40 protein-coding genes and 6 pseudogenes (1 of these 46 running past the window's edge) are annotated in these 57,671 nt (G+C 36.0%); 11 read left to right on the top strand and 35 right to left on the bottom strand.

Features of this window, described 5'->3' with window-relative positions:
* Positions 1–265, top strand: the 3' portion of a protein-coding gene (locus C564_RS0124550) for an HU family DNA-binding protein (RefSeq protein WP_018767205.1). 8 nt of this gene lie to the left of the window's left edge; only the last 265 of its 273 coding nucleotides appear in the window; the start codon falls outside the window, past its left edge; the stop codon is at positions 263–265.
* A gap of 33 nt (positions 266–298) precedes the next feature.
* Here C564_RS0124550 and C564_RS0124545 read toward each other — a convergent pair whose 3' ends face one another.
* The 13 genes from C564_RS0124545 to C564_RS0124485 all read right to left on the bottom strand — a co-directional run bounded on the left by C564_RS0124545 (position 299) and on the right by C564_RS0124485 (position 21,387).
* On the bottom strand, positions 299–847 hold the full coding sequence (locus C564_RS0124545) for a hypothetical protein (protein WP_018767204.1): 549 nt from the start codon (positions 845–847) through the stop codon (positions 299–301).
* A gap of 148 nt (positions 848–995) precedes the next feature.
* Positions 996–1,760 (bottom strand): 4'-phosphopantetheinyl transferase family protein, encoded by a 765-nt coding sequence (locus C564_RS0124540; protein ID WP_026008698.1) that lies wholly within the window; start codon positions 1,758–1,760, stop codon positions 996–998.
* 172 nt (positions 1,761–1,932) lie between these two features.
* Positions 1,933–3,387 carry an MDR family MFS transporter gene (locus C564_RS0124535; protein ID WP_003197626.1) on the bottom strand — a complete coding sequence of 485 codons (1,455 nt, stop codon included), beginning with the start codon at positions 3,385–3,387 and terminating at the stop codon, positions 1,933–1,935.
* Between the two features lie 2 nt (positions 3,388–3,389).
* Positions 3,390–3,611, bottom strand: a complete 222-nt coding sequence (locus tag C564_RS0124530) for an MbtH family protein (protein ID WP_016114820.1) — start codon at positions 3,609–3,611, stop codon at positions 3,390–3,392.
* On the bottom strand, positions 3,608–10,762 hold the full coding sequence (locus C564_RS0124525) for an amino acid adenylation domain-containing protein (protein WP_018767202.1): 7,155 nt from the start codon (positions 10,760–10,762) through the stop codon (positions 3,608–3,610). Before C564_RS0124525 ends, C564_RS0124530 begins: the two co-directional genes overlap by 4 nt.
* Before the next feature lie 14 nt (positions 10,763–10,776).
* A complete protein-coding gene (locus tag C564_RS0124520) occupies positions 10,777–11,697 on the bottom strand; it encodes an isochorismatase (RefSeq protein WP_018767201.1) in 921 nt (306 codons plus the stop codon).
* A gap of 46 nt (positions 11,698–11,743) precedes the next feature.
* A complete protein-coding gene (locus tag C564_RS0124515; protein WP_018767200.1) occupies positions 11,744–13,360 on the bottom strand; it encodes a (2,3-dihydroxybenzoyl)adenylate synthase in 1,617 nt (538 codons plus the stop codon).
* 18 nt (positions 13,361–13,378) lie between these two features.
* Positions 13,379–14,596: an isochorismate synthase DhbC gene (gene dhbC, locus C564_RS0124510; protein ID WP_018767199.1), complete on the bottom strand. Its 1,218-nt coding sequence runs from the start codon at positions 14,594–14,596 to the stop codon at positions 13,379–13,381.
* Positions 14,597–14,621: 25 nt separating this feature from the next.
* Positions 14,622–15,407 (bottom strand): 2,3-dihydro-2,3-dihydroxybenzoate dehydrogenase, encoded by a 786-nt coding sequence (locus C564_RS0124505; protein WP_006094826.1) that lies wholly within the window; start codon positions 15,405–15,407, stop codon positions 14,622–14,624.
* Between the two features lie 742 nt (positions 15,408–16,149).
* The gene (locus C564_RS0124500; protein ID WP_018767198.1) at positions 16,150–19,239 is read right to left on the bottom strand and encodes an AAA family ATPase; all 3,090 of its coding nucleotides are present in this window, start codon (positions 19,237–19,239) and stop codon (positions 16,150–16,152) included.
* Complete coding sequence (locus C564_RS0124495) at positions 19,236–20,393, bottom strand: exonuclease SbcCD subunit D (protein WP_006094828.1); 1,158 nt, start codon at positions 20,391–20,393, stop codon at positions 19,236–19,238. Before C564_RS0124495 ends, C564_RS0124500 begins: the two co-directional genes overlap by 4 nt.
* A 21-nt stretch (positions 20,394–20,414) precedes the next feature.
* Positions 20,415–20,654, bottom strand: coding sequence for a DUF2584 family protein (locus C564_RS0124490; protein ID WP_016114814.1), 240 nt, complete (start codon positions 20,652–20,654; stop codon positions 20,415–20,417).
* A gap of 475 nt (positions 20,655–21,129) precedes the next feature.
* Positions 21,130–21,387: a hypothetical protein gene (locus C564_RS0124485; RefSeq protein WP_003197605.1), complete on the bottom strand. Its 258-nt coding sequence runs from the start codon at positions 21,385–21,387 to the stop codon at positions 21,130–21,132.
* 458 nt (positions 21,388–21,845) lie between these two features.
* Here C564_RS0124485 and C564_RS0124480 point away from each other — a divergent pair, with 458 nt between their 5' ends.
* Positions 21,846–22,898 (top strand): enoyl-CoA hydratase/isomerase family protein, encoded by a 1,053-nt coding sequence (locus tag C564_RS0124480; RefSeq protein ID WP_006094830.1) that lies wholly within the window; start codon positions 21,846–21,848, stop codon positions 22,896–22,898.
* 83 nt (positions 22,899–22,981) lie between these two features.
* Here the strand turns inward: C564_RS0124480 and C564_RS0124475 are convergent, their stop codons facing one another.
* Entirely contained in the window at positions 22,982–23,527 is a 546-nt protein-coding gene (locus tag C564_RS0124475; RefSeq protein WP_003197601.1) for a helix-turn-helix domain-containing protein, read from the bottom strand.
* Positions 23,528–23,658: 131 nt separating this feature from the next.
* On the opposite strand from C564_RS0124475, the gene C564_RS0124470 reads away from it, so the two are divergent.
* A complete protein-coding gene (locus C564_RS0124470) occupies positions 23,659–24,291 on the top strand; it encodes a LysE family translocator (protein ID WP_026008697.1) in 633 nt (210 codons plus the stop codon).
* Between the two features lie 80 nt (positions 24,292–24,371).
* Here the strand turns inward: C564_RS0124470 and C564_RS0124465 are convergent, their stop codons facing one another.
* From C564_RS0124465 to C564_RS38275, 8 genes and pseudogenes are all read right to left on the bottom strand, one after another.
* On the bottom strand, positions 24,372–25,832 hold the full coding sequence (locus tag C564_RS0124465; protein WP_006094820.1) for a CoA-acylating methylmalonate-semialdehyde dehydrogenase: 1,461 nt from the start codon (positions 25,830–25,832) through the stop codon (positions 24,372–24,374).
* Between the two features lie 75 nt (positions 25,833–25,907).
* Positions 25,908–26,798, bottom strand: coding sequence for an NAD(P)-dependent oxidoreductase (locus C564_RS0124460; RefSeq protein ID WP_006094819.1), 891 nt, complete (start codon positions 26,796–26,798; stop codon positions 25,908–25,910).
* Positions 26,799–26,814: 16 nt separating this feature from the next.
* Entirely contained in the window at positions 26,815–28,530 is a 1,716-nt protein-coding gene (locus C564_RS0124455) for an acyl-CoA dehydrogenase family protein (protein ID WP_018767196.1), read from the bottom strand.
* Between the two features lie 140 nt (positions 28,531–28,670).
* Positions 28,671–30,431 (bottom strand): sigma-54-dependent Fis family transcriptional regulator, encoded by a 1,761-nt coding sequence (locus C564_RS0124450; protein ID WP_018767195.1) that lies wholly within the window; start codon positions 30,429–30,431, stop codon positions 28,671–28,673.
* A gap of 112 nt (positions 30,432–30,543) precedes the next feature.
* Positions 30,544–31,452, bottom strand: coding sequence for a methylisocitrate lyase (gene prpB / locus C564_RS0124445; RefSeq protein ID WP_006094816.1), 909 nt, complete (start codon positions 31,450–31,452; stop codon positions 30,544–30,546).
* 17 nt (positions 31,453–31,469) lie between these two features.
* Positions 31,470–32,906: a 2-methylcitrate dehydratase gene (gene prpD, locus C564_RS0124440; protein ID WP_016114807.1), complete on the bottom strand. Its 1,437-nt coding sequence runs from the start codon at positions 32,904–32,906 to the stop codon at positions 31,470–31,472.
* 98 nt (positions 32,907–33,004) lie between these two features.
* Positions 33,005–34,123, bottom strand: a complete 1,119-nt coding sequence (gene mmgD / locus C564_RS0124435) for a citrate synthase (protein ID WP_018767194.1) — start codon at positions 34,121–34,123, stop codon at positions 33,005–33,007.
* 421 nt (positions 34,124–34,544) lie between these two features.
* Positions 34,545–34,747, bottom strand: a pseudogene (locus tag C564_RS38275) (HesB/YadR/YfhF family protein); the annotation flags it as partial.
* A gap of 324 nt (positions 34,748–35,071) precedes the next feature.
* Between C564_RS38275 and C564_RS0124425 the strand changes: the two are divergent.
* Both C564_RS0124425 and C564_RS0124420 read left to right on the top strand, forming a co-directional pair.
* On the top strand, positions 35,072–35,509 hold the full coding sequence (locus tag C564_RS0124425) for a hypothetical protein (protein WP_026008695.1): 438 nt from the start codon (positions 35,072–35,074) through the stop codon (positions 35,507–35,509).
* 166 nt (positions 35,510–35,675) lie between these two features.
* On the top strand, positions 35,676–35,966 hold the full coding sequence (locus tag C564_RS0124420) for a hypothetical protein (protein WP_006094811.1): 291 nt from the start codon (positions 35,676–35,678) through the stop codon (positions 35,964–35,966).
* Between the two features lie 145 nt (positions 35,967–36,111).
* Here the strand turns inward: C564_RS0124420 and C564_RS0124415 are convergent, their stop codons facing one another.
* On the bottom strand, positions 36,112–38,637 hold the full coding sequence (locus C564_RS0124415; RefSeq protein ID WP_018767193.1) for a PBP1A family penicillin-binding protein: 2,526 nt from the start codon (positions 38,635–38,637) through the stop codon (positions 36,112–36,114).
* Positions 38,638–39,292: 655 nt separating this feature from the next.
* On the opposite strand from C564_RS0124415, the gene C564_RS35365 reads away from it, so the two are divergent.
* Positions 39,293–39,499, top strand: coding sequence for a KTSC domain-containing protein (locus C564_RS35365; protein WP_018767192.1), 207 nt, complete (start codon positions 39,293–39,295; stop codon positions 39,497–39,499).
* A 196-nt stretch (positions 39,500–39,695) separates the two neighbouring features.
* Here the strand turns inward: C564_RS35365 and C564_RS0124405 are convergent, their stop codons facing one another.
* Positions 39,696–40,700 (bottom strand): GH25 family lysozyme, encoded by a 1,005-nt coding sequence (locus C564_RS0124405; RefSeq protein WP_006094807.1) that lies wholly within the window; start codon positions 40,698–40,700, stop codon positions 39,696–39,698.
* A gap of 688 nt (positions 40,701–41,388) precedes the next feature.
* Between C564_RS0124405 and C564_RS36965 the strand changes: the two genes are divergently transcribed.
* Entirely contained in the window at positions 41,389–41,532 is a 144-nt protein-coding gene (locus C564_RS36965) for a hypothetical protein (RefSeq protein WP_006094806.1), read from the top strand.
* 213 nt (positions 41,533–41,745) lie between these two features.
* Here C564_RS36965 and C564_RS0124395 read toward each other — a convergent pair whose 3' ends face one another.
* Positions 41,746–41,958 carry a YqaE/Pmp3 family membrane protein gene (locus C564_RS0124395; protein WP_018767191.1) on the bottom strand — a complete coding sequence of 71 codons (213 nt, stop codon included), beginning with the start codon at positions 41,956–41,958 and terminating at the stop codon, positions 41,746–41,748.
* A gap of 335 nt (positions 41,959–42,293) precedes the next feature.
* On the opposite strand from C564_RS0124395, the pseudogene C564_RS35360 reads away from it, so the two are divergent.
* Positions 42,294–42,503: pseudogene (locus tag C564_RS35360) on the top strand (IS3-like element ISBt2 family transposase); the annotation flags it as partial.
* Positions 42,504–42,531: 28 nt separating this feature from the next.
* On the opposite strand, the gene C564_RS0124390 reads toward C564_RS35360, so the two are convergent.
* Positions 42,532–43,962, bottom strand: a complete 1,431-nt coding sequence (locus tag C564_RS0124390; RefSeq protein ID WP_018767190.1) for a sensor histidine kinase — start codon at positions 43,960–43,962, stop codon at positions 42,532–42,534.
* On the bottom strand, positions 43,952–44,668 hold the full coding sequence (locus tag C564_RS0124385; protein ID WP_006094802.1) for a response regulator transcription factor: 717 nt from the start codon (positions 44,666–44,668) through the stop codon (positions 43,952–43,954). Before C564_RS0124385 ends, C564_RS0124390 begins: the two co-directional genes overlap by 11 nt.
* Positions 44,669–45,084: 416 nt before the next feature.
* Here C564_RS0124385 and C564_RS0124380 point away from each other — a divergent pair, with 416 nt between their 5' ends.
* Together C564_RS0124380 and C564_RS0124375 are read left to right on the top strand one after the other, a co-directional pair.
* Entirely contained in the window at positions 45,085–47,406 is a 2,322-nt protein-coding gene (locus C564_RS0124380; RefSeq protein WP_018767189.1) for a S9 family peptidase, read from the top strand.
* Complete coding sequence (locus tag C564_RS0124375; protein WP_231382358.1) at positions 47,406–47,633, top strand: hypothetical protein; 228 nt, start codon at positions 47,406–47,408, stop codon at positions 47,631–47,633. Before C564_RS0124380 ends, C564_RS0124375 begins: the two co-directional genes overlap by 1 nt.
* Before the next feature lie 249 nt (positions 47,634–47,882).
* Here C564_RS0124375 and C564_RS33770 read toward each other — a convergent pair.
* The 5 genes and pseudogenes from C564_RS33770 to C564_RS32595 form a co-directional block, all read right to left on the bottom strand.
* Positions 47,883–48,428: pseudogene (locus tag C564_RS33770) on the bottom strand (Rpn family recombination-promoting nuclease/putative transposase); the annotation flags it as partial.
* Between the two features lie 467 nt (positions 48,429–48,895).
* Positions 48,896–49,395: pseudogene (locus C564_RS0124365) on the bottom strand (hypothetical protein).
* Positions 49,396–49,594: 199 nt separating this feature from the next.
* Positions 49,595–52,429 (bottom strand): DEAD/DEAH box helicase, encoded by a 2,835-nt coding sequence (locus tag C564_RS0124360; protein WP_018767184.1) that lies wholly within the window; start codon positions 52,427–52,429, stop codon positions 49,595–49,597.
* Between the two features lie 245 nt (positions 52,430–52,674).
* The gene (locus C564_RS0124355) at positions 52,675–53,292 is read right to left on the bottom strand and encodes a DedA family protein (protein ID WP_018767183.1); all 618 of its coding nucleotides are present in this window, start codon (positions 53,290–53,292) and stop codon (positions 52,675–52,677) included.
* A gap of 246 nt (positions 53,293–53,538) precedes the next feature.
* Positions 53,539–53,625: pseudogene (locus tag C564_RS32595) on the bottom strand (GNAT family acetyltransferase); the annotation flags it as partial.
* Positions 53,626–53,723: 98 nt separating this feature from the next.
* Between C564_RS32595 and C564_RS36385 the strand changes: the two are divergent.
* Positions 53,724–53,837: pseudogene (locus C564_RS36385) on the top strand (MerR family DNA-binding transcriptional regulator); the annotation flags it as partial.
* Between the two features lie 376 nt (positions 53,838–54,213).
* Here the strand turns inward: C564_RS36385 and C564_RS0124345 are convergent.
* The 3 genes from C564_RS0124345 to C564_RS32590 form a co-directional block, all read right to left on the bottom strand.
* Positions 54,214–54,936 carry a thioesterase II family protein gene (locus tag C564_RS0124345; RefSeq protein ID WP_018767182.1) on the bottom strand — a complete coding sequence of 241 codons (723 nt, stop codon included), beginning with the start codon at positions 54,934–54,936 and terminating at the stop codon, positions 54,214–54,216.
* 15 nt (positions 54,937–54,951) lie between these two features.
* Entirely contained in the window at positions 54,952–55,635 is a 684-nt protein-coding gene (locus tag C564_RS0124340; RefSeq protein WP_422109954.1) for a 4'-phosphopantetheinyl transferase family protein, read from the bottom strand.
* A gap of 385 nt (positions 55,636–56,020) precedes the next feature.
* Positions 56,021–57,671, bottom strand: a 1,651-nt coding sequence (locus C564_RS32590; RefSeq protein ID WP_018767180.1) for a thioesterase domain-containing protein, incomplete at its 5' end; no start/stop codon positions are given.

Genomic DNA, 57,671 nt, shown 5'->3' with positions numbered 1-57,671 from the left:
AACTGAATTAATTAAAAATGTAGCCCAAACTGCCGATATCTCCCAAAAGGAAGCTTCAGCAGCTGTCCAATCTGTATTTGATACAATTGCGAATGCTTTACAAACTGGTGACAAAGTGCAACTTATTGGTTTTGGCACATTCGAAGTACGGGAAAGAGCTGCACGTACTGGCCGAAACCCACAAACAGGTGAGGAAATTCAAATTGCAGCTGGTAAAGTTCCTGCCTTTAAAGCCGGAAAAGAATTAAAAGAAGCTGTAAAATAACAATAAACCAGCCAATTAGGCTGGTTTATTGTTTTATTTCATGACCGCATATATATTATCCTCATGATATACTTCACAAATATAAAATAAGCATCTACAGTTGCTTACGATTTGATATTTTCTCGTAGGGTATATACTAGATTGTAATAAGCAGCCATCAAACAGTTCAATAATATTTCCAGAAGGCTGATATCCTTGATATAGCATGTTTTTTCTTACTTCCATTTGCTCAACTAGGTTTTCAATAGGAACGTTTCCGTCTTCTAACTCTTTCACAATTTCACTTGGTAATAGTGAGGTATCAGTAAAAATTAGATTTTCAGATAACACCTTTCCTTTGTAACTAATGGATGAAACTCGGTAAAGAAATGTTCCATTTTTATCAAAAAAGCTTCTCGCTTCTTTTGGAATATATTCCCTATCTAACATTTCTTGTTCCACAACATTGAACTGAACTATATCTTTCACAATATTTTCTAAAGACGTAATAGATGACGTCTCTTTAGAAAACAATAAATCTTTAACCATTTTAACTACTGTAGCATCAGCCAATTCTCTTCTTCTATTTTCCATTACTAACATGACTAACACCTCTTCTATATTTATATAATCTAGCAGCCACTCAAGTGAACATATTCCTAAACTTACTTCATACGAAAAATATCAGTAGGTAACTGTTCTATTATCGATTATTGATACACACCTTCGTCAATTGAAGAATTACTATCCATTAACGAAGGAGAAGTCTAGTACTCTCTAAAAGTGTTCCTGCATCAAACTGCCTCATTTCTGTTACATCTTTGTTTAATAAAGCTATTGAAGCAACATAGCCTGAGCCAGGTTGCAAATTCATCAAAGTTGTAGTCTCAACAAGCTGTGACTTATCCTGAAAAACAAGGAGTTCCGGTAAATGATCTGGAGTTGATACAGTAAGATTAGAAGGTGACATCATTAACCCTTCTCCAGTAGCCTTAAGTATCGCTTCCTTCCGCGTCCAATATGTTAAAAACCCTTCAATTCGCCTTTCAACTGGCAGTTGCATTAACTGAGCAATTTCTATATCTGTTAATACTCCTACTGCCATCTTAAGTACATCAATATTAGAATTTATTTGTTCTACATCTATACCAATAGGTGTAGATGTTGTAAACGCAACAGCAACTCGTTCTCCTGAATGTGACACAGATAGCTGCGGCATGCCTACAGGTAATTGCGGACGTCCATGCGCTAGCTTACAAACTGAACAGGTTCGATCGATTGGTACTTGAAGCGGAGACATTGCGAGTTGTTTTCCTAGTACCAATCGACTAATTGCACATCCAATCATAAATCTTGCTCGGTCCTCAGAATGACGGAACAAATTTGCTTTTTCACGCTCCGTTTCATTTAATAAACTATAGTGCCAAGATTGCAAGTCTGAAATTCGCGCCCACCATACTTGACAGTGATGACTTCTTAACTCTGGTACGGAATCTACAATCTCCCAATCTTTCATAAAAATTCTCCCCTTTTTATATCCAATATTCATACTAAGAAAAGTATAGAACCTATTCCATCCTTCAGCAAATATCCCTACTAACATTTCCCCTTCTCACTTTTCATCATTGCTATTGTAATAGAGAAACCTACCCAGATTTATTATTACACCTGGGCAGATTCTTCCTCCTTTATTCACCTGCAACTGCTTTTGAATGAGCTTCATTTGATTGGACTGACGTTTTTTTCTTTGATGTATCTATTACTTCCGCATCACGAATACGTAATGCAAATAATAATGCTATGAATAGGAATACAGCTGCACCAAGCAGGGCCATTTGATACGCTACAATACTAGCACTCTCATTTCCTGCTCCACTTACATCATGATTTCCAAAAGCTGCTAAAAGACTTGCAAGAATTGCAACACCGATGGCGGAACCTAATCGATTTTGCACATTAAAAATAGTTGTCGCCCTCCCCATTGAAGACGGATGAATATTATTAAAAGCTGAAAATTGTACAGCTCCTACAGAATGACCTAGGAAAAATCCTATGCCAAACAATAGAATACGGACCAGCCAAGGGTTTGTTTCCTGATTCACGAAGCTTAAAACAACAAATATAATCGCTGCACATAGCAAACCGGTAGAAATCAACTTACGTGGCCCAAGTCTTTTGTAAGACAAAGGCACAATTTGCGAAGCAATCATTAACCCGATTGCTTCTGGAAATGTTGTAAGACCTGTTTCTAGTGCCGACGCATGTAATACATTTTGATACATAAGTGGGAATATAAATAACATACCTAGTAATCCAGCAGCCGAAAATAACGAAATGAGACTCATATTCCGAAATAAACGATCTTGCAGCAAACATAAGTCTAGCATCGGCTGCTTCACACGAAGTTCAACAAATACAAAGAGAATAATAAGCAAAAGTCCACCTAATCCTGTCCCTATTATTTCTGAGGAACCCCATCCTTTGGATGGCCCTTGACTCATTGCATATATCAACATTGCAAATCCTGGTGCGGAAAGCATAAAACCAGGTAAATCTAACCGCCCAGCAGTTTTTTCAATATGCTCTACTAAAAATAACGCACCAATTAGTAAAGCTACTATTCCAAACGGTAGATTAATATAAAATGCCCAGCGCCAAGACATATGATCCACAAAGAACCCGCTAACAATTGGTCCTATTGCAGGCGCAACAGCAATAGGCAAGACGATGAACCTAGAAATCTTCGGTCTTTCTTGTGGTGAAAATGTTCGAAATAACATTGCCATTCCTACTGGCGTCAATAATCCTCCGCCAGCACCTTGTATGATACGGAATATATTTAAGGCAGTAATATTATCAGCAATTCCGCATAGCGCGGAAGCAGCTGTAAATACAGAAAGAGCAATTAGGAATACTCGCTTTGTACCAAACCGATCTCCAAGCCACCCAGAAATAGGTAAAAACACAGCCAAACTTACTAAATATCCAACATTAACTGTCCCCATTGCTGAAGGTGGAACTTGTAGTTCATGACTAATCGTTTGCAGAGCTACATTTACAATCGTTGCATCCATAGCAGCCATAAACATAGCCGTTACATATACAACACTAACAACAATTTTCGGATTCAGCTTCAAATTCATTACTACTCCCCTACTGAAACGCACTCAAGTGAGTGAAGACTCTTTGGCTGCATATCACTCCAGTGTAATTCGATATACGCAAGACAAGCTTGTCTACTATCTTGTTCATGAACAACATCCCACCCGGCTGGTACATCGAGAAAGGCTGGCCAGACAGAATGCTGGCCTTCCTTATTTACTAACACTTTATACATAAAGTTATCGTTTTCAAATGGATTCGTCATACTTTATTTACCCCTTTCATCGCTTGCTGTCTACTAGCTAATACTTGTCCGATTTCTGTAAGTGGTCCTGGCTGACATAAATCTTTATGTCGGCAATCAATATCATATTGTTCAATTTCCCCATCTATATAACTAAGCCATGTATCTGGAGAAATCGGATCAAACCATTCTGGTATGATTGTTGATCTAAAGAATACAAGGTTTCCATGAAATTGTTTTGGAACATACTTTCCTAAAAGACCAACAGAATTTACGTATGTTTCTTTCAAGTTCAAAATTGTTTCCTCTTCCAGACTCGCTAATGCACTGCCATCCCTGCGAAGTATATCAATAGCGTTTGCCATATCAAGTGGTTTTCCATCCATGTTATCTGGATCGTATCCTCCTAATGCAAGTAGGGCAATAAGCGCTTCTTCCTCACTAGGCGCTTCTGTATTTGGTAAAAAGTGACCGGGATAAGAATCCAACATAACAAGCAGTTCAACTTCTTCTCCTTGATTTTGCAAATGAGTTGCCATTGCATGAACAACGTTTCCTCCGAGAGACCAACCTAACAACCTGTACGGCCCATGTGGCTGTATCTCACGAATGTGCTCAAGATAGTCAGCAGCCATTTCGTCTAATGATTTTGGAAGTTCTTCACTTTTCGCAATGCCGCGTGCCTGTACACCATAAATTGGATGATTGCTTCCTAAAGACTTCATTAATCCTGCATAACACCAGCTAAGTCCACCTGCTGGATGTACACAGAACATAGGTAACTCTTCACCGCTTGTTCTTAATGGCAAGATTACATCTAGCGCACTTTGGCTCGTCCCCATCTCAAGTATTTCAGCAAGCCCTGCAACTGTCGGTACCGCAAATAAGCTACCAATACTTAACTCTACTCCTAGCGCTTCCCTGATCCGGCTCATTAACTGCACAGCAAGTAAGGAATGACCGCCAAGATCAAAGAAACCATCATCAATGCCAATTCGAGGTAAATTCAAAACCTCTGTAAATAAATCACATAAAATTTCCTCTTTTGGTGTTCTTGGTCCTCGGCTTATCGTAGATACCATGAATTCAGGTGCTGGTAATGCTTTACGATCTAACTTACCATTTGGAGTTAAAGGTAATTCACTTATCATAACGAAAGCATATGGTACCATATAATCAGGTAGACTAAGTCCTACATAATGGCGCATTTCAGCTGTATCAATGTTTACATGTTCTGTCGAAACAATATAGGAAACTAATCGCTTATCACCAGGCTGATCTTCACGTACAATGACAGCTACTTGTTCAACATGAGAGTGCTGCATAATAACGGCTTCAATTTCGCCAAGTTCAATTCGGAAACCTCGAATCTTAATTTGATGGTCTGCACGACCGATATAGTCTAATGTGCCATCTTGACACCAACGCGCCAAATCTCCTGTACGATACATTCGAGTACCAGGTTTCCCGTATGGATCTGCTATAAATCGTTCCGCAGTTAACCCTGCACGACCTAAATACCCACGAGCAAGCCCTGCTCCTGCAACATACATTTCTCCTACCACTCCTGGTGGTACAGGTTGTAAGTAATTATCTAATACGTATACTTTAAGATCTGGTATACTACATCCTATTAAGCTGTTTGCTCGTAAAGATACAATATTTTGATCCAGCTCGATATAGCTTACATGTACAGTTGTTTCTGTAATACCATACATATTAATAAGCTTAGGCGAATTTTCTGGATGACGACTATACCAATCTTCTAGACGACTTAATTCCAGTGCTTCTCCGCCAAAAACGACATATCGTAAGGAAAGTTTCTGCCCTAATTCAACATTTTCGCGATCTGCTTGCATAAGTTGATAAAATGCTGATGGTGTCTGATTTAAAACTGTTACCTTTTCCTGGACAAGCAGATTTAAAAATTCTCTAGGTGAACGACTCACAGTGTGTGGTACGACAACAAGACGTCCCCCATACAATAGCGGCCCCCAAATTTCCCAAACTGAAAAATCAAAAGCATAAGAATGGAACATTGTCCAAACATCTTCCGAATCAAATTGGAACCAATGGTCAGTTGCCCCAAGCAGCCTTATAACATTCTGATGAGGAATCATTACACCTTTTGGTCTTCCTGTTGAACCTGATGTATAAATTACATAAGCGATGTGTACAGGTGATAGTGGCTGTATTCGTTCCACATTTTCTATATTCTCTTCACCATATTTGTTTAATGTCTCCATTATTTTTAAATCGTCTACTACAATCGTTACGGTCTCTGCACTCTCTATTGTCACTTGTGTGTTCGTAATCATACAGACAGGCTTAGCATCACTTAGCATGAATGAAATTCGATCCGATGGATAATCAGGATCTAGCGGTAAATATCCTGCCCCCGCTTTCAAAACTGCTAACAAACTCACAACCATATCAACAGATCTTGGTATCGCTAAAGCAACTATTTGCTCTGGACCTACTCCTTTTTCAATTAACAGACGTGCAAGTTTATTCGATCTCTTATTTAACTCTTCATAAGTTAGCGTAGTGTCCTCAACTACGACAGCGGTTGCATCTGGCGTTAAGCGAACTTGTTTCTCAAATAATTCCGGTAAGGTCATTTCAGGCGCAATTTGAAAGCCGGCATTCCATTTTTTAAGTACTGTTTGACGCTCTTCTTCGTCCAAAATTTCCAAACGCCCAATAGGTTGTTCTGGATTTTCTACTGCGTCTTCTAATAAATGAATGAAACGACTCACAAGTTTCTGAGCTGTCTCACGCTTAAATAAATCTGTACTAAATTCAAGTAAACCATGTAATCCATTTGGCTGACCTTCAGACGTACTACGTTCACTTATTTCTATCGTCATATCAAACTTCGAAGAACCAACACTCTTAATCTCAAGATGCGTTTCTAGATTCGGTATATCAAGTGTAGCCTCTGGTGTATTTTGAAAAGCTAACATAATTTGGAATAGTGGATGACTATTTCTCGAACGCACAGGGTTCAACACTTCAACAAGTCTTTCAAATGGAACATCTTGATGTTCATATGCTGAAAGGTTAACTTTACGCACCCTGCTTAACAGTTCACTAAAGCTAGGATCTCCAGACGTATCTGTACGTAAAACGAGTGTATTTACGAACAATCCGACAATATCTCCAAGCGCATCATCACTACGCCCAGCAATTGGACTACCTATTGGAATATCCGTTCCAGCCCCTAATCGTGTAAGTAATGCAGCAAGTCCGGATTGTAGGATCATAAACAAACTAACACCATTTTTACGAGCAAGCTCTAATAATCGTTCATGTAACTCTGGATTCACATGAAAATCTATCGTTTCTCCGCAATAGCTCGTTTCCACAGGACGTTGATAATCTGTAGGTAACTCAAGTTGGGCTGGTAACCCCTTCAATTCTTCTTTCCAAAACTCAATTTGTTGTGAAATGAGACTATCTTGTGCACTCTCATTTCCTAATAGTTCTTGTTGCCAAAGGGCATAATCGGCATACTGTACTGGCAGTGACTTCCACTGAACTGATTCACCTTTACAATGTGCTTGATACGCAGTTGCTATGTCTCTTGACAATGGGTTTAATGACCATCCATCCCCTACAATATGATGCAATAATACAAGTAACACATGTTCATCCGGATTTATTTCAAAAAGCTCCATACGGATAGCTGGCTCTTCTGCAAGATTAAAGCTATATCTTACAGCTTCAGCAAGTACTTTAGGTAATTCTGAATCAGTAGTCTGCGTAACAATTAAAGTAGGATTTGCCTCATTTGTCTCCAAAATTTGCTGATGTGACGTACCAAGCATGTTAGGAAAAATAGTTCGAAGTGTCTCATGTCGATCGACGATATCATAAAATGCAGCTTGTAAAGCTTCTCGATTTAATTCACCAGACATTCGAATGACTACTGGAATATTGTAAGTTGGGCTTGGACCTTCTAAACAATTCAAGAACCATAAACGACGCTGTGCAAAAGAAAGAGGAACTTCTCTTGGACGCTCTACTTTCTGAATAGCTGACCTTGCACTCTGTGTGCTATCTAATTGTTTAGCAAGTTCAGCGACTGTAGGTGATTCAAATAGTTTTCCAATGCCTAATTCCACACCTAATATTTCACGAATACGTCCCATTAACCGGGAAGCTAACAGAGAATGTCCGCCTATTTCAAAGAAGTTATCATCGATTCCAATCCGCGCTATGCTAAGCACTTCCGCAAATAAATCACATAAAATTTCTTCTTGTGGATTTCTAGCTACGCGTTCACTAACAAGTAAATTGAAGTCAGGTGCTGGTAACACTTTCCGATTAATCTTTCCGTTCGGTGTCAATGGCAATTCAGACATCATCATAATTGCTGACGGTATCATATAACCTGGTAGGCTCCCTCCTGCATATGTTCGAATTTCTGCAAGGTCAAGATTTCCATCAGCATCAGGTACAATGTAAGCAACCAAACGTTTATCGCCAGGTCGATCTTCTCGAACGATTACAACGACTTGCTCAACATGAGGGTGCTGAGATAATACAGTTTCCACTTCAGATAACTCGATACGGAATCCATGAATCTTAATTTGATGATCTGCACGACTCACATAATCTAACGAACCATCCTTACGCCATTTAACAAGATCGCCCGTACGGTACATTCGTGTACCAAGTTTCCCAAATGGATTAGCAACAAATCGTTCAGCTGTTAATTCTGGTCTTCCTAAATATCCATTGGCAAGCCCCGTACCAGCAATATATAATTCTCCCACCACTCCAGGTGGTACAGGTTGTAAACCTGCATCTAGTACATATACTTCAGTATTCCAAATTGGTCTTCCAATAGAAGGTGTACCACTCTCTTCTTCATTCATATCCATGTAAGTTGACCAAATTGTTGTTTCAGTTGGTCCATAAAGATTTGTAACATGACAATTTAATTCTTTTAACCGAGACGCTAGATTCGATGGAAGCGCCTCACCACCAACAAGAACTTTAAGTCCTATTAATCTTTCTGGATAATCTGTTACAAGCGCATGCCAAAGTGTTGGTGTAGCTTGCATAATTGTGATGTTTTCCTTTTGAATGATTTCTGTTAATGCTGAAGAATCTTGAACTGCTTCTTTTTGGGCAATTTGAACGCTTGCTCCACTAATAAGTGGTAAATAAATTTCTAAAGCTGAAATATCAAACGCAAAGGTTGTAACAGCCAACAAACGATCATTTACATGTAATGAGAATTGATCTTGCATCGCCAATAAAAAGTTGCTTAAGCTTTGCATCGGCACAACGACACCTTTTGGCTTACCTGTTGACCCCGAAGTATAAATTGTATACGCAGGATTTAAGGGTGCTTCTCCATCAAATGAATCTAGGTTATTTTTCTGGTATCCACTTAACTCTTCTTTTGTATCCTGATTATCAAGCACAACTCTTGTTATATGATCCCCATTCGGTAAATCACCTAAAACAGAAGAATGTGTTAGGATACAAGCAGGCTTAGCATCGCTTAATATATACGTAATTCGATCCTCTGGATATTCTGGGTCGATTGGTAAATATGCTGCTCCTGTCTTAAGAACCGCTAACATTCCGATAACCATCTCTACAGATCTTGGAAATGCTAACGCTACAAATTCCTTAGATTGAACTCCTCGTTCTAACAAGAAATGAGCAAGTTGATTTACTTGTTCATTTAATTCTTTATAAGTAAGTTCTATTCCATCACATATGACAGCAATAGAATCAGGAGATTTACTTACTTGTTTTTCAATGAGAGCAGGTACACTTACGAATGAACTTTCTTTCATTGTTTGATTCCACTCTACTAAATGCTTTCGTTCCTCATGAAGTAAGAGTTCCAGTTTTCCAATCGGTGAATCTACCTGAAGATCTGATATATCTTCCAGAAGATTCACAAATCTTTTTTTATGATTTATTAACTCTTCTAATCTATATACTTCAGGGTTTGCATCAAAATGAATCCTTAAGCCATTTCCTTCAAACTCGTTTGACACATTTATTGAAAGATCATCAACCGGTCCTGCCGAAAGATTATGTTTAACCCCATGATTTCCTGCAAAACTCAAGGCATAGTCAAATGGCATCACATTAATCATTGGACCAAATAACCTTTGATTTTCTCCCAATAATTTAAGATCTCGGCGTAATTCTTCATGACGATACTTATGATGAAAACGAATATCAAGAACCTCATTAGAAACCTGCCCGACAACTTCAGCAAGACTCATATTAGAGCTTATAGACAAGCGGAGCGGGACTACATTCATGACCATACCAGGGATATTGATCGATGCTGATCCTAAACGTCCCATCATCGGTAAACCTAGAACTATATCCTGTGCACTTGTTAATTTATGTATATAAATCGCAGTTGCAGCTATGATAAGATCCGGCCAATTCGCATTACAATCATGTGCAACCTTCCGCAAAGATTCTGTACTTAAACGAGACAAATGTGCTGGCTGGCGAAGAAATGTCTTCGATGTTCTAGGAGCACGTTCCGCTAAACTTACTACTTCTGGTTGATCTTGGAACCGTTCTAACCAAAAGCTATGATCTTTCTCAAATTGCTCCGATGCACGATACGCAGCATCCTCCTCTAAAATGGTATATAAAGAACCAAATGATCTCTCATCATACGATTGATTATTCATGAATGCCGTATATACTCTTGCTACTCTTTGCGCAAGTAAAGAAAATCCGTATCCATCCATCACAATGTGATGGATGCGCTGATACCAGAAGAAACGATTGGAAGCGACTTTAAAAAGCGCCTCCGTATACAGCTTGTCCTTTTTCAGATTCACTGGCGTAGATAAATCCACTTGCATCCACGCTTCAGCGGCTTTTTGGGGATTTTCTTCAGTACTAACATCAATAATATGCATATGAAATTCAGGTGAATCATCGATAACTTGCCATGGCCCTTTCGCATCTTCTTCAAAGTGAACATGTAAAGATTCAGCTTCCATTACAACTTTACGCACAGCTAATTCAAATGTTTTCACATCAACTGAACCATGTATTTCTATGTATTCACCCGTATTATAAATTGGATTTTTTGGATCAAGTTGCTGCGCAAACCACATACCCGTTTGCGCACCTGACAATGAATGACGAACCTTTTGACAATGAGACATTCGTATTTACCCCTTTATCTATCTGTATTTGATAGCACCTTTTCCTCTTGAGAGGACACCAAATTAAACCAGTCATAAATTGTTGGACGCTCAGCCAAATCTGCAAATGTAACTTCTACACCTATTTGGCGCCATTTCTCTACTAAACTCATAATTCTAACTGAGTCAAGCCCTCTATTTAATAAATCTTCGTTATCTCCAATATCTGCTGGTAATTCACGAAGCAATTCAGCAACTTGTTCACGTACCGATTGTAATGTGAATCCTGTATTTTCTTCTGCTGCAGACGTTTCTTTTAAACTTTGTAAATCTTTTAATAATAAATTCGTTATTATAGTTACTGCACATCGATCAGATGCGTACTGCAAAGCTTGTTTATGATGTTCTTGTGAAAAATCAGCAACCGCATCAGCGACAAAGAATGGTTGTATCCCATCCATAAATGCTTCGCATGCCGTTAAAAGACATCCAATATGTGCATAAACCCCACAAATAATAAGCTGATCACGCCCTTGTTCACGTAAAATCTCTAGAAGATTTGTTTTCTTAAAAGCACTATATCTCCATTTTGTAAGGAAAATATCATCCTCATCAGGAGTGAGCTCATCTACAATTTTCTTCTTGTGAGGCCCATCAGGAATACCTGCCCCCCAAAAATCTTGCAATAATCCTCTTTGCTCTGGCGTTTGTCCACCTGGTTGTGCAGTATAAACGACAGGAACACCAATTTCCTTACATGTTTTTCTGATAGATTGAATATTTGAAATCAGTTCTACTCTTGGTGATTCCTCTGCATGATATGCATCAAGAAAATACTCTTGCATGTCATGAATAAGAAGAACAGCACGTTTCGGATCTGGCTTCCACGTTACTTTATTATTTGGTAAATCTGACTCTAATGGCATTGGGTATACTGAGATAGCTGGAATAGCCATCTAATCACTTCCTTTCGAATTGTTAAGAATATTTATTTGTCATTTATTACTTCATGGTAGATTTAAGTTTTTCAGCAATTGCCTTCCGTAATTCTTTCTTACTCACTTTTCCGACACCAGTCTGTGGAAACGAGTCTATAAATTCAATTCGATCTGGAATTTTATATGCCGCAATTCCTCGATCTCTTAAAAACATTTTCAAATGCCCTACAGTCGGTGTTTCCCCGCGAGCTATAACGAAAGCACAAGTACGTTCACCTAAATAATCGTCTGGCATAGATACCATTGCAACATCGTGTACCGCTGCATGAGCTAACAGATGATTTTCAACTTCTTCAGCCGCAACTTTCTCTCCACCACGATTAATCTGATCCTTATCGCGTCCTTCAACCACTAAATAACCTTGCTCATTTATTTTGACAAGATCGCCTGTGCGGTAAAAACCATCCGAAGTAAAGGATTTAGCGTTATGTTCTTCAGCTTTATAGTATCCACGGATTGTATATGGTCCACGAGTTAATAAACTCCCCACTTGACCTGTCTCTACGTCATTATCATATTCATCAACTACACGAACTTCATCAAACTCTGACATTGGTCTTCCTTGCGTATGAATAATGATATCTTCTGCATCATCAAGTCTCGTATAATTCACTAACCCTTCGGCCATACCAAAAACTTGTTGCAATGTACAACCGAATGCCGGGCGTATACGCTTGGCCACTTCCGCGCTAAACTTTGCACCGCCTACCTGTAAAACTTGCAGGCTAGATAGATCATTATTGCGTGAAGCTATTGCGTCAAGCCATACCATTGCAAGGGGGGGCACAAGTGCTGTAATTGTGACACGTTCCTTCTCAATAAGAGAGAACGCTTCATCTGGACTTCCCCCAGAAGCTAGAACAATCTGCCCACCTGCATATAACGTCCCAAGAGTCCCCGGCGAACTAAGCGGATAGTTATGTGCAACTGGAAGCGCAGCAAGATACACACTATCTTGATCCAATTTACAAATTTGAGCACTCACTCTTAAACTATAAATATAGTCATCATGTGTTCTGGGAATTAATTTAGATAATCCTGTTGTTCCGCCTGATAATTGCAAGAAAGCTACATCACTAGATTTTACTTCTGGCAGATTGACCGGATTCATATAAAGATCACGAATTCCTACAAATTCCTCTGCCTCTCCTACAACAATTACATGTTGCAACGTTGGAACTTTTTCTTTTATTTCTCTTGCAAGTTTTCGATAGTCGAATCCAAGCTGTTTATCAGAAATAATATAAGCAGTCGCTTCAGCAAATTCACAAAAATAGCTTATTTCACTACTTCGGTGTGACGGCAAAGCAAAAACTGGAACTGCACCAATTCGAAAAAGCGCAAAGCAGACTTCGAAAAACTCCATAATATTTGGTAAATGAAGAACTACTCGATCCGTTTGTTTAATTCCTAAATTTAGAAATCCTGCAGCTAATTGATCTACTCTTTTATCTAGTTCACTATAGCTTAAGTGTTTTTCGCCACTTGTCACTGCAATCTGGTCACCATGTTTCATCGCACGTTCTCGCAGCATCTCTCCAAAGGTCTCTCCGCGCCAGCACCCCTCTTCTTTATATCGATCTGCAAATTCCTTTGGCCACTCCTGGCATCCTGTTAACATCATTTATCCCCCTAACTTCTATTTCAAAGATTCATCATTTAATCCCATAGCCCGAAGCATTGTACGAAACTTAGCCGATGTTTCAGCTAGCTCATCTTCAGGTTTTGACTCCGCAACAATACCAGCTCCTGCGAATAAACGAAGGGAATTCCCTTCAACTTCCGCACAACGAATCGTAACAATCCATTCACCGTCACCATTCAGATCACTCCAACCAAGCATTCCCGTGAAAAATTCTCGATCAAACGGTTCAATTTCGTTAATAGCCTCTCGAGCTTTTTCTGTCGGAGTTCCACAAACTGCTGGTGTAGGATGAAGCGCAAGTGCTAATTCTAATGCAGACACTGATGCGTCTAGTAATTCTCCTTTTACTTCAGTAGATAAATGCCACATTGCTTCACTATTTATTAATGATGGTTTTTCCGGAACATGCAATGTACGACAGTACGGACGAAGCGCCGCAGCTACTGCTTCAACAACAACAGCATGTTCATGTAAATCTTTAGCTGAAGAAAGCAACTCATCTGCTCGTCTCTTATCTTCTTCAGGGTCTTTACTTCGAGGTCTAGAGCCTGCAAGCGGATTAGAAATGATCTGCATTCCACTCCGTGAGACAAGTAACTCTGGACTCGCTCCTATGAGTGTATAACTACGCTTTGGTGAGGCATCACAATTCTCTATTTCTTCACTCTTCGGTAAATCTACCGCAAACGTATACCCCTGTTTATTGTGCTGCGCTAAATCACAAAGTAGTTTTTGAATGTCAACCTTTTCTGAAGATTTCAAATCCAATGATCTAGATAGAACGATTTTCTTTAGGTCACCGCTCTTTATTTTAGCTACTCCTTGCTCTACACCACGCATATATTCTGAAGATGACGGAATAGGATTCATTTCATATGTAAGTGCAGGTGATTGCTGGGTTCGATCTGTAAAATCAAATTGCAGACGATCTGCTAGCCTGCTCTCCCGAGGTACAACGAGCTGTACCGATTTTGTACGATCAAAAGGCAGCGCTCCTACAACAATTGGATTAGGATGGCCAGCTTGTTTCGCATTGCTTAATACAGCACGAACTAGCTCAGGAACATTTTCTGCCTGACTATGTTTCACCGTTGCAAATGTTCCTTCGGCAAGTATTGTACGATACGGTGAAGCAAAAAAGAATGAAGATCCAGCTCTATAGTCATCTAGTAATTTTGTCGCTAACTCCTTTAAAGCAGTTGTATGATTCATTATTTTAAAGCCCCCTATATGTAATTTAGATTCCTAAAGTAGCGCCGCCATCAATGCATAGATTATGCATCGTAATATGGCTTGCTTTATCTGACGCTAAAAATAGAACTGCTTCAGCAATCTCTGAAGGCGTTGCTATTTTTTTTAATGGAATCCCTAATCTATATGTATCTTGTGAGCCTGCAATAATTTTTTCAGCCCCATTTTCATCTATCCAAAGTAACCTCTGCATCTCTGTCTCAGTTGAACCAGGAGAAACTAAATTACAGCGAATATTATATTCTGCAAGCTCAAGACCAAGACATTTTGTAAACATCGTTGCAGCAGCTTTGGATGCTACATATGCAGCCATTTCCATTCTAGGTACACTCGCAGCATTTGACCCTACAGTCACAATTGCACCAGACTGCCGTGACATCATACGTCTACTCACAGATCGTGATACATAAAACACACCTGTAGCATTTACTGAAAAAGTCTTGTCCCAATCTTCATCACTTAAATAGTGAATGGCACCCATCTTTAAAATACCGGCAACATTAACTAAAATATCAATTTGCCCCATTGTATCCTCAATCTGATTTACTGTATTTTCCACTGCGGAACTATCACTCACATCTAAAGCGAATACTTTCAAAGAGCTGCCTCTTGTTGCATGATAATCTGAAAGCTTATTGAGTTCTAAAATATTCTTATCAACCGCTGCAACCTTTGCTCCTCTTTCCGCAAGCATGTTCGCTACAGTCTCTCCAATTCCTTGTGCTGCACCAGTAACTAATGCAATCTTCCCATCAAATTCCCCAAAATCCATATTCTCAATTCCTTTCCTTACAACGAATCGATCTAGTTTATCTTGTATATTCTCAATTGCAGATTAATAAAGTTAACCTAATTAATCTGTGCAAAGAAAATATTTTAACAAACATCACCAACTAATAATGATATTGATAATCATTATCATTATATTTACGAAAATCATACACATATTAAACTTATCAGTCAAGTGCAATTTAATCTTAATTTCAGTCACAATAAACTAGGTAATACTCACTTGGCATTAATTGATAATGATTTTCATTTTCTTTTGTACACCGAAATGATAATGTTTCTCAACAGTCTTGTCAATCTTTTTTTATTTTTCAGATAAAATATTTTATTATGTCCCCATACTTATCTGCATAAAAATCTCTGCTTTTATTGTAAATATAGACTTTTTTCATCCTATTTTCTGTGAAAATAATAGATTTAAAAAATTAAATTGAAACTTTCAAATTTCCTAATTAATAATTATACATTTTATCATTAATTACATAAAAATCTTTATTTTATAATAAAAACCATCATATTGAACATTTAATTTCTCAATAAATTTCTGAAAAAATTTTATTAAGAAATTTATTTAAAAATAACTATTTACATCTTTTTCTCTAAACAACGCTTCCTTCAAACATAAATCATACCGATATAACTATATGAAAAAAGGACATATGCCCACTATTAAGCATATGTCCTCTCATAATTAAAATTTACTATTAACCTTTTTATTAGTTTTATTATTTCACCACAAACCGAGTCTCGCTACAACCATTCTTCTGCTTCGTTACCTCTAAAACTGCTGGCATTGCGTTTTTCAACTCTTGAACGTGTGAAATAACGCCAATAAATCGTCCTGATTTTTGTAAATCAATCAATGCATCGATCGCTTTTGTTAATGACTCTTCATCTAGCGAGCCAAATCCTTCATCGATAAACATGGTTTCGATAGAAATACCGCCTTCATATGCCTGGATCACATCTGCCATACCAAGTGCTAGACAAAGCGATGCATTAAATTTTTCCCCGCCAGACAATGTTTTTACGTCACGTGTTTGACCTGTATATGCGTCATATACATCTAATCCTAATCCACTTTGACGATTTCGTTTTTCAACTCTTTCACTTCGTTTTAAATAGAACTGGCCGTTTGATAGTTTACGAAGTCTTTCGTTAGCAATTTGAACAATTTGTTCTAAATACTCAATTAAAATGTAACGTTCAAACGAAATACGACTTTCGTTATCCCCTTTCATGACTTCATATAAATCAACAAGTTCTTGGAAAGCTTTTTCTTCTTCATGAATTTGTTCATCAATTCGTCTAATGTTTTCATGCAAATCGGTAATGTATGCAACTGCACTTTGGGCACGCTGGCGCTTTTCTTTTGTAATATCAAGCTGAATTCCTAACTCTTTCATTTGTTCTTCTAGAGCTGTAATGTCCGTCCATTCTTTCCCGCTTAATTCATTTACTAGTTCCTCAATTTGTTTAGCCAATACTTCTAAGGATGAATAGTACTCTTGAATTTGCTCATGCAAATGCTTCATTTCTACATCTGTTAATTTTGCTTCTTTATAAGCTTGTTGGTCGATAAATCCACCTTGTTCAAGCTCTGTCGTAAAGCGAAGTAAAGTCTCTTCTTGCTTTTCTTTTGCATGACTTACTTGCTTTAGAGCACCATCATACTCAGCTTGTATGCGTATATTTTCATTTTGCCAATATTGATAAGCTTCTTGTACTTTCTTCCACTCCTCTTCCATAAAGCGAAGTGTGCTAACAGCTTGATCAAATTGTTTTTTCCAGGCTTCTAACGTTTGTAAGTCCTCATGGGTTTTTTGCTGATCATGTTCATAGGACGTACGAAGTTGCATGCACTCCATTTCAGTACGGTGCTGCATCACTTCAGCTTCGCGTTTTTGCTTCTGTAATTCTTCTACTTTTTCTTCTAATCCTTTTACACTTAACGCTAGCTGTTTACGTTTTTCTTCACTTTCCTTTAATGTGTTTACCTCAGCTGCTAGTTGTTTTCCGTTTTGCACTAGCGTACGGTATGTTTCAACTAACTCTTCTGAACGGTATCCTCGTTTTACGACTTCATCTATTACTTGCTCATATTGTAATCTGTAGAAATTCCATTTCTCTTCTACTTGAACATGTAATTTTTCAGCAACTGTTTTCTTTTCGCGCAGTTCATTTAGCTGTTTTTCATCAATGGAATCTCCACGTTCTGTAGCTTTCTTTGGATGATCTATACTACCACATACAGGACAAGATTCGCCTTCATGAAGATGAAGAGCTAACATTCCTGCTTGTTCATTTAACCAACGATGCTCCATCTCTTCATATGCTTTAACTGCAACTTCCATCTTTTGATTTGCAACTTCTTTTTCTTGTTCATATTTTTGCTTTTCTTTCCAAACGTCATATGCTTGCTTTAGTACTTTTGCATCTTCCCGCATATTTGTTAGCTCTTCTACTTTTGCTACATATTGCTCAAGTGCAACCTCTAGCTGTAGTAATTCTCCGGCAATTTGTTGTTTTTGAGAAATCTGTCCTTCTAGCTGTTTCTCAAACTTCTGAATACCTTCCTTCAATTTCCCACTTTGAAGTTCTGCCTGTTGCAATTTTGATTTTTTCTCTGCTAATGAAGCAATAATTGGCTGTAACTCTTCTAATCTTTGTACAGTTTTCTTACCTTCTTCACGAACAGACTCTTTACCCTTTAATTCTTCATATTTCTCATAAGCAAGTTCAAACGCCTTAACCGTCTTTTCTTTTTTTACAGATATTTGTTTCAATAATTGTTCAGCATTTTGTTCACTCTGTACCGCTTCTTCATACCATTGTTCAAATGGTAATAATCGTTTCGCTTGTTCAGCAAGTTTAAAGCGTTGTTCTTCTGTTTCTATTTGTTCTCGATTTGCTTGTAAAACTGCTTGTTTCTCTTGTTTTTGCTGTAAATCTTTGAACTTTTCATTAATAGACTTAGCTGTATGAAAACGATCTTCGGCTTTTTTTAATTGCTGCGTTTGCAATGTTTGCTGCGCTTGTAATTGTTCAACTTCCGCCTCATAGCAATTTTTTTCTTGTTCAAGCGCTTCGACTACTTGGTGCGTATTTACATGTTCCTGTTGAACTAATGTCTCTAATAGTGAATCATCTCGAACCGGTAATTTAAAAACATTACGGAAGTACAGTTCTCTTTCTTTTTGCTTTTCTTGTAAGACGTCTTTCCACTGTTTACGTTTTTGATCTAACAATTCACGCATTAATTTATAACGATCTGTTTTAAAAATACGACGTAAAATTTCTTCTTTATTTTCTGTTTCAGACGTTAATAGTTTTCGGAATTCTCCTTGCGGAAGCATAACAATTTGACTAAATTGATGTTTGCTAAGTCCGATTAAATCTTCAACCTTTTTGTTCACATCTGTCACATGAAAACGATCCACACATGGAACCTTCTCATCACCTATTACTTCATATAGCTCAACAGCATGCCCTGTAACTGTTTTATTCCCTTGTTTTTTATGACCGAGCTGTCTTTTTATTTCGTATTGCTTTCCTTTCAACTGGAAGGTTAATTCTACACTTGTGTATATATTATCATCAGCAAATTGGCTACGTAGCATACTCGTATCACTACGTTCTTCTCCGCTCGCTTCCCCATATAATACATAACAAATCGCATCAAATATCGTTGTTTTCCCAGCTCCCGTATTTCCTGAAATAGCAAAAATACGGTGATCGCCAAGATCGCTGAAATCGATAACTTCTCGCTGTTTATACGGACCAAATGCGGTCATAATAAGCTGAAGTGGTCTCATCCTCGTTCACCTTCCCGTTCCTGCACTGTTTGTAATACGTCTAAGAAAAGACGTTCTTTCTCTTCTGATAAATCTGAGCCCTTCATTTCTCTATAAAAAGCTTTCAAAAGGGATAGATCATCTGTTTTATGTCTAGAAACAGTAACTTCATTGGTTTCTGTAAATTCTCGTCTTTGCATAGAACGTTCAACATGCATAGCATTTGGATATACAGAACGAATTTTTTCCATTGGCTGCAGTACAGGATTTTCATCTAATAACTTTACGAAGACATAATCTTCACTTGTTGGATACTTTAATAAATCATCTATTTTCGCTTCTACTGTTCGCATTTGGCGACGAGGTGTAAATAAACGCTTTTCTATTTCCACTTGACCTGTTTCGTCTAATTCCACAATATAATACCCTTTTTTATGCCGCTCTTCAGAAATAGAATACGCAAGTGGTGAACCAGAATAACGAATCGTTTCATTACGTACAAAGTGCGCTTGGTGCAAATGCCCAAGTGCTGTGTAATGAAACTTATCAAAATAATGACTATTTACGTATTCAGCACCGCCGATGGAAAGCGGACGCTCTGCATCACTCGTATTTTCTTCTGCTTCACCTGAAGAAGTGACAAATGCATGGCCTACAAATACGTGTCTTGCTTCTTGATTCATCGTTTCTGAAAGTTCATTCATGAAAATACGCATCGCATCATCATGCGACCGAATATCTTCATTTTTCATCACATGTCTTACAATACTTGGATCTACATATGGGATTAAATGGAAATGAACTTCCCCATACTTATCATGTAAAACAACTGGTTCATACGGAAATTGAAATTGGCCAACAATATGTAACCCTTGTTTTTTCATTAAACTGCTGCCAAAATGAATACGGTCTGGACTATCATGATTCCCTGCTACTGCAATTACTGGCGTTTGTAAATCAATCACTATCTTTTTTAATACATCATTTAGTAAATCTACTGCTTCTGTTGGAGGAATCGCTCGGTCATACAAATCACCTGCAATAATTACGGCATCTGGTTTTTCTTCTTCCACAGCTTGAACGAACTGATCTAATACAATTCGTTGATCTTCGGTCATATACACACCGTGAACAAGTTTTCCTAAATGCCAATCCGCTGTATGAAAAAACTTCATCTTTTCCTTCCTTTCTCTCTTTTAATTTACTGATTGTAATGAAACCAGTTGGTAGTTAAGTGTTGTCTTCCCATCTTCCCACTCTAACTTTTGAACGATTGCACTACCGATTCTTTCTTGATCAGATTTATATAAAGGTAACATTTCATCCACAGCAAATAAATGATAACCGTCTAATATTAATTGAAATATATTTTCTTCTATATGTAATCTCATTTCTTTTTCATTTGAAATAATCTTTGTATGCATCTCAAATTTCATATAAATACAACCCCTTTTCCAGTTCTCTATACTTTAATAGTATAGCGGCTATTCACGATTGACAAGTGAATACATGATGAAGAATTCACTTTCACATTCATTTTATTTTTTTATGCTATAAGTATTTTTTAAATTATAATACGGTATGTGAAATTAACAATGTTTCATGTGGATTTGAAATTAAGTCACGATGTTTAAAATAGAATCGCTGATGTCGCGTGACCGTTTGGAAAAGAAGAATGAGCTGAATGTTCTACAAGTTGAATGATTTTATATGATACAAAAAACAGTCCCAATAAAAATATGATTCAATAAGTTTATTAATATCCTAAAGTCAAAGCAATAATAGCTTAAAAAACAAGTATACAGAAAGCAATTTTAGAAAAGCAGGTAAACAGTAATATGAATTCACATCTTCAAATTCCGGTATAAATTGTTTAATTTCATAAAAATAAAGATGCCTTTTCAGGCATCTTTATTTTTGCAAATACTCTTTCATTATATAGTACAATACAGTTATTAAAACAATTGCTATAAAAAATGAGAATGATGCCACGATATATCCATCTTTATTTAACACATAACACAGTGAGATAGATAATATAAAAACCGGAAATACGAGACGTACTTTATCTTTAATTTCTTCTGTCGTATCTGTACGATGAAAATACTGTGTAATTCCTACCATGAGAGAAGACAAAATAATAACCGATAATAGCAAAGGCCCTGGCATTCCGATCTCCCCTTTCTCTACTCCTATTATATACAAACTCTCACTTCGTTAAAAGCAAGACAATTCAGTAAATAAAACAAAGTGAAGTTGCTATCCATATTGAATTCATTCCAATTACTCATTTTCTTTCAAATTAAATATGGTATATAGTATTCCCTTCATTTTCAAGTTACAAACAATACCCCTACATTTTAAATGACTGATGTTGTAATATTCATTTTCATATGTTGAAATCCTGCAAATATAACTCGTCAAAATATGCACCATTCTAAAAAGTATCTAGTCCGACGTCTAAATGTCCATTTGTTTAGACAGTTAGACACTTTATTACTGGCATTTCTTCTTAATTAAGGACATTAAAACTGGCACGCTACTTGCAATATCAAATAAATTATAAAGGACATTTTAGCTTGTATCGAGAAATAAGAATGAGAAGATATATAAGAGGAGGATTCAAAATGACTGAAAATGTTTTATTTTCCATTCACGAAAATGGCGTCGCGTCAATCACTTTAAATCGCCCAAAAGCACTTAACTCTTTATCTTATGATATGTTACATCCGATTGGTCAGAAACTAAAAGAATGGGAAAAAGATGATCGTATTGCCGTAGTAATCTTGAAAGGTGCTGGCACAAAAGGATTTTGCGCTGGCGGTGATATAAAAACATTATACGAAGCACGTTCAAATGAAGTTGCATTACAGCATGCTGAACATTTTTTTGAAGAAGAATACGAAATAGATACTTATATATATCATTATCCAAAACCAATTATTGCTTGTTTAGATGGAATTGTAATGGGTGGTGGCGTCGGTCTTACGAATGGGGCAAAATATAGAATTGTAACAGATCGTACAAAATGGGCCATGCCTGAGATGAACATTGGTTTTTTCCCAGACGTTGGAGCTGCTTATTTCTTAAACAAGGCTCCTGGGCAGACTGGTCGGTATGTTGCGTTAACAGCATCTGTTTTAAAAGCTGCTGATGTATTATATATAAAAGCTGCTGATCATTATATGCCATCGGAAACTTTACCTACTTTCCTAGATGCAATCGAAAAGGTAAATTGGCATGATCAAAATATACATATCACTTTAAAAGAACTCATTAATAAATATGAAACAGCTCCTAGTGTAGAAAGTGAACTTGTTTCCTTATTAGAAGAAATTGATCAACATTTTTCATTCCATACAGTTGAAGATATCATCCATTCATTAGATAATGCTGACGGATCCTTCGCTTCAAAAACGAAAGAAACATTACTATCAAAATCTCCGTTCTCATTAAAAGTAACATTAAAACAACTTATTGACGGAAAGGAAAAATCGATAGAAGAATGCTTTGCAACAGATCTCGTGCTCGCTAAAAATTTCATGAGGCACGAAGATTTCTTTGAAGGAGTACGTTCAGTCGTTGTCGACAAAGATCAAAATCCAAAGTATAAATATAAACAATTAAGTGATGTTTCAGATGAAGATGTCAATCGCTTCTTCAATCTGCTTAATGCCTAATCAAAAAGCTAGATGAAAGCAACCTATTTGCTGCTTCATCTAGCTTTTTTCTTTCTAGACATATGTATTATGTATCTTCATTATCAGAACGATGGAGGCGTTACAGCGAATAAAATAACGGCATCTTGATCAAATAGATTCTCCCATTTATGTTTCATGTAAGAAGGGATTTTCACACTATCCCCGGGGTATAAAGTGTATATATCTTGCTGTAAATACAAGATAATCTGTCCTTCTAAAACATGAGCAATTTCCTCTCCTTTATGCTCTAAAAGTTTTTCGGAGGAAACAGAATTAGGTGGCAAAGTCATTAAAGATACTGCCAAAGCACCCGTTAAATCTGGTGATAATAATTCATAGGATAAATTTCCTACGATCATTTTTTTACGTGCATTCGCTCTTATAACTAGATCATCCGTGTTCGTATCTTCAATGAGAAAACTAAAAGTTGGAACTTCTAAAGCCTTGGCTAGCAATTTCAATGTTTGAATCGAAGGATTAGCTAATCCTCGTTCAATTTGACTTAACATAGAAGGTGTTATTTCTGCCATTTTAGCTAACTCTCGCATACTCAGCTCCTTATATTCCCGAAGCTCTTTCACCTTTTTTCCGATATTTATATTTTCCATACCTCATGCTCCTTCAAACAATATGATAGATATATTTTAACATACTTAAATTTTATTTATCATATCACTTAAATTGTGTTAAACTATTTTTAATTAAATTTTCTGAAAAACAAGCACAGAAAGGTGGAGTGATTGTGGAGAACTATCTTCTTTTTATTATCATGTCTATTTGTCTTATTATTTTACCCGGGCCTGATACTGCAATGGCTACAAAAAACACTCTTACTTCAGGAAAAATAGGAGGTGTAAAAACGGTTTTCGGCACATGTATCGCCCTTTTAATTCATACTTTAGCTGCTGTAATTGGGCTTTCCGCTATCATTGTTAAATCTGCTCTCTTATTTTCTATTTTTAAATATGTTGGTGCCATTTATCTAGTCTATTTAGGAATAAAAGCACTTTTATCTTTAAAAAGCAAAAACAGCATAGATACAAATGAGTTACCTATGAAACGTGCAGATGAAAACAGCTCTTGTTTTCGCCAAGGGTTTCTTACTAATCTTTTAAATCCTAAAGTCGCTGTATTCTTTTTGACCTTTTTACCACAATTTTTAAATCCTAACCATAATACATTCATTCAATTTCTAACCATGGGTCTTACCTATCTCGTTTTAACCGTGATATGGTTTGCCTTTTATATCTTCTTAATTGATAAAATCAGTGTTTTCATGAAAAAACCAGCTACTCAAAGATACATCCAAGGACTTACTGGTATTGTATTAATTGGATTTGGTATCAAATTAGCTTTTGAAAAGAATAGTTAACGATGAAAAGTACACCCCTCTCTAATGAGGGGTGTACTTTTTATACATGTAACAAGTTACATGTATATGCTATTCATCTATTAAAACCAGCGCTCTGTCACAACTTTTTTACGTGTATAGAATTGAACACCGTCTGTTCCATTTGTTCCAAGATCACCATAGAAGGATGCTTTATTTCCAGCAAATGCGAAGAATGCCATCGGTGCTGGAACGTTAACGTTTACGCCAATCATTCCTGCATCGATATTATCACGGAATGTTTGCGCATGTTTACCGCTTGATGTATAAATAACTGCACCATTTGCAAATTTGGATTGATTTGTAAGTTTAATGCCTTCTTCTAAATCTTTTACTCTCACAATACTTAAAACTGGAGCAAAAATTTCATCTTGCCAGATTTTCATATCTTGATTCACACCATCAAAGATTGTTGCTCCAACAAAATATCCTTCACGGGCTTCTCCATTAATTTTACGACCATCTACTAATAAAGTAGCCCCATCTGCTACACCACTATTAATATAGCCTAGTACACGCTCTTTATGAGATTCACGAATTAATGGACCTACATAATTATCTTCATGGAAACCATCGCCAACTTTTAATTTACGTGTTTCCGCTACTAGTACATCAATAAACTCATCAGCAATTTCATCCACAACAGCTACAACAGAACATGCCATGCAGCGCTCTCCACTGCTCGCAAATGCAGAACCAATAACACCTTGTACTGTTTTTTCAAGATTGCAATCTGGCATAACAATCGCATGATTTTTCGCTCCTGCGAGTGCTTGTACTCGTTTTCCATATTTTGTTCCTGTTTCGTATACATAACGTGCAACTGGCTCAGATCCAACGAATGAAACCGCTTGAATGTCCTTATTTTCTAGAATGCTATTTACAACGTCTTTTCCGCCTTGCACTAAATTTAAAACTCCTTTTGGGAAACCTGCTTCATAGAATAACTCTACCAGTCTCTCAGCTAAAAGTGGTGTTCTTTCAGATGTTTTTAATACGAATGTGTTACCGCAAGCAATTGCTAATGGGAACATCCATAATGGAATCATCATTGGGAAGTTAAACGGTGTAATACCAGCAACAACTCCAATTGGGTAACGCCAAATCGAACCATCAATTCCACCTGCAATGTTCGGGAGTGCTTGGCCCATCATTAAATTTGGTGTTGATGTTGCCAATTCTACAGCCTCAATACCACGCTGTACTTCACCACTCGCATCTTTTAATGTTTTTCCATTTTCTAATGTGATAATTTTCGCAAGCTCATCTTTATTTTCTTGCAAAAGTTGTAAATATTTGTATAGCTGTCTTGAACGATTTGGAACCGGCACTTTAGACCATGTTTCATAAGCTGTTTTTGCAGCTTCAACAGCACGCTCCACATCTTCTTTTGGAGAAAGCGGAACATAAGCGATTATTTTCCCAGTTGCAGGATTTGGAACAGCTTCAACTTCCGTACCAGTAGATTCTACCCATTCACCATTAATATGATTTTTCACTCGTTTAATTTCTGTTGTAATCATTGTATTCGCTCCTTTTTTATTGTTATAAGTTCCAATTGTTTCTCACAATTTATAATTCGACGCTATAACCATTCATTATTCATGACTAGAGATTACTTGTTCACTTATCTTCTTATATAAAGCAGCCATGTCTTTTTCCCCATACCCCGCTTTACCCGCTTCATCATACAAGTTCAACAGCATTTCACTTACTGGTAAGTGAAGTTCACTTTCTTTTGCTAAATCAACCGCAAATCCTAAATCTTTCTTTAATAGATTTACAGTAAAACCTGGCTCATAGTTTTCTGGTGCAATAAAGCTTTTATAGTTGCGCTCATAAATTCTACTTTGTCCGTAACTCACATTTAGAATATCAAACATTTTCTCTAAATCCATATTGTTTTTCTTCGCTAAAGTCAAAGCTTCACTTACACCCGCTGTGTAGAAACCTATCAATAAGTTATTAATAAGCTTTACAGTCGTGCCACTATCAATTTGTTCACTTACATGAAACACATTTGCCCCTAATACTTCCATCACTGGTAAACCTTTTTCATATACTTCTTTTGATCCACCGACCATAAAAGTTAATGTGCGATTTTCTGCTCCAATCACCCCACCACTAACCGGTGCTGCTAAGAAATCTACTTTTTTATCATTAGCAGCTTCTGCTAATCTTTTATTCAATTGCGGTGCTACTGTACTGGTATCAATTAGAACAACATTCGGATGACTATTCTCAATTAATCCCTCTTCTCCAAAATAAACCGCTTCCACAGCTCGCGGAGATGGTAAACTTGTAAAAATCAAATCACATGTTTCTGCCAATTTTGCAATTGATAAGCCGATGATTCCTCCATCTTTCTCAAAAGAAGCCTCAGCATCTTTATTTAAATCGACGCCATATACAGTGTAATTTGATTTAACTAAATTTTTAGACATTGGAAGGCCCATATTACCTAAACCAATAAAACCAATCTTTTTCATATTGTTCTCCTCCTATTTAAACAATATATTTTCCGCGATTTATAATGGCTTTTGCAATTTCTCTCTTTTTCATAAATATGTTCGTATATAGAGGTATTGACAGTTGACGAATTTCATCTAGAATAGCGTTTCTATTTTGCTCTTCTTGTACTGCTGCAGGAAGAAGAACCATTGCCGCTGATTCTACTTTACGATATCCTTCCTCACAAAGAACATCTGTTACGAACTGTTTTGTACGTTCTTTTTCTTCACCATTTTTACTCACTGCTTTCTTCGTACGTAAAAATGCTGATTCCATTACATACACATCTTTCAACATGTCTGCTAATACGCGTGAATATTCTTGTTCTTGCTCGATTTTTAATTCAGGAGTTTGAGATAGCGTTTTCAAAGATTGCTTCAATAACTGTTTCGATAATAAAATATAACGATGGTTTCGTTCTATATTTTCAAATGTGCCTTCGTCTACTTGATCTCCTATTTGCTTCGTTTGTTTCATTAACATTTTCGCAACTGTTAAGCGGTTAATTTCATTCGTTCCTTCAAATATACGGCTAATTCTAGCATCACGATATAATCGTTCTACTTCATATTCTTGCATATAACCGTAGCCACCATGAATTTGTACAGCTTCATCCACAATATTTCCTAGTGTTTCCGAAGCATTCACTTTATTAATGGCACACTCCATTGCAAATTGAGACATTTTCTGCATGATGCTTCCATCCCCATTTGTCTCATGAATTGCCTCGTCAATTACGCCTGCTGTTCGATAAGCTGCACTCTCTGCACCGTATGTAGCGATAATCATATTTGCAATTTTCTCTTGAATCATCGTGAAATCAACTAATTCTGTTTGAAACTGTTTTCGTTCTTTTCCGTATTGAACAGATAAACCAATTGCTTGTTTTGCTGTTCCAATATTTCCAAAAGCGAGTTTCAATCTAGCGAAATTGAGGATATTAAGGGCTACGTAATGACCCTTTCCAACTTCCCCTAATACATTTTCAACTGGAATTACAACATCCTCTAAAATGAGTGTCGCAGTCGAAGATCCTTTAATGCCCATTTTCTTTTCTTCTAAGCCAATTGAAACACCTTCACATGTTCTTTCGACAATAAATGCTGTCATTCCTTTATTTGTCTTTGCAAAAACAACATATACATCAGCCATATGAGCATTTGTAATCCACTGCTTTTCCCCATTTAATTTCCAAGTTGTTCCTTCTTCATTTAATACAGCGCTTGTTTTTGCACTTAATGCATCTGATCCAGCATTAGGTTCTGTTAATGCATACGCTCCAATCCATTCGCCTGATGCAATTTTAGGTAAGTATTTTTCCTTCTGCTCGTTTGTGCCATAGTATATATATGGCAATGTTCCTACACCAACATGAATATTAAAGGAAACACTAAATGCTCCTGCATATCCCATCTTTTCTGCTACAAGGCCAGAAACTGCCTTTCCTAATTCGAACCCACCATATTCTTCTGGTACCTCTATACTTAACAACCCAAGTTCTCCGGCCTTTTCAAACAACCCGCGAGAAACTTGATAATTGTGCTGCTCGATATTTTCAATTTGAGGAACAATTTCCTGTTTAACAAACTGTTCTGTTGTTTTTGCGATTAAATCTTCATCACCTGAAAAATCTTCCGGTGTAAAAAAAGTTGTATTAAGATTCTTATTCAGCGAAAAAAATTCGTCCCATTGCAACTTTGTTTTCTCCATCTGTATCCCCCTATCATTTCGGTCTTCATTTTCTTTATATGCAAAATCTATGCCAAACTAAAAACTTGATAGAACCTGGGCTAAATAAATAGAAAACGTAAAACTGTCTAGACAGTTTTACACTGTTTATAACAATTTGTCTAGATTTTGAATCGTGATAATTTGTTATAAAGAGTCGCCCTAGAAATCCCTAACAATGCTGCTGCCTTTGACTTATTCCCTTTTACTTCTTTTAAAACGCGTTCAATTAATCCTCGCTCTTCCTCTTCACGTACCACTTTCATCGCTTCTTGCTTTGCTGGTAAAGACTGAATCATAGGTACTAATTTCTTCTGTTCCATATCCCGATAATAGAATTCTTCTGGTAAATCCTTAGCTCGTATATGTACATCATCCGATAGTGCAAATAGTCTTTCTAACACATTGATTAATTCCCGAACATTTCCTGGCCAATTGTAATGGAACATAAGGCGTAATACTTCTTTATCAAGTGTCTTTTCTTTAGCACCATACATTTGACATAACTTTTGTAAATGTTCTTCGACAATGAGTGGGATGTCTTGCTTTCGAAAACGAAGTGGTGGAATATGAATCGGAATAACATGAAGACGATGATATAAATCTTCTCTAAATGTACCTTCTCTAACCATTTGTTTTAAATCTTTATTTGTCGCTGCAATTAGCCTAAAATCAACTGGAATTGGATGTGTACCACCAATTCTTTCTATCTCCCTTTCTTGTAAAACACGTAAAATTTTCACCTGTGTTAATAGAGACATATCACCGATTTCGTCTAAAAATAACGTGCCATGATTCGCAAGTTCAAACTTCCCTGCTTTCCCGTTCTTTTTCGCACCTGTAAAAGCACCTTCTGCATAACCAAACAGTTCGGATTCTAGTAAATTATCAGGAATAGCAGCACAGTTCACACTGATAAATGGACCGTTTTTTGTTATACCTGTATCATGTATAGCTCTTGCAAATTGCTCTTTACCAACACCACTTTCTCCAGTAATTAACACAGACGCTTTCGACCCAGCTGCTTTTCGAGCCATTTTTTTCGTTTCAGAAATCGTCTGACTTTCTCCAAGAATATCTTCGAATCGAATTTGCTTCTTCTTCGGTTTAGAAAATAACGGTTTGACAGCACTATCTTTTTGATCAAACCTCTCTAGTATTTTATAAATATCTGAAATCCCTTCATGAATAAGCATGCCTACAGCACCTATCACTCTTCCTTGCTTCCAAATCGGCATCCGATGCACAACTAAATTTTGGCCTTGCAAACGATGCACTTGATTTCTTTCTGGTACCCCTGTTTTTAATACAACTGGAAGCCTCGTATTCTCAATTACATTTTCGGCCAGTTGTCCAATTGCTTCTTCTTTCGATACTCCGACAAAGCGGCTATACGTATCATTAAACATTTGAATGACGCCGTTTTCATCCACAATCGCAATGCCTTCATACGCAGTGTCGAAAGACAAACGAAACCATTCAATTAATTGTTGTGATTCTTGTAATTGCTGTTTTAGAAACTTTTGAAAAGCGAAAAGTTCAGGCTTGTCTATGATTCCTACAAGTACTCCGTCTTGTTCAGTTGTCACATAAAATGGTATATCCTGTAATTCGTTCATAGTTATTTTCATACTACCCTTATTAATAGAATTAGTGACAATCATATGAACTAACATACTTTTATCACTTTTTTGTTGTATCCACTGAATACAATCTGTTAGTTTTACAATGCCAATCATTTGCTTTCCATCTAGCACAGGAAGTTCATCCTTTGATATTTTAATAAGAAGTTTAACTGTTTCAGTAATCGTATCGTTACTTCTCACAAACTGGAAATCTTGCTGCATCCATTTTTCTACAGAGAAATCTTTTGTAGAACTCATATCTTCTCACCTCTTGTATACAACAATTCAAATCATATAAAAAGGCGATGAATTCTCACATCAAGCAGTTGTTCTTGCCCAAGATGTCCCATCATCGCCTTTCTTCTCTGTTCTATTGATCTTCAGATAAAACTGTTTTTGCAATTCCGTTATCTAATTCCTCAAAATCATGATACGAAATTGTTTCATACAATTCACTTCTCGTTTGCATGTTAGATAACCCTTCTTTTTGTGAGCCTGTTTCTTTAATTAGCATAAACACACGCTCATATGCTTTTGCTGCAACGCGAAGTGATGTAACCGGATAAATCACCATTTGGAAGCCCATATTTGCAAATTCTTCTGCACTATAATATGGAGTTTTCCCAAATTCAGTCATGTTCGCAAGCAACGGAACATTTACTTTACTGTTGAACAAACGGAATTCTTCTTCGGATTGAAGTGCTTCCGGGAAAACAGCATCTGCACCTGCTTTTACATAAGCAATCGCTCTTTCAATTGCTGCATCTAATCCTTCTACACCGCGAGCATCTGTACGTGCTACAACAACAAGTGTTGGTGCTACTTCTTTAATCGCTTTAATCTTCTGTACTAATTCCTCAGTGGAAACAAGTTTTTTTCCATTTAAGTGTCCACATTTTTTCGGTAATTGTTGATCTTCAATTTGGACAGCGGCTACATTTGCTTCCACCATCTCTACAGCCGTTCTTGCTACATTTAACACTCCACCAAATCCTGTATCAATATCGACAAGAAGAGGTAAGTCCGTTGCTCTAACAAGATCTCTTGCTCTGTCAGCTACTTCAGTAGACGTTACAATACCTAAATCTGGCAAACCCTTACTTGCTGTATAAGCAGCTCCCGATAAATAAAGAGCTGAAAACCCAGTGTTTTTTGCAACAAGAGCAGCCATTGCATCATGAGCACCAGGGATTTGTAAAATTTCAGGTGCCTCTACTAAAGCTCGGAATCGATTAGCAAGCTCTTCTTGTGTTGACGGTTTATTCACAACCCAAGCCATTCTTATTCCCCCTATACTTAAATTAAGAAAAGATCTACAAATTCATTTACATTCATATTTTCTAACTTTTCTTCATTCAAACAAGCTTCATGAATTTTTTCTTGCTGTTTATTAGAATAATGAACAGCCATATTTGCAGAAAACTTTTGAACAACCTTTGGAATCGCTTCGTCTCTACGGAAACGGTGACCTAATGGGTATTCACACTCTACGTTTTCTGTTACTGTGCCATCTTTAAAATGAACTTGAACAGCGTTGGCGATTGAGCGCTTGTTCGGATCAAGGTAATCCAAACTATACTGTTTATTTTCTACAACAACCATCTTATTTCGTAATTCATCTACACGAGGGTCAAATGCAACTTCATCCTCATAGTCATCTGCAACGATATCGCCTTTTAATAGACCAATTGCAGTAATGTATTGTAAGCAATGATCGCGGTCAGCTGGGTTATTTAATGGACCTTCTTTATCAATAATACGAACCGCCGATTCATGTGTTGTAATTGTAATACGGTCAATTTCCTCTAATCGCTCTTTCACTTCTGGATGTAATTTCACTGCGCATTCTGCAGCTGTTTGAGCATGGAATTCTGCTGGATATGATACTTTAAACAATACATTTTCCATTACATAAGAATCTAAAGGTCTTGCTAATTTTAGTTCCTGCTTATTAAATAATACATCTTGGAATCCCCATCCTGGTGCAGATAATGCTGTTGGATAACCCATTTCACCTTTTAATGCAGTAAGTGCAAGGTAAACACCACGGCTTGTTGCATCCCCAGCTGCCCATGATTTACGTGAACCTGTATTTGGGGCATGACGATATGTACGAAGACTAGAGTTATCAATCCATGCATGAGACAATGCGTTAAAGATTTCTTCACGCGTGCCACCAAGCATTTTTGTAACAACTGCTGTTGTCGCTACTTTTACATATAATACATGGTCAAGACCAACGCGATTTAAACTATTTTCTAATGCAAGTACACCTTGGATTTCATGAGCTTTAATCATCATTTCAAGTACATCGCGTACTTTTAATGGTTCTTTTCCTTCTGAAATACGAACGCGGCTCACATAATCTGCAACAGCTAAAATTCCACCTAAATTATCAGACGGGTGTCCCCATTCTGCAGCAAGCCATGTATCGTTATAATCCAGCCAACGAATCATACATCCAATATTAAAAGCACCGCGTACTGGATCAAGTACAAATGATGTTCCTGGTACACGTGTACCATTTGGCACAACTGTTCCTGGTACAACTGGTCCAAGGAGTTTCGTACATTCAGGATATTGCAGCGCTAAAATTCCGCATCCAAGCGTATCAAGTAACACATAGCGTGCTGTGCTAAATGCTTCTGAGCTCGTCACCTCTTTATTTAATACATAATCCGTAATCTCTTCTAAAATTGCATCTTTTTGTTTAATTTCATTTGTTTTAATCATGCTATCCTTCCCTTTCTGTCGAAAATTCGTTATTATTGAGGATGGGTGTCGGTCAAACACCCACCTGGCGGGCGGCCTTAACAACTCCCCAGTTGTTTTTATTTGCTAAGCACATGTCGCTCGCCGATATAATTTACACGTGGGCGGAACAAGCGATTGTTTGTATGCTGTTCAATAACATGCGCACATAAGCCTACTGTTCTAGAACTGAAAAAGATTGGCGTGTACAGTTGAATTGGAATACCTAACATCCAATATACTGGAGCTGCATAATAATCTAGATTCGGATAGATTCCTTTTTCCTTCTCCATAATTTTCTCTCCAGCTTCACACATTTCATATAATGTATAATCACCTTTTACATCACATAACTGTTTTAAAGCTTCTTTCATCATGAGTGCTCTTGGATCTATCTTCTTCATGTAGACGCGATGTCCAAATCCCATGATTTTTTCTTTGTTATATAATTTTTTTTGCAGTAACTCTTCAAATTTCTCAACATTTCCAGCTTCTAACAGCATGTACATAACTGCTTCATTTGCACCGCCATGTAGGCTTCCTTTTAAGGATGCGACTGCTCCTGTTAAAGCACCATATAAGTCTGATTGCGTAGATGCGATAACGCGAGCTGTGAATGTAGAGTTTGGCATTTCATGTTCACTATATAAAACTAAAGAGCGGTCGAAGATTTTCTCTTCAAGCTCAGTCGGTTTTTTACCAGTTAACATATAGAAGAAATTCGCACTATACGATAACTCCTGAAGCGGCCCGATTGGCTCTTCATTGTTTAAAATATGATAACTGTTCGCAACAATATTTGGCACTTTGCTTAACAATTTATAACCACGACTTTTGTTCACTTCTAGCGAACGGTTTTCAATATCGTTATCATAACCAGCTAATGCTGATACACCTGTACGTAACCCATCCATCGGGTGTGTTTCTTTTGGCAATGCTTTTAAAACATTGAATACACCTTCTGGTACTTCATATTCTTCCTTCAATTTCTTTTCAAGTTTTTCCTTTTCATCCTCATTTGGTAGATGTTCTTCTAATAAAAGGTGCACAATGTCTAAATAACCTTTTGTCTTTGATAGTTCAATTAAGTCATATCCTTGAATAACAATTTCACCTTTTACCGTATCGAGAAACGAAATTTTCGTCTCCGCTGCGACTACACCATCTAATCCCGGGGAAAATTTTTCTTCAGCTTTCATTATCATTTCCTCCAATCCTAATAGATCTTCGTGCACATAACTGTAAGCCTTTACAACATTGTGAACTACATTTCTATTTCAATGTATCAGATTTTTTAGAAGATTTCAATTTATTTTATAATGATAAGTTTCCTATACTTTTCCTGCTGTAATAAAATTGTTTTTTAAGAATAAAGTCTAAATTTTTTATCAAAAAGCCCGTTGTCCCTTCTTTTTCTTTTAAACCGAAATATATTGATTTTCAATAAAATTCCATATAAAGCTTATACAACAAACAATTTACTCCGTATATTTTATTATCTTTTTTCAGCACACAAAAAAGCGAGTTGTACATATACACAACTCGCTCACACTTATTTTATATATCGATATTAATTAAATACAATTTTTATATAAAATATTTTCATTTTTAATAAAATTATTATTTTACATAGTTAAATTCAATTTCGTCCATTTTCTTATGATAGCTTACTACTAAATCACAGTCCCGAAAATACCAAATATCGTCGGAATCGACAAAAAAAATTGAATGCCATCCTGTTCAACAGATGCGGCTATATCTTCTGACACCTCAAAAGCCACTCCTAAAGAATAACTAGGCTGAATGGTGCTATTATCTCCATATAAAAACTCATAAAAGATATTATTTATTACAATCATATTGTATCTTTTTATACAGGAACTTCCTTCCGTAAATAGATGTGTTTTTATAAAAAAAGTCCACCATCTATAGTTGGAGTTAGTCTTTCGACTATTGAACTATTAAATAAGTTTATATTTTTTTTGAATATAATTATTGAAAGCGGCTCTTCATTTTAACTTCATGCCCCCAATACGATTTTTTAATAAAGTTTTCTGTAGAGCTTATATACCTTTTTAGTAAGAATGTCCAAGCTATTCTCTAGAGTCTTCATATTATAAGGTATCAAACAATAGGTGGTGAGAATTATAACGCATATTATTGATTTTCAAGCTATTCAGCCACGTAGTAAAACAAATGCAAGACAACCAATTCCAATTGACCATTCTCCAAAAAGAAATTCAGTTGCTCAGTTACGAGTAAATATTCCACGTAGAGACTCCCGTGACAACACAGTAGAATTAATCGCAACAGTTGGAGTTGAAGGAGTTACAAACATCGCTCAAATCGTATTTCGTATTTTCCGCGATAATACTGAGATTTTCAACACTCAAGTTGGGATCGAATCCACTGATTCAGAACAATTTTATGCTGTAACCTTCCAAGCAATTGACAAAGATCTAAGATCCGGAACTCATATTTACACGCTTACTGTTGAAAATATGACTGCTGGTGCCGAAGCTGCAATAGTAGGTCCGGTTTCTTTTAGCGCGTTAGCTATTGGCAACGACCACGATTGCTGTTAATGAAACTACTACAATATCTAAATGTCTTTCCAACAAGAAAGAACTCATTTCTGTTCTTTCTTGTTCTTTTTTATATACATTCTATACTCTGTAAAAATTCGCGTGCACATTTGCAGCTCGTGCAAGAATATACTGCTATATAATACGATTTAGGGGTGATTCTTTTATGTATTTATTTCCAACAAGAATTGCCGTTGTAGCCCCAGTTGCCTCTCCTTCTGTCCATTCTGTTCCCGTTCATACAGCAACTTCTGATGTTGGCATTGAACTCCCAGCAACTTGGCAGCAATATCAATTATCAGGTGGAGTAACACCTTCATTTTGGCATCACGGCACACCTCCTAGTGGCACTACCTATTATGGTCATCCTCCCCATTCTCCGTATCCACCTCTCCAGATTTTCTATCATTTCCCATCAATTTATTTTCAAAATTTTTATGGGACCTTCAACATTTGAACATATATATATTCTTCCATTTCATATACAGTATTTTTATACATGATAGCATACAAAAAAAACACCTAAGTTACCGATCACTCTCCGGTATCCTAGGTGTTTTCCATACAACTTTATATGATTGAAACTTTAAAAAACATTATATTTATTGACCACCATTTGGAGTTGCCTCTCCTTGACCATTTCCATTGCTCGGTTGTGTTGCATTTTCATGGCCGTTTCCACCGCTTGGTGGAGTTGTATTCCCCTGGCCATTTCCGCTGCCTGGCGGGGTTGTATTCCCCTGGCCATTTCCGCTGCCTGGCGGGGTTGTATTCCCTTGGCCATTTCCACTGCCTGGTGGAGTTGTATTTCCTTGGCCGTTTCCACTGCCTGGTGGAGTTGTATTTCCTTGGCCGTTTCCATTGCTCGGCGGAGTTGTATTCCCTTGACCATTTCCATTGCTCGGCGGGGTTGTATTCCCTTGATCATTTCCACCTTGATTATTTGTTGCATTGTCTTCATTTTGCTTATTTTGATCATTATTTTGCTTATTTTCTTCATTTTGTTTTTGCTCTTGTTGTTTTTTATCTCCATCTGTTTGTTGCTGCTGTTCTTGCTGTTTATTTTGACCATCATTTTTCTGCTGTTCACTTGAGTTTGAATTTGACGTGCTCGGATTTGGAGAAGAATCTCGTTTTGCACCTTTCACACGTAATTCATCACCCTCTTGAACAACACTACTTGGCGCCTTAAAGCGTGACGTATTTGTTCCAAATTTACTCATCATTTCTTTAAAAATCTGTTGTGCAATTTTCGTATTTTTGCTGCTTATATAATCTTCAGGACTATCTTTCATATATCCAGTCCAAACTGCCATTGTATACTGCGGTGTGTAACCCGCAAACCAACTATCACGCGATGCACTAGATGGTATACCATATTTCGATATTTGTTCAGATGAATAGTTTGTTGTTCCTGTTTTACCTGCCACATCTAAAGAACTTACATTAGCTGCTGTACCAGTACCAGAACTCACAACAGAACGTAGCATATCTGTGATCATATATGCTGTATAATCTTCCATAACACGTTTCGATTTTGGTTCAAAACTTTGTGATTTCCCATCAGGATAAACCACTTTTTTAACAAAGTGTGGTTTTGTATATTTACCATCATTACCAAATGTAGCATATGCTCCTGCAATTTCAGTTGGCGATACTTCATTTGTACCAATTGCTGTTGACTCAACTGCATCTTTTTTAAATGGAATACCTAAGCTTTCTGCAAAGCTTTGTGCTTTACTTAATCCTACCTCTTTTGCTGTTTTAATTGCTGGTATGTTACGAGACCATTTAAGAGACTCACGCATTGTTATCATACCTTTATACGTTTTATCAGCATTTTGAACCTGTTGTCCTGTCGAATATTTATATGCTGAATCATCGAGTTGATGATAAGTTGGCCATTTTAAATATTCAATTGCTGGACCATAGTCAAAAATTGGCTTCATTGTTGAACCTGCTGAACGATCTAGTTCAATTGCCATATTATGCCCTTTGAATGTCGCTTTATTTTCACCACGTCCACTACCTATAGCGCGAATTTCTCCAGTTTTTGTATCCATAAATGTAAAAGCACCTTGGAATTTATCATTTGGATAACTAATAATATTTTTGTTTAAAAGATCATCAGCATATTTCTGCGCTTCTTGGTCTAAAGTTGTGTAAATAGATAACCCATCAGATCCAACGTTTGCATCTGGTAACTCTTTCTCTACTTCCTTCACAACAGCGTCTATAAATGCTGGATATGGCATTTCTGTAACTTCTTTAGGAGGAAGTAGTCCGTCGGTTACAGGGACCTTCGATGCTTCTTCCATTTGTTTTTTCGAAATATATCCATGTCGATTCATTAAATGTAAGACAACATTTCTACGCTCTGTTGCCCGCTCTACATTTTGCGGTTTTGTTGGATCATAAATACTAGGGCCTTTTGGTAGTCCTGCAAGCATCGCAGCCTGTGGTAAAGTTAAGTCCTTTAATTCTTTTCCATAATAGTTTTCAGCTGCTGTTGCAATACCATATGAGCGGTTCCCTAAATTAATCTTATTTAAATACATTTCTAATATTTCATGTTTTGAATATTGCTGTTCTAACTTATAAGCTAAAAATATTTCTTGTGCCTTACGCTTAGGGGTTTTATCCATAGACAAGAAATAGTTTTTAATAACCTGTTGGGTAATTGTACTTCCGCCTTGTGAGCCATAATTCCCAGTAAGGCTGACTAAAACAGCACGTGCAGTCCCTTTGAAGTCAACACCACTATGATCATAAAAACGTGCATCCTCTGTAGCTAAAAATGCATTTTCTATTAATTTAGGTACTTGATCATACGTAATATTTGTTCGTTTCTCTTTCCCATATTCATATATCAGCTTTTTATCTTTATCATAAATTTTTGCTGATAATGGATTGACAAGCTTTTCCTTTTCAAGTTTCGGAGCATCTTTTATCATAATGAAAAAAGTAGTTACTCCTCCTACGAGCGCCACGATTCCAAGTATTAAACATCCAATTAAAAATTTACGAAAAAACGATGTTTTACCTTTCGTTTTTTCTACATTAGCACTTGGTTGCTTTTTCTTTTGTACTTGTCTTCGCTCTTCTCGAGAGCGATAATTTTCTGACATCTTGCTTTCTCCTGCCTTTCAATTCTCCCGTTGATTTACACGAAAATGAAACCAACATCTTGATTTCACCTCAACAAATAAGCCTATATACTTTGGACAACTTTTTCCCCTCTATCTTTCTAATAATACTTACATGTAACACATATAATATAAGAGGTTGGCTTTCATTTTGCTTTTGGCATAAGTTAATTCGAAAATTTTAAACAGCAAAGTATAAAAAAACATATAACCTCGTATAAATAATATACTTTTTTTTCATTTGGTCAAACTTTTTTATTTGAAAAACTATTACTAGTAAATCAATAGTGAAATAAAAATATCACACCAATATGAATTTCGTGTGAACTCACAATAAACTAAGCGAGCACAAAAAACAGTACTATATAAATACAAATTGAAAAACCGACATAAAACCTTTCTTTTTTAGGTAAAAGAGAGCATCCGGCCATGCATAGAAGCGATCAGACCCTCTTCCTCCCCCATAGAAAATGAGTGCAGGCCACCCTTTGTTCTTCATAGCAGCGACTTATATGTCGGAAAATCAAAATGGATATATAATATGCAATGTATAGCATCTAAGTATTATAATTCTATAAATTAGCAGGATTTCCCTTTCTTAACAGCTAAACATATTGAAGAAGGGAGATGAACTAACATGACTTTATATCCAGTAATTTCTAAAAACTTAGTCGCTGTAGGTTATAATCCATCATCTATGATTTTACGAATTGAATTCAGAAATGGCACATATGATTTTTACGATGTACCAGAAAGTATATACACAGGATTACGAAACGCGCAATCCAAAAGCTATTATTATGACACCTATATTAGAAATTCCTATCGTCACACCAAAATTTAATCAGTAAGGTTCCTCATTCTCCTAACTTCTTTTCTTGCACTGACTTTCGAAGTAGTGATATTACTTGTAAATAGCATGATAAATAGGAAGCAATTTATATCATTGTATAAATGATTATCTTATGTAAAACAAAAATGGTATTACATTGTTTATCGAATGTAATACCATTTTTAAAATTTAAATATAGCTTCCAATACTACTTGATCACTACTTGCTCCTCTTTAATCCAGCTGCTTTGTCCAATATCAATAGCACCCTCTTTTCTTGCCCAAACACGATAAGAACTTGAACCATCAATCAAACCTTTAAAATTTATACATTCAGGTTCTGCATAATAATTAATTCCATATCCAACAGGGTAGTTTGAATATGCATGGAACCACTCTACATCAAAGTGCTCTAATTTCACCCACTGTTTCTCGTTTCCTAATTTAATCATATCCTTATCTCCACCACCCCAATATCCTTCAAAAATTAGATACGGAATTTTATTTGTGATATGTCCAGTAAATATAGGCTCTTCAGGATTCTTATATAGATTAATTCCGTAACCTTCAGGGTATTTCGAAATAGCAATTCCAATACCTACTGGTTGTCCTAAATTGTCCTGCACCTGACTTGTACCATCTATAAACCATGAAAGTGACTTATCGCTAACTAAATAATTCAAATCAACTTTTCCTATCCCGTCAATATTTCCTGTTTCAGTATATTGCCATATATCACATGGATATGCTGGTTTATTACCACCATATCGCGGAATCCAAAGGAAATCCGCTCTCACCCCACTTAAACCATACTTATTATACATGTGATGACCTACGTACAATCCAACTTTCCAACCCGCAGCTTTACAAGTATCAATAAACGCTTGGGATGCTTCAGCTAACTGATCAGGACCACAACTTTTTAACGTATCATCTTCAACATCAAGAACAAGAAATTTAGCGTTAGCACTTACTCTTGCCATAAAATCTTTTGCTTCTACAATTGCATCTTTAACAGAAACATAACAACCATAAGCATATGCTGCATGTGAAATACCACGTTGTTCCAGATTCGTTACATAGCTTGTATACCGCTCATCAACTGTTCTCGAACCATACTGCACACGGCATATTGCAAGATCAATCTGAGGTGCTACCACATCCCAATCGATATTACCATTCCACTTAGAAATATCAATAATATGTTTGCCCATTATTCATCTCCTCCTTTTGTAATATCACATTTAAATACTTAGAGAAATACTTCAATCTCCCCTCCAACTTGTCCATATACTTGATCGATTCCGACAATATGAATATAGTAAGAATCGATTAAAATAGGTGTGTGTTTTGCCAGTTCGATTTAATACTTTATCGAACGCTAAAGTGAAACTTTAATCAGTGGGGAGCTTACTACCCGCGAATAGAGGGATAAATTAAATATTCAATCAGGATATAAAATGTTATATAACGCCCTATCATGACTCAGTTATATGCCTTCTATAAAAACAATTTTCATCGTACACTTTTTAAGAAACAATCCTAAAAATCACTTACCACTATACTTATAGTAGTAAGTATCTATACTAAACATTGGTAATATTCAATACAAACATTATCAATTAACTATATGAGTCAACTATGTTACATTAATACCACGGTTACTATTACCGTTAAATCCTTGCTCCCTTCAAGGATTTAACATACTCTCCTAATCCAATATGTATAAAAGAAAAAAAGAATCTGTAACAGATTCTTTTTTCTCATGCTACAACTTAAAAGAGTTTAACAAGAACATATAAAGCATGACTCCCCAGCAAAAAGACCTTTAGATATAAAATTCTGCAAATAACCTATTCTCATTTGTTATACTTAATATAAGGAACGATTGTTACAATTTATATGCTAGCAGAAAACAAAGCAGATGATACAAATTCCTTTTTTCCAAACAAAGATACAATTATAACAAATGATGGTGAACAAAAAGAAGCTCATCCGTTATTAAGTCAGCAAATTGGTGGTGAATTTACTGGCAAAGAAAAATAAGAAGGCAGTGTAGTCTTCCTTCTCGATGGTGATCCCGAAAAAATTAATCATTTAAAATTAGTATTTAAAGCACCACAAAATAAAGACTCTGTAACAATTGGTGAAGAAAAAACAATTGAATTTGATATGTAACACAAAAGCCGACTTTTTTAAATAAAAGTCGGCTTCCTTCAAAAAATAAGACTTTGTAATATGAGCTTTTAGACATACCACTTAATCTTTATTTCTATTATTGATTTTGTCATATGCTCTAATTTGTTTTTCAAAACGCCTATCTGCTTTTTTATCATTCACCACAAGAATCGCATGGATAACTCCTGGTACCCAAACAATCAATGTCAAAAAGAAGTTTATAATTGCTTGAAACGGTTTTTCGCAAAGTAGAACCGCAAGTGGTGGAAAAAGAATTGCTAATAAATACATCATTCTTATCAGCTCTCCTTATCATTTACTTGTTAATTTATCCCGCATCGACGGACAGTAACACTCCCACTTCAAAATTCAGCTAAAGCAAAGAGGTTATGTATGAACTATCCGTAAACCCCCATTGATGCGGGCTAATAATCAAATGATAAAAAGCATCCTATTGGACCATCGCCATCAAGTTAAGAAAAGCAAATACCCCAAAACGAAGAAAATGAGTTGAATTCTCATAAATAACTGTAAAATAATAAAATTTTCGTTTTGGGGACACTTCAAAATATTAGCTTGATGGGTATGTATAGTGATCCCTATTATGTATTATGAAACATTACAATTTACTATCACGGGTACGTCGAGAGAAAAAGAAGTATAGCAATGGTGCTGAATTTGTGGTAGTACCACATCTCTTAGAACGACAATTTAAAGTATCAGCTCCCAATGAAAATGGTTTACTGATGTGACATACTTGACATTTGGAGAACGCATCTTGTATCTTTCCACCATCATGGATGCCTTTTAATCGTGAAATTATTAGTTGGGTGATAAGCTTTCAGATTTTAGTTAAAAAGAACTTCATTATTTTTGCAATAGAGTCTTATTGTAACCAGTCTTAGGAAGGGTGATTTGAAATCTCGTTTTCCCTTCGTCTGTATGTAAATAAATTTGGCCTCCGTGTTTCTCCACAATATGTTTTGAAATGGTTAAACCAAGACCTGTTCCCCCGTCGCTTTTTCTTGATTGATCTCCCCTAAAAAATGCTTCAAATACTTTTTCTTTTACCGCATAAGGAATGCCGATGCCATCATCGATGATATTGATATGTATCTTTTGAGTATCTTCAATTAGTGAAATAAGAATGTTTGTTCCTTCTGGGTTGTATTTTAGGGCGTTGGACAGTACGTTAGAAACGGCACGATATAACAATGTATAGTTAAACAAAACGTATATTTTCTGAAAAGGGATTTCAAATTGAAAGTTAAATTGTTTTTCTTCAAACAGGCTATAATATTCTGCAGCTATTTCACGAATAAATTCACAAATATCCAATGTGTCAGTTGGAAATGGATAGTCAGGGCTTTCAAGTTTAGACAACTCAAAGACATCCTCAATTAATTCTGTAACGAGTCGTGCTTTTGTATGTATGGTATGTAAAGCTTGCTGTTTCCTCGCTTCCTCCTTAATAAGACCCAATTGTAGTGCTTCAACATAGCTCTGAATAGTTGTAATAGGAGTTTTTAAATCGTGAGAGATATGGACAAGCATGCGCTGCTTGCTTTTTTCTAATTGTTTTTTCTCAATTTCTGTTTTTTCTAGTTTTTCAGCCATTAGGTTAAAGTCATTCTGTATTTGCATTAATTCATAGTTGGATTTAAAACGAAGCCTTTTGTAGTAATAGCCATTTGTGATGTTTCTAATTCCATCAGCAATTGAACGTAAAGGATTTGTTATTTTCATAGCCATCCAGCGGCTATATATATATACATTAAGCCCGAATAAAAGGAGAAAAAGGACAAAGGTTTGAAGTAGCAATTTTGTAAAAGCTGTAATATGGTCTTTGGCTGCACTTGTTATCGAGAACTCTTTCTTTACATATGTTTTTGGAATCTTAACGAGACAATAAGCTGTTTTCCCGTCTTTCGTTTTAAATGGTGCTAGAGAAGAGTAGTACGGATTCTCCTCTTGGTCGTAAAAAAGGGTGTTTAATTCTTTTTCCGTATAGGCGGACGATTTATCTTGTTTTTTTCCTTTAACATAAATAACTTGCAGATTTTCATCGAGAATTTCTACCCAACCATCAAATGACTCAATTGCCTCAGAGGGGATGTCTGCATAGTTCTGTCGTACGATTTCAGTCGCTTTTAAATTAGACAACATAGTATTATCGAACTTCTGTATCATTTGAAAATTTAAAATGACCAGCAAGATAACGACAGTAATTCCAACGGTCAACGAGAAGAAAACATAAGTTTTAATTAAGGTGTTAAATATCTTATTTTTATCGCTCATTCAATTCTTCCTTTTTAGCAAATCGATAACCTAAGCCTCGTATAGTTTTTAAATAAACTGGATTTCTCGGATGATCTTCAATTTTTTCTCTCAATCTACTGATTTGAACCATAATAGTATTGTCATCCGAATAATAATGATCGGACCACACGTTCTCAAAGATTTGTTTTTTCGTAAAAATACGACCTGGCTCCCCCATAAATAACTTCAATAATTTATACTCAAGGGCGCTAAGTTTAATTTCGTGTCCCCGCTTGTCAAGAATACAAGAGTGGTGATCCAACACTAGGTCATCAATACATGTTTGAGAACCCTCTTGATTAAGTGAGTCAGTATTAAAATCATATGTTCTTCGAAGTTGAGCTTGGATTCGCGCTAATACCTCCAACAAGCTGAATGGTTTCGATATAAAATCATCTGCTCCTAGCCCTAGTCCCATAATTTTATCCATTTCTTGATTTTTGGCAGAAAGAATAATAATAGGCATTTTATATTCTTTCCGAACTATTTTAATCAATTCGTACCCATTAATATTCGGCATCATAATGTCAATAATAGCTAGATCAATTTTAAATTTCTGTATAAAATTTAAAGCTGATTTACCATCACGCGCTTCCAGTATCGAAAAGCCTTCCATTTCCAAAAAAAGTCTTAGTATCTCTATGATTTCAGGCTCATCATCAACGATTAAAATAGTTCTCACCATCTTCTCCCCCGTTTCTACTAGTTAAAATCTTGCTTAAAACTAACATTTCCCTTTTGTAAGATCATTGTAAGATAAATGACAGTTAAGGGAAAGATTAACATTGTAAGGTGGAGTTATCTTAAACGAAAGGCAACTGAAAAAACTTATAAAGAAATGCAAACTAAAAAAGCTAACTACCGAATAAATCTAGAAAACTTGAACATCATGATACTTGTATGTTAAGTGGCTTCCAGTTATGCATTTGATTAAAAAAGTAGGTGAACCAGCACGTGTAAAATCTGCTCAGTGCAAAAAGAATTTACCCCTAAGATGTTTAGATTCGTATCATAATCAAATCCTCGAATGTGAAAAATGAATGTTTCTATGTTTCTAGTGTACTAGAGTGGATGTTTTAAATAGTTAAAGGAGTGATAGATATGTCATTATCAGTAACCTATGAACAGTATGAGAAAGCAGAGCGTCTGCTTTCTTGGAATACTGTAAAAGATGTATGTAACGGTAAGGTTTTTCCTAATTGGTTAGATAAAGGAAGCCGTTTTTGGTATCAAAGAGATATACAAAAAGAAAGTGAACGCGGCAAACAATTTGTATTAGTTAATCCACGATTAAACACTAAAGAATCCGCTTTCGATCATGCTAGGCTTGCAGAGTCTCTCTCAAATATAATTAACCGTCAGGTCGACCCAGATAACCTTCCCTTCAATTCCTTTACTTATATCAATGAAGAGAAAGCAATTCAATTTGAAGTAGATGAATCCACGTGGATTTACGATTTAGCTAAATACCAGTGCAAACAAATCAGGACTAAAAAAGTACCTGCGCATGAACTTCGATCCCCTGACGGGCGCTGGTCTGCGTTTATCAAAGGATATAATTTATTTGTACGTTCTTTAGAAACAGGGAAAATCATCCAACTAACTCATGATGGTACGCGATACTATGATTATGGTATTCAACCGGAATCAGAAATTTCCGCTGTCGTTAAACGATTATATAATCCTAAAATTCCACCAGCAGCACTCTGGTCACCGGATTCCAAACAAATCTTGACGCACCGGCTTGATCAACGCAAGGTACGAAAAATGTCTCTTCTACAGTCAGTTCCTCCTGAAGAAGCAAAGCCGCCTGTTATCCATTCGTATCGTTATCCACTAGTCGGAGATAAACACCTTCCATTAGCCCAATTTGTAATTTGCGATATTGAACAGCAATTGATGATTCAATTGGATACAGAACCTATGATTACGGGATTAGTATCACCGCTCAGTCCTAGTTGTCAAACAGCTTTTTGGACAAACGACAGCGACTTTGTTTATTTCACAAAAATGTCTCGTGACTATCGATCTATGCAATTTGTTGTCGCTAATGCAAAAACTGGTGAAATTCAAACTTTGTTAGAGGAGAAAAGTGAGACTTTCCTATTTACAGATCTCTACAACATCAAAAGTGGAAAAGGTATAAATGTCCAATGGTTATGCCATGATAACACTTTTATTTGGCATTCCGAGCGTGACGGATGGTCACACCTTTATCTTTATGATAGTCGTACAGGAAGACTTAAAAACAGAATTACCTCTGGATCCTGGACAGTCCGTCGATTAATTGGTGTTGATGAACAAAAAAGTTGGGTGTATTTTACTGCTAGCGGCCGAGAGCCGGGACGGGATCCTTATTTTCAGCATCTTTATCGAGTTCGGCTAGATGGATCAGACTTAGTGCTCCTTACACCTGAGGATGCTGAGCATGACGTGTTTATTTCTCCTGATTATTGTTTTTTTGTAGATACTTTTTCACGTGTAGATATACCACCTAAATCTGTATTGTGTTCAACCGATGGAAAATTAGTTTGTGAACTGGAACAAGCTGATATTGAACTTCTCTTATCAAATGGATATCAAATACCAGAACGTTTTACTGTCAAGGCTGCCGATGGGATGACTGATTTGTACGGAGTATTGATTCCTCCTGCAAGCACAAACACAGAGTGTAAGTATCCCATCTTGGATTATATCTACGGTGGTCCTCAACTACTCCACACGCCAAAAGAATTCATTTGGGGAGGGGAGTATTCAGTAGAACAACCGATTGATCTAGTCGGCGGTGCCCAATCTTTTGCACAGCTTGGCTTCGCCGTTATTCTAATGGATGGAAGAGGCACACCTTACAGGTCAAAGGGCTTTCATGATTTTTCTGATGGGAATCTGGAATGGTCTGCAGGAATTGAAGATCATGTAGTAGCTATTAAGCAACTTGCGGAACAGTATCCTTTTTTAGATTCAGAAAAAGTAGGTATTTACGGCGAATCTGGAGGTGGATATGCAGCCGCTCGAGCTATACTGACTTATCCGGATGTGTATAAGGTAGCAGTATCTGGGTGCGGGAACCATGATCAACGCTTATACTTAGCAGCTTGGGGAGAACGATTTCAAGGACTTTTCAATTCAGAACTATACCGTGAACAAGATAATACTAGATTGGTTAAGAACCTAAATGGAAAGTTACTTTTGGTAACAGGAGACCTGGATGATAATGTCCATCCTGCTTTAACCATGCGAATGGTAAATGCTTTGATTAAAGAAAACAAAGACTTTGACCTACTGATTCTCCCTAATCGGCAGCATGGGATTTCTGTAGATGTTTACTTTATACGTCGACGATGGGACTATTTTATACGAAATTTAATGGGAGTAGAACCACCAAAAGAGTATGCGATTAAAGATCCTATGTTTCCAGGATGATGAAGATACTCAGTCCTGGCTTAAAAGATGAAAATGCTAAGCTAAAAGATAAAGTAGCTCCATGGGCTGAACAAGCGGTCAAAACGGTAGTTACTTTAGAGTTATATGGTCCCGAAGTGACGAAATATCGAGATGGCGCGGTAAGATATTATGCGAAAAGAAATATGACCCACCAGGAAGCAGCGGCTATGATTACCAGAGCTTTTCACAAAAACTTTGGCAACTAAACCATATATAACTGAATAACTAATCCAGCATAAAATTGAAGTTTGGATACCCTAGGCTACTACTATTATTGGCCCAGCAAAATAAAAAAGGTCAACTAGAAAATCCGGTTGACCTTATAATTTAATCACACCCGTTAGCTCAGTACGTTTACTTGCCTCATTATTTTTTTCATATGTGTAACTGTTGCATATCCCCTTCTAATTTTTACTTTCACCTTTAAGGATAAAAGACTTTTATAATTCCATGTATTATAATAACAATTTGTGAATTTCTTCAATATTTAGACCAGTGAATTTTGCAATGTCTTCTAACGGCATATCATTCTTATGCATACCACGAATTAATTGTATTTTTCCTTGTTCACTCCCTTTTTCTAAGCCCTTTTCTAGCCCCTCCTCTAAACCTTCTTCACAAGCATGCGCTATTTTAGCTTGTTCATCTAGAAGTACTTTCTCACGAACTTCATACGCTGTTCGGAATGTAGAATCATGGCTTATATTCTCCCATTTATTCATTGCCTTCTTTAAAATTGGATCTTGATTCATCGTAATCTCCTCCAATGTTTGAGTTAAATGTTCGTCTTCATGTGCTGGCAGTAATAACATCCAACGAACAAACGCATTTTCCCACGGATTCACTTTTTCTTCATGTCATTATTTTACAAGTTTTGGTATTTCTGAAAAATGTATTTCAATGTCATCACTTAAGATTTGTTGCGTTTTTGTATTCCATAATTGTTCGATAGTTTGAAATGCTTCATCGTGAGAAAACAAAATAAAATCTAATAAATCAATCATTTCTAAGTTTCCTTCTCTCCTATATCTAACCTCTTCACATCAGAACGTAACACCACCGTACCTACTTCAAAATTTGTTAAGGACTGTTAGATTTCTCCTATGTCTGAAATTTATTTTATTAATTTAATATGGTACGTGAAATTATCTATGATAATTGTATTTTTTTGATGGGAGAATGAGATTTTACTATTTTGCTAATGAAGAAATCTGAAAAAATAAAAAAGACACCTATAATGTGCCTTTTTCTGACTTGATAACCACTTGAATTTTATTAATATAAGTGCTAGACTCCCGTCCAATTACCATTTTACCATATCTATCTATATTGTGTGTTGAGAAAATGAATTCAGCACATTACTTTGTTAAGGGAAATTACGTTTTACTCTCTTTTTTCTTTATGCACTTTTTCGGGTTCTGGTGCAGATATATGAAGAAGAACATGGATGGTAGTAGGTTCTCGTATTTTATGCTATAAGTCCAAACACTTGAGGAATAAACTCTTTCTGATTTTGAACAGACTTGTCTTGTAAAATAATTTTCTCTTTTTTATCATATGCATCGCTTCTATTCCAGAAAGAATAGCCTTGGTAGTACGAAAAGATTTCAATCCAACCATATTAGACATAAAGCTTTGAAAATTAAAAGAGTGTGTCGTTAATACCAATACTGGTATAATCCAAATCAATAGTATGGAACCTACACCAAAATAGATAGATCTTTTCTTCCATTTAATGTGCTTAAACCATAAGGAAGCCCCAAAAACTAAAAGCGAAATTAATATAACGATAGAGAGTAAAACAAAAATATAATCGAAAATTGAAGGTACACTTGCATGAACTGTACCATCAATATAATCCCCGGTTCCCTTAAATAAAGATACGAACCAATCTGTAAGCCAGGAAATATCAAATGGTAGATCTTCGCTTTTCGTTTTAGGAGAAGCAGCGGAATACAACACCTCCAAATCATTCATCCCCTTTCTGAAAAATACAATATCGCTAGTATAAGGATATATATTTTTCTTCTATAAACTAAGAAAACAGGAAAAATATATTTGAATAAGTAATTAATTTTTTAAAATCTGTCTCTAAATCAAAAACAAAAAAGAGCTGTAAATTTACCATTATAGCTCCTATTTCTAAAAATTCATAAGGTTGTCTATTTCATTTTATTTCAGCTAATTCTTTTGCTAAATATCGATAAGCAATGTCAAAATACTCTTGTTTCCCCCAACTTTCTGCATTCCCAATCACTACGAATACCTCTTTTGCTCTACTTGCTGCAACATTGAGTAAATTTGGCGTACTAGAAGCCCATTTTAGTGGACCTTGTTTTTGATTATCTACTCCTAATACAAAAATAACCATTGGTGCCTCTTTCCCTTGAAAAGTGTGCACAGTCCCAATTTCAATATTTTCATACTCTTTCCCAGGTAGTTTTTGTTGTTTTAGTTGCTTTAATTTTTGAACAACACTTACAAAAGGTGAAATAATATAGCAAGATTTATCTGGGTTATCTTGCGAGAATTTTTTTGCAATCTCAATTGCTTTTTCACCTTGTTCGGGAATAAAGTGATTTCCTGACCCATATGTTTTCCCACCTATATCTAACCATTGGCTAACATATTGAGGCTTACTTTCTTTACTTTTAGTATCCGTTAATCCGTAGAACATTTTACCTTGATACGTTGTTTCATTACATATTGAAAACATTGGATTTTCACATCTTCTATGAACACGCAGAGGTGACCCTAACCATGTTTTATTCTGATTCGAGTCAATCATCTCGCCTCCATATCTATTATTAAGATCAGCAAACTCTTGAACACTGACTTCATTTCTAGTTAAACGATAATAGAAATTATATTGCTCATTTATTCCAGCACTGTCATTTGCAATTAGTTTAAGTTGGTCATCACTTAATGTAACGACAGGAGGAATTTGCAAGGGATCTCCTACAACAACAACATTCCTAGAGCGCCAAATCGCACCTATTGCAGATTGGGGAGTAGCTTGGCCTGCTTCATCAATAAACAACCAACCTATATCCTCCGTCTTTAAATCTTTTAAAAACCTTGCAATGGAAGCAAATGTTGATGAGATAATTGGAGTGAGTAAAAATACAGTATCAAACATAGCTTGAATGAAATTGTCTCTTTGGGCTTCGTTAATTTGAGAATCAAGATTTCCTTTTTCTTTACCGCCTAAAAAATAGGTTTTTGCTAAAGATAAGTTCTTTTCAATCCTGCCTTGATTTGCAATTAAAAAAGCATTATATTCACTCATTAACTTTGCAAAAAGTTTACTCCGCTCGCAATTCATCCGCTCATTTTTGTTTTCACCGTCGATATTCACAAATTGTTCCTCTGATGTTTGCCACTTCTTTTCATTAACATTATGAAAGACATCATTCTCTTTTACCGTAGCTATCTTTTTTAGCACATTTTGTTCTAATTGTTTAAATGAATATACGTTTTCATGCTCTAAATCGCCAACACGCTGTAAATCCTCTGTAATTGTAGTGAAGTATTCCTTTATATTTGCAGTTTTCCCCATTGCCGCAGAAATTTTCCCCCAGCATTTTTTCTCTTTGTCGAATCCCAAGAATTGATAACCGTTTTTCAGTAAATCTTTATCTTTTGGTAAATCCACACTTATATTTTCAACTGCAGAATTATTATTAGATGTTACTAAAATACGATACTCCTTAAGTTTAGGGTGAAAGGAATAATAATAATCTTCTTGTCCCTCCGCAAATTGCACTTTTGAGAATACATCTGTGGCCTCTTTTAGAAACTTTACTTTTTCAAATAAAATATTCGCAAATACGTCTTTTAACAACGTCGTTTTACCTGTTCCCGGTGGCCCATTAACAGAAAAAATAAAGCCATTATCTTCTTTTGATTTTGCAATAATAAGATTTAAAGCAACCTGCTGCATGAGTCCTAATGGAAATTCCGAGGGCCATCTCGTAATTGGTATTTTTCGTAATATGCTCTTCATTTCACTTATACTTTCATTCTTAAATAAATCCACCCTCTCACCTGAGTTTTTTAATGCTTCCCAGTTACTTAAAGATAAATAGGTTTCTAAAGCTTTACCAACAGAGCTATCTTTAATTTCATATTTTACTTTTTCTAAATCATTTATATAAAAACTGTTTACGCCTACATGTTCTTTATATGTTAGACGGACATATTTTTCATATTCTTTTTCACTGCAAAACCGAAATACACCATCTTTATCGAAATGTCTCTTTGAAATATATGATTGCAATATGCTTTGAATATTCCGGGTCAGCTCTTCCCAATTTTTAAATCTGATATGTATATAATTGATATCTTTTTCTAAAGAATCTTGTTCTTTTAACCCACTAAATTCAAGCGTTTTGTCTTTTTTTCCATAATTATCACTTTCAATTACAGATGATATCGTATTGATTAAATCTGATTCTAGCTCCTTTAGACTCTTCCCTGTACGTAGAAAGTACTTCACAATCGGACTAACCACCACACTAGATTCGAGCGAGGTATCAGGGATTAGCTTAAGCATCTGATTTAGTTGAATATGGATCAAAAAACTATTCGGGTCCTTTTGGAAATCAGTAAAACTCGCTTTTTGCTTAGATTCATTCGAGAAATACCTTAATACTTCATTTTTTACTACTGGTAAATAAAATAATGACGCATTATTATCTGCAAGATATTTTCCTTTTGCGCTATTTCCTTTTTTTTGAAGGAATATTTGCATATCCTGATGTGGAGTTCCATTAGGATTGATAAAATCTGGTATATGAATATTAGGTTCTTTGTGAAAAAAACTATTAAATGAATGCATAGTTATAGACTCTTTATCGCAATTCATGAAATTGAAATGCTCTAATTCAATAAAATAGTTAAGTGTTTTTGTTGCCGTCTCTTTATAATTCGTTTTTTCTTTATCTGTATCTTTCCTTTTGTTTTGAAAAAAGAATGGAAATATTTTCTTTAACCCTTTCATTATTAGCCTCCTAGTAGCAGAATTTACCTAAATTATACTTAGATTATTTAATACAATTCTTTTTCTTTCAATTATTTGTATGGATATTCATAATTGATTTTTTATATAAAATATATCTTTTCCCGGTTCTAGGATAATGTAAGTAATTTGTCAAAATGAAAAAAGACCCGTTTGTGAGGTTTGGTTTTGATAATAAAAAGGTGCTTTCATGATTAGAAAACACCTTTTCAGTCTACTACTTTATTTTAATAGCCAATACTTTTTACAAATACACTCTCTAATTTTTTTCGAAAATGAATACCTAACGTAATGGCTACAATGATTATCGCTCCGAAGATAATTTTCCCAATGTGCTGTCCAAGCACTTCAAATATATCATGTAAGTTTCCTCCTAACCAATAGCCACCGATTAAAAAGAAAGATACCCAAAATAGAGCACCAGAGTAGATCGTTATGGCAAAACGACGGAGGGGTAAATTAATAATCCCTGCAAAGTAACCAGTAAAATGACGTACACCTGGGACGAAAAATCCAATAAAGATAAGGAAATATCCATATTTATCAAACCACATTCTCGTTAAATCAATTTTTCTTTGTGTTAAAAATACATATTTTCCATATTTCTGTACAAAAGGCATACCAAGTTTATTGCCTAAAAAGTACTGAATTGTCATCCCAGCGCTTGTACCAATAAATGATAAAATAATTAAAAGCGGTAATTCTAAATCTCCTTTATGTGCCAAATAACCCGCATACACTAACGTCGGCTCCCCCGGAAACGGAAATGCAATATATTCTAACAATGTTCCAACAAGTACTACATAGTAGCCATATTGCTGAAATAATTCATAAACCCATTCCATGTTGTTTTCTCCTTTTTTTCTACAGCATTAATTACGTACAATAACTAGTGATTACACTGGCGTTCGTAGGAATCTCGGCATTTCAATGCTGAGTAGTTTCAAACCTTTACTGAGAGCGATAATTAAGAAAATAGAAGTTCAACCTAACCATAAAGGTATAAAGCGGAAAACCGTATCACAAATGAGGGATACGGTTTTTACTATTATTTAAAAATAATAACAGTATAAAATACATTAAGTTTTGCCTTCATTGAAGCCAAATGCTTCGCCAATCAATTTTTTAATAGACTCATAATCTTCTTTAACTAGACTTCTGTATATTACTTTATCCATCTTTGTAAACTCCCTTTTATATAAGTAAATTTTCATTTCGTATGTAAATATCTTATTATAATAATAATGTCTCCTCTAAGAGGAGAGTCAACGGTAATATTAGAAAAAATATAAAGGAAGTGATTAGGGTGAAAAACTTATTTTCTATTGGAGAAGTTGCTAAAATAAAGGACATTACCATAAAAGCGTTAAGATATTATCATAAAATGGGATAACATTAATGCAAAAAAACGATATTCTTTTTGTAGGAATTTACAGAAAGAATATCGTTAGACCCAAACTACTCTTAGATTACTAACAACAAAAGACAAGCCTATATGCTAAGTGGTTTTTGACTACAGTATTCAAAAACGCATAGGCTCACGCCTAAGAACATTCATCTCTCACCTAAAATTGTTGTTTCACACCTTCACATTTTTGAAGAAGGAGTCTTCTGTCGAAACATGATAAATTGTTTTGAATTACATCATAATCTGTCATTGAACTGTCCATGTAGATCTCTATGTCTCTATCAAATGATTTTTGTATTAGAACCTGATTTTTTTACCTTTGATATTTTTTCCAGTCTTAAAACCGATTTAGAAAATTCTAAAAATACATTAAGGATCTTTGAGAAACTAACTTTCTTATAATTATGCTTGCTATTTCCTCGATGTTTTCATGTAGAAAGAAATGCTTACCTTCAAAAGAGTGGAATGTACACATTTTATTTGTGTATTGCTCCCATTTTTTCACCTCTTCATATGAAGTTAATTCATCATTTTTTCCATTTAAGATCAGAAAATCAATGTCACATACTTGTATATTATTATTATGTATATATGTCTCTACGATTTTAAAATCCGCTCTTAGAATGGGGAGAAAAATTCCCATTAATTCTTCTGATTGAAACACCTCGGATGGTGTACCACCCATAGCAATAACTTCATTTTTAAATTGTTCATTAGATAGATTGTGTCGGATATCTTTTATTTTGCTATTTGGATGATTTCTACCAGACAAAACAAGAAACTCAGGTAATACGTCATTGGAAATTTGTATTTTCCTGGCTAATTCATAGGCGATCAAACTTCCCATGCTATGTCCATATAGAATATATGGTGAATTATTTAGCTGCTTAATAATAATTTTATAGACATCATTTACAGCCTCTTCAATACTATGATAAAGGCTTTCTTCAATTCTATATCCCCTACCGGCTAACTCTATAGGGATTACTTCAATAAATGGATTAAAGTATTTTTTCCATTTTGAGTAATTAAACGCAGATCCCCCAGCATGTGGCAAACAAAAAAGTTTAATCTTCGTCATTACTGTCTCCTTCGATTAAAATTTGTTTATATTCTGGCAAATTATATAAATATCTTTAATTATTATCTCCTTTGGTAACTCATCTAGTGTTGCACAAGCAGACATCTTATAATTAGGCTCAATATTATATTGTCTAAAGTGAAAATTTCGAGGTATGTTCTTGTATGAAATTGAATTTTGAGCTTCTTTTTTTATGGAGAATGAATTTAACGGGATATAAAGCCCCTTCCCAATAGTTTTTATATAACTTTCTTTTAACGTCCAAAGATCAAAAAAATAACTAATTTGTTCATCAGAATTTATATTAGATAAATCATGAAATTCTTCCTCTGAGAAGAATTCTTGTGCTAATTTAAGAGCGTCTATTTCTGAAATTTTTTCTATATCAATACCAACATTTGAATTAGCAGTAATACAAACCACCCATTCTCCTGAGTGCGAAATATTAAAATGAAAATCAGAAAAATTTTTAACAAAAGGTTTTCTGTGCTTATTATATACAAATTTAATTTCGTCATTATTAATTTTATATTTTTCACAGATTAAAGCACGGACTAACAAATCTCCTATCAAAATCCTATTAACATCGTCCAATTTTATTAAACGCTTTATTCGTTCTCTTTTCTCATTTGAAATCAAATTACTAAACTGATTAAACAAATCATTATCAATATTCTTTGGTATTTTTACAGCGTGAATTCGTATTATAAATCACTTCCTTTTTAGAGATGTAAAATCTTATGTATTACGTAACACCCTTGAAATACATATAAATCAAAAGAATTGTATATTTACATATTAATGTAAATATACAATTCTCACCTGGAAATATAATTAAGATACTCGGTTCTGGTGCAGAAACTTCAGGGTAATTGCATCATAATCTGTCATTGAACTGTCCATGTATGTTTCTATGTCTCTATTGCACCAGAACCCTATACAGTGCTGCTATTGATATATTCGTAATGTCTCAAATTTGATGTACAGTCATTAAGCGGCTTTTTTTGCATTCACATCACTATTCACAAATAATACCTTTGATAGTGAAAATTTATGTTCATAAAGTTGTATCTTTCTAGACACTCTACTTTGTGGTTAACGAAAGGTACGCTCCCTCTATCCCTTCTAATTCATTTACGAGACATTTGGCTATCTTTTCCACTGCTGGGGAGAAGACAATCTCTTCGTGCGACCCAGGCACCGAATACTTATTCACTTTCCCCTGTAATAACGGCCTCCAATCCGTGAATAAATCTCTACCTTCTTCAGCACTGAAGTAGATGACCTCCCCAAAATATGGCGTTAAAACATGTTCTACCATTAAATTTAGACCCTTCCTGTGGGCATTGATAATCTGCTTTAGACTCGTAAGATCCGCATCAGGCAGGAGCACTCCTTCCACGATCAACTGATCAACAAGCATGTCCTGTTGATGAACGAGTTCTTCTCCCTGCTCTACTAGATCTAAATGGATGAAATGCTTCAATATATAAGAAAGCATATCATCCTCTGTCTTGTGATCCTGTTCTGAAGGTACCTTGGTATCCATGAGTACCAACATCTCAACTTCTTCTCCCTGGTTCCGTAGTATAGTTGCGATTTCATAGGCGATGGCACCGCCCAGAGACCATCCTCCCAGACGATACGGCCCCTCTGGCTGAACTCGCTTCATCTCCTCGATGTAGAGTTGAACTACTTCCGACAAAGTCAACCCGTCCATTCCTTCTTTCTCTACGAGAGGATTCTGTAGACCATAGAATGAGCAGTGATCCTTGAGTAACCTTGCTAGCTGAATGTAACAGAATACATTACCCATAAACGGATGAACACAGAAGAAAGGCCTTTTCTCTGACTCTTGTAATGGAACCAGAACCGATAACGATTTTTCCATACCATGATTGTCACGGATGAGACAAGCGATTTCTTCCACTGTCGGGTTCTCAATCAGTGCGGACACCTTAATCTCTTTTCCAAATTTCTCTCTGACCTTTGAAATCAATTTGATTACCAGGAGAGAGTGCCCCCCTCTATCGAAGAAATCATCGTTTACATGGACATCTTCTATCTGTAGCACATCCTGCCAGATTCTAATCAGCTGATACTCGATTTCATCCCGTGGGATAATTGGTGTAGAAAAGGTACTTTCTTTTTGAATCGTTAAGCTGTTCAGTGCCTTTCGATCAACCTTCCCATTTGTTGTAAGCGGAATCGCGTCTACCTCAATAAAGTGTGCAGGAACCATATAATTCGGTAAATGTGTTTTCAGATGCTCCCACCATTCATTTACACTTCCTTCACCAACTACATAAGCTACCAATCGTTTGTCTCCTGGATGATCCTCTCTTACCAGTACAACAGCTTCTTTTACGGACAAATGCGCCTGCAAAGTTGCTTCAACTTCTCCCAGTTCAATCCGAAAACCACGAATTTTTACTTGGTCATCCATACGACCATGGAACTGGAGATCACCGTCAGGAAGATAACTTGCTTTGTCCCCAGTGTAATAGAGACGTTCCCCTGACTTAAACGGATGCGGAATAAATTTTTCCTCTGTGAGTTCCGGACGATTAGCATAGCCACGAGCCAGGCTCTTTCCTCCGATATAGAGATCTCCAATCACACTCACTGGCACCGGCTGAAGGTGAGAATCTAACACATATACTTCTGTATTCGCAATCGGTCGACCAATCGACGGAGTACCTGTTGTCATTCCTACAGGCACATAACAATCAGTG

Source organism: Bacillus sp. 105MF (genome assembly GCF_000374885.1).
In the GTDB taxonomy this organism is placed as follows: domain Bacteria; phylum Bacillota; class Bacilli; order Bacillales; family Bacillaceae_G; genus Bacillus_A; species Bacillus_A pseudomycoides.
The sequence above is the reverse complement of the archived record's forward strand: the minus strand, read 5'-3'. Positions and strand labels throughout refer to the sequence as shown.

Excerpts from the sequence above, each read along its gene's own strand:
- C564_RS0124540 (WP_026008698.1), bottom strand. The coding sequence starts at position 1,760 with ATGAAAGATTGGGAGATTGTAGATTCCGTACCAGAGTTAAGAAGTCAT.
- C564_RS0124385 (WP_006094802.1), bottom strand. The coding sequence starts at position 44,668 with ATGGTGAGAACTATTTTAATCGTTGATGATGAGCCTGAAATCATAGAG.
- mmgD (WP_018767194.1), bottom strand. The coding sequence starts at position 34,123 with ATGAAAGCTGAAGAAAAATTTTCCCCGGGATTAGATGGTGTAGTCGCA.
- C564_RS0124530 (WP_016114820.1), bottom strand. The coding sequence starts at position 3,611 with ATGACGAATCCATTTGAAAACGATAACTTTATGTATAAAGTGTTAGTA.
- C564_RS0124455 (WP_018767196.1), bottom strand. The coding sequence starts at position 28,530 with ATGGAGAAAACAAAGTTGCAATGGGACGAATTTTTTTCGCTGAATAAG.
- C564_RS0124545 (WP_018767204.1), bottom strand. The coding sequence starts at position 847 with ATGTTAGTAATGGAAAATAGAAGAAGAGAATTGGCTGATGCTACAGTA.
- C564_RS36965 (WP_006094806.1), top strand. The coding sequence starts at position 41,389 with ATGCTAGCAGAAAACAAAGCAGATGATACAAATTCCTTTTTTCCAAAC.
- C564_RS0124515 (WP_018767200.1), bottom strand. The coding sequence starts at position 13,360 with ATGTTAACAGGATGCCAGGAGTGGCCAAAGGAATTTGCAGATCGATAT.
- C564_RS0124535 (WP_003197626.1), bottom strand. The coding sequence starts at position 3,387 with ATGAATTTGAAGCTGAATCCGAAAATTGTTGTTAGTGTTGTATATGTA.
- C564_RS0124450 (WP_018767195.1), bottom strand. The coding sequence starts at position 30,431 with ATGAGTTCTACAAAAGATTTCTCTGTAGAAAAATGGATGCAGCAAGAT.
- prpD (WP_016114807.1), bottom strand. The coding sequence starts at position 32,906 with ATGATTAAAACAAATGAAATTAAACAAAAAGATGCAATTTTAGAAGAG.
- C564_RS0124345 (WP_018767182.1), bottom strand. The coding sequence starts at position 54,936 with ATGACGAAGATTAAACTTTTTTGTTTGCCACATGCTGGGGGATCTGCG.
- C564_RS0124475 (WP_003197601.1), bottom strand. The coding sequence starts at position 23,527 with ATGGAAAATATAAATATCGGAAAAAAGGTGAAAGAGCTTCGGGAATAT.
- C564_RS0124415 (WP_018767193.1), bottom strand. The coding sequence starts at position 38,637 with ATGTCAGAAAATTATCGCTCTCGAGAAGAGCGAAGACAAGTACAAAAG.
- C564_RS0124355 (WP_018767183.1), bottom strand. The coding sequence starts at position 53,292 with ATGGAATGGGTTTATGAATTATTTCAGCAATATGGCTACTATGTAGTA.
- C564_RS0124395 (WP_018767191.1), bottom strand. The coding sequence starts at position 41,958 with ATGATGTATTTATTAGCAATTCTTTTTCCACCACTTGCGGTTCTACTT.
- C564_RS0124480 (WP_006094830.1), top strand. The coding sequence starts at position 21,846 with ATGACTGAAAATGTTTTATTTTCCATTCACGAAAATGGCGTCGCGTCA.
- C564_RS0124525 (WP_018767202.1), bottom strand. The coding sequence starts at position 10,762 with ATGTCTCATTGTCAAAAGGTTCGTCATTCATTGTCAGGTGCGCAAACG.
- C564_RS0124390 (WP_018767190.1), bottom strand. The coding sequence starts at position 43,962 with ATGAGCGATAAAAATAAGATATTTAACACCTTAATTAAAACTTATGTT.
- C564_RS0124505 (WP_006094826.1), bottom strand. The coding sequence starts at position 15,407 with ATGGATTTTGGGGAATTTGATGGGAAGATTGCATTAGTTACTGGTGCA.
- prpB (WP_006094816.1), bottom strand. The coding sequence starts at position 31,452 with ATGGCTTGGGTTGTGAATAAACCGTCAACACAAGAAGAGCTTGCTAAT.
- C564_RS0124465 (WP_006094820.1), bottom strand. The coding sequence starts at position 25,832 with ATGATTACAACAGAAATTAAACGAGTGAAAAATCATATTAATGGTGAA.
- dhbC (WP_018767199.1), bottom strand. The coding sequence starts at position 14,596 with ATGAATCATACAACTGCTTTAAAGGAGTTAGCGACAAAATTACTAGAT.
- C564_RS0124360 (WP_018767184.1), bottom strand. The coding sequence starts at position 52,429 with ATGAAAGGGTTAAAGAAAATATTTCCATTCTTTTTTCAAAACAAAAGG.
- C564_RS0124485 (WP_003197605.1), bottom strand. The coding sequence starts at position 21,387 with ATGCCAGGGCCTTTGCTATTATCGGTTATTATTTTGTCTTCTCTCATG.
- C564_RS0124405 (WP_006094807.1), bottom strand. The coding sequence starts at position 40,700 with ATGGGCAAACATATTATTGATATTTCTAAGTGGAATGGTAATATCGAT.
- C564_RS0124495 (WP_006094828.1), bottom strand. The coding sequence starts at position 20,393 with ATGAAGTTTTTTCATACAGCGGATTGGCATTTAGGAAAACTTGTTCAC.
- C564_RS35365 (WP_018767192.1), top strand. The coding sequence starts at position 39,293 with ATGACTTTATATCCAGTAATTTCTAAAAACTTAGTCGCTGTAGGTTAT.
- C564_RS0124500 (WP_018767198.1), bottom strand. The coding sequence starts at position 19,239 with ATGAGACCACTTCAGCTTATTATGACCGCATTTGGTCCGTATAAACAG.
- C564_RS0124420 (WP_006094811.1), top strand. The coding sequence starts at position 35,676 with ATGTATTTATTTCCAACAAGAATTGCCGTTGTAGCCCCAGTTGCCTCT.
- C564_RS0124380 (WP_018767189.1), top strand. The coding sequence starts at position 45,085 with ATGTCATTATCAGTAACCTATGAACAGTATGAGAAAGCAGAGCGTCTG.
- C564_RS0124490 (WP_016114814.1), bottom strand. The coding sequence starts at position 20,654 with ATGAAATTTGAGATGCATACAAAGATTATTTCAAATGAAAAAGAAATG.
- C564_RS0124520 (WP_018767201.1), bottom strand. The coding sequence starts at position 11,697 with ATGGCTATTCCAGCTATCTCAGTATACCCAATGCCATTAGAGTCAGAT.
- C564_RS0124375 (WP_231382358.1), top strand. The coding sequence starts at position 47,406 with ATGAAGATACTCAGTCCTGGCTTAAAAGATGAAAATGCTAAGCTAAAA.
- C564_RS0124460 (WP_006094819.1), bottom strand. The coding sequence starts at position 26,798 with ATGAAAAAGATTGGTTTTATTGGTTTAGGTAATATGGGCCTTCCAATG.